Here is a 56,527-nt window from a genome sequence, read left to right on the forward strand (position 1 = left end):
GCGCCGCCGGATTGGCCGGGGCACTTCCTGCGGATCGACGCCTGGTTGGAGGAAATGGCTGGTTCAGGCCGATAAATGGGCCTTTATCAGGAGCTTCGCCTTCCTTCCCTGCCGTCGGAGGAAGCCCGACCGTAATTTGCTGAGGTCGCCCGTTCGTTCCAGTAAATCGCGCGTTTGCGCGAGTTTGCGCATGACCTGCTCGCAATCGGAAACGCGGCCGGTTTCCGGCGACCAATATAGCGGGTAGCGGATCAGGGTTCCGGCGACGATCTGGTCGAGGGAAAGGACGCGCCGCCGCCGCGCGAGCGCCGCCGTCCGTTCGGCCCGGTCCTCTGTCAGCCCCCAGCCCACATAGAAGGGCTGGCCATAGGTCACCACCCGTTTCCCGCGTAACAATGCGTCGAATCCGGCGAGCGACGTCATGCAATGCAGCTCGTCGCACGCCTCTATGCAGCTGATGACGGAGAGATCGGTTTCGATATGGTCCGCCCATTGCCGCGCGTCGGCCAAGGTCATTCGGCCGTTGCGATTGCCCGACATCACGTCCGGGTGCGGCTTGTAGATAATGTAGGCGTCGGGATCGCCTTCACGCGCGGCCCGGAGCAATCCATGGTTGGTCCGCACGTCCGAGCACCCGAACCGTATCGAGGCGTCGTCTTCCACCTGGCCTGTCACCAGCACTACCTTGCGCCCCTGCGTGGCCCAATCCGGTTGCTGCCTCGGTTCCAGATTATATTTGGTCAGTCCGTGCTCGACGATGAACGCGCGGACCGCCCTTGCGCGCTCCAGTTCCTCCTCCGAAAAGTCCGCGGTCGCGAGGATGGTTTCCAGATCGGACGGCTGGCGCGGGTCGAAATAGATGCCGGTGCGGTCCAGCACCAGCGACAGGGGCGGGATGAGGTCCGATCCCAATCCTACCGAGCGGAGGAAGCCGTCCTCGATGCGGATGGTCATCGCGCCGCTCGTCCCGGCCAGTTCGGCAACGCCCTCTGGCGGCTCGCAACTCCACCAGCCGATCGCGTCGGCCGGGGTGGGGGCGAGGCGCCGCGCCGCCTTCGCATGTGGCACGAAGATCAACTCGTCGGCCTGAGAGCGCAGGATCGGCGCCAGATTATATTGCTTCCACCGTCGGAAGCCGACGCAGATCAGCCGCCGTGGGCGAGGGGCGGTCATGCCGCCGGGTCGAAGGCGGGGCCGTCGATGCGCAGCCGGTGCAGCGCCAGCAACTGCGCCATCAGCGCCTCGGCCTTGTCGAGCGGCCAGGCATTGGGCCCGTCGGACAGCGCCTTGTCGGGATCGGGGTGGGTTTCCATGAACACGCCCGACACCCCCGCCGCGACCGCCGCGCGCGCGAGCAGCGGCACATGCCGCCGCTCACCGCCGGAGCGGTCGCCAAGGCCGCCGGGCAATTGCACCGAATGGGTCGCGTCGAACACCACGGGCCGTCCGGTTTCCGCCATGATCGCAAGGCCGCGCATGTCGACGACCAGATTATTATAGCCGAAGCTGGTGCCGCGCTCGCAAACCGTCACGCAATCGGCCGACAGCCCCGCGCGCTCCGCCGCCGCCGCCGCCTTGGCGACGACCTGCCGCATGTCGGCGGGGGCCATGAACTGCGCCTTCTTGATGTTGACGGGCTTGCCGCTCGCCGCCGCCGCCTCGATCAGGTCGGTCTGCCGCGCGAGGAAGGCCGGGGTCTGGAGCATGTCCACCACATCGGCCGCCGCGCGCGCCTGTTCGGGGCTGTGGATGTCGGTCAGCACCGGCAGGCCGGTTTCCGCGCGCACCTTCTCCAATATGCGCAGCCCTTCGTCCAGGCCGGGGCCGCGAAAGGAGGCGCCGGAGCTGCGGTTCGCCTTGTCGAAGCTGCTCTTGTAGAGCAGCAGCACGCCCAGCCGCTCGGCGATGCCGCGCAGCGTCTCCGCCGTCGACAGGGCGAGCGCCTCCGATTCGATCGCGCACGGCCCCGAAATGAAGAAAAGCTGTTCGTCAGGCCCGATTTTTCGCCCCGCCAGATGCATGTTCGTTCCTCTTATGGGATGGACCGCGCCTTGAGGATCGCTTCGATCGGGGCCGTGTCGGTAGGGTTGTTGAGCTCGATCACGTCCCATTCCGGCGGATCGGCGGCGAGGACATGGACCGGGATGCGCTTGACGAGGAAGCGCAGCTGCTCCAGCCCCTCGATCCGCTCCAGATCCGTTTCCGGCGCGGCGAGATAGGCGGCCAGCGCTTCGCGGCGATAGGCGTAGAGGCCCAGATGCAGCAGCACCGGGGGATCGCTCTCCAACTCGCTGCCCGGAGGGATATGAGGCAGCACGCGCTTGGAGAAATAGAGCGCATTGCCCCGCGCGTCGAGCACCACGGTGGTGCCGCCGACCCGCCCCTCGGCCTGATCGGCGATCAGGTGCCGGTAGGCGCTGGGCGAGCAGCGGACGGCGACGGTCGCGACCCGGCAATCGGGGTTGGCCTGCATGTGCGCGATCAGGCGCTCGACCAGATCGGGGGGCGTCAGCAGCCCGTCGCCCTGAAAATTGACGATGATGTCGGTTTCCGGCGGCAACGCGGGCAGGGCGGCCGCGATCCTTTCCGTGCCGTTGCGGCAGGAGGCGGGCGTCATGACGACGCCGCCGCCGAAGCCCCGCACGGCCTGCGCGATGCGATCGTCGTCCGTGGCGACATGGATGCTCGTCGCGCCGCGCACGCGCGACGCGCCTTCATGGCTGCGCCGGATCAGCGGCTTGGCGATGCCGGTGGCGCCGACGAGCGGGGCCAGCGGCTTTCCGGGGAAACGGCTGGACTGGTAACGCGCGGGAATGACGATGGCGGCGGTCATGCGACACCGGCGCGCAACAGGTCGTGGATGTGCAATATGCCCACCGGGCATCCGGCGATATCCACGACCGGCAGCGCGGAAATCTTCCGCTGGTTCATCAGGGCGAGCGCCTTCACGGCGAGCAGGTCGGGCTGGATGACGGTCGGCCCGGTGGTTGCAACCTGCCCGGCGGTGCGCTCCATCAGGCTCGTCATGTTGCGCCGCAGGTCGCCGTCGGTGATGACGCCGGTGAGGCGGCCGTTGCCGTCGACCACGATCGCGATGCCGAAGCCCTTGGAGGACATGGTGAGCAGCACCTCGCTCATCGGCGTTTCCGGGCGGACGAGAGGCAGTTCGTTGCGCCGGTGCATCAGCTCATCGACGCGGGCCATCTGCGCGCCCAATTGGCCGCCGGGGTGGAAATCCCTGAAATCCTCCGGCGCGAAGCCGCGCGCCTCCATCAGCGCGATGGCCAGCGCGTCGCCCAGCGCGATCATCATCGTGGTGGAGGTGGTCGGCGCCATGCCGTTGGGGCAGGCTTCCGGTATGGCGGGCAGCGCCAGCCGGTAGTCGGCGCTGCGCATGATCGTGCTGTGCGGGCGGCTCGATATCGCGATCAGCGGGATCGAAAAGCGCCGCGTATAGGCGAGGATATCCCTTAACTCCGCCGTCTCGCCGGAATTGGAGAGGAGGAGGCACACATCGTCCGGGGTGATCGTGCCCATGTCGCCATGGCTCGCCTCGGCCGCGTGCACGAAATGGGACGGCGTGCCCGTGGAGGCGAGCGTCGCCGATATCTTCCGCCCGATATGGCCGGACTTGCCGATGCCTGAAACGATGACGCGCCCTCTGGCCGTCAGGATGGTTTCCACCGCATATTCGAGGTCGGGGGGAATGTGCCGGGTCAGGATATCGAGCGCCTGGGCCTCGGCAAGCAGTACCTGTCGCGCGGAGGCCATTGCGGAGGCTTCGGGTCTTGGTGCCGCTTTCGTCATTTTTTCGGGGTCTAAGGGATATGGCGTGCCTGTTCAAGAGGCCGCGTTCACCGCTTTCCCCGCAGCCGCGAAAAGAGCGGCACGATGAGCGCGATGGCGCCGCCGATGACCAGGCCCGCAACGGCGGAAAGGGCCGCGCTGGCGAGCCAGCCGAACAGCCCGGCGCTGGCGGCGGAAACCGCATGGGCGGCCGCCTCGATCTGGTGCCCCGGAAAGGGCACGCCCAGCGTTTCGAGGCCGTGCACGATGATGCCGCCGCCCACCCACAGCATCGCCACCGTGCCGATGACGGTCAGCGCCGCCAATATCTTCGGCATCGCATGGACGAGCAGCTTGCCCAGCGGCCGCACGGCGGGGCTGCCTTCCTCGTAGAGGTGGAGGCCGATATCGTCCATCTTCACGATCAGCGCGACGACGCCATAGACGCCTGCGGTGATCAGCAGGCTCACCGCCACGAGGATGACGGCCTGCTCCCACAGCGGCGTCGCCGCCACGGTCGCCAGCGCGATCGCCATGATCTCCGCCGACAGGATGAGGTCGGTCCGCACCGCGCCCGAAATGGTCGCCTGCTCGATATGGGCCGGGTCGGCAGGGGCGGGTGCGGCCTCCGCCTCGCCATGGCCATCACCGTGGGGCAGCCATTTGCCCAATATCTTTTCCGCGCCCTCAAAGCAGAGATAGGCCCCGCCCAGCATCAGCAGCGGCGTCAGCGCCCAGGGCGCGAAGGCGCTCAGCAGCAGCGCGGCGGGCAGCAGGAAGATCAGCTTGTTGCGGACGGACCCCAGCGCGATCCGCCCGATGATCGGCAGTTCCCGCTCCGGTTTCAGGCCGGTCACATAGCGCGGGGTGACGGCCGCGTCGTCGATCACCACGCCCGCCGCCTTGGCGCTGGCCTTGGCCGCGGCGGCGCTCACATCGTCGATGGAGGCGGCGGCGAGTTTTGCCAGCGCGGCGATATCGTCGAGCAGGGCAAGCAGGCCAACGGACATGGAGGGAACGCCTTTCGCAATTGCAACAGGGGCAGACTTGGCGGACGAAACCGGCGCCGTCAACCAATCCCATGGGGAAGGGCCGATCCCATGGAAAGGAAGGCGACGCCGGGCCTTCCGCGCGCCTTCGCCATCGGCTAGGCTTGATGAAAGCAAAAGGGCCTGCTCGATGTTTCGTTCCCTGTTACCTCTTTCCCTTGCCGGAGTATTGTTGATGACCACCGCCGCCGCGGCCAAGGATAGCCCTTCGTCCCCAGCGGAATCCGCGCCGCGGAAGCTGACGCTCGAACGCATCTATGCCAGCCCCGACCTTTCGGGGGTGCAGCCCCGCGCGCTCAGGATCTCGCCCGACGGCAAGCTGGTCACGCTGCTGCGCAACCGGGCGAAGGACAGGGACCGGTTCGACCTCTGGGCGATCGACACGGCCAGCGGCAAGGAATGGATGCTGGTCGATTCGCTGAAGCTGGGCAGCGGGGCGGAGCTTTCCGAGGCGGAGAAGATGCAGCGGGAACGCGCCCGCATCGGCGGCACGCGCGGCATCGTCGCCTATGACTGGGCGGCGGACGGGCGGCATATCCTCGTGCCGATCGACGGCGACCTCTATCTGGCCGATGTCGCGGGCAAGGCGACGCGCCTTACCGCCACGCCGGAGACGGAGCTGAACCCCGCCGTCAGCCCGCGCGGCGGCTATGCCTCGTTCGTGCGCGGGGGCAACCTCTTCGTCACCGATCTGGCGAACCGCGCCGAGCGGCAGCTGACCGAGGGCGCCGGCGACACGATCAGCTGGGGCGTCGCGGAATTCGTCGCGCAGGAGGAGATGGACCGGACCGCCGGCTACTGGTGGTCGCCCGACGATCGGCTGATCGCGGTGGAGCGGGTCGACGAGAGCGGCGTCGGCATCGTCAACCGCGCGGCGATCGGCGCGGAGGGGACGAAAATCTATCCGCAGCGCTACCCGGCGGCGGGCACGCCCAATGCGGCGGTGGAACTCTATATCCTCGATCCCGCCGGCAAGGCGCGGGTGAAGGTCGATCTGGGCGGCAACCCGGATATCTATCTCGCCCGCGTCAACTGGTCGCAGGACGGCAAGACGCTTTATGTGCAGCGCCAGAGCCGCGACCAGAAGCGGCTCGACCTGCTGGCGGTGGATCCGGCGACCGGCGCGTCGAAGGTGATCCTGACCGAAACGGCAAAGACCTGGATCAACCTCAGCAACGCCTTCCGCGCGCTCAATGACGGCAGCTTCCTCTGGTGGTCGGAACGGAGCGGCCATGGGCATCTCTACCGGGTGAAGGGCGGCAAGTGGACGCCGCTGACCCAGGGCGAGTGGGAGGTGAAGGACGTGATCGGCGTCGACGAGAAGCGCGGCACCGTCACCTTCACCGGCAATCGCGAAACGCCGCTGGAGCAGCATCTCTACAGCGCGCCCCTGGCGGGCGGGGGAGAGGTGCGGCTGCTCAGCGAGAAGGGCTGGTGGAATGCGGGGGTGATGGACGGGGCGGGCAGCCGCATCATCATCTCCCGCTCCAGCAGCGATCAGCCGGTGCAGATCTATCTCGCCGACCGGGACGGCAAGCGGCTGCGCTGGCTTTCCGAGAACCGGGTCGAGGGCGACCATCCCTATGCGCCCTACAGGGCTGCGCATGCGGTGACGCGGTTCGGCACCATCACGGCCGATGACGGCACGACGCTCTACACCAAGATGCTGACGCCGCCGCTGGAGCCGGGCAGGCGCTATCCGGTGTTCATGATCCATTATGGCGGCCCCGGCGGCGGGCGGCAGGTGACGAACCAATGGACAGGGCCGTTGCAGCATTATCTGGTGCAGCAGGGCTGGATCGTGTTCGCGGTCGATAACCGTGGCACGCCCGATCGCGGCAAGGCATTCGAGGATCCCATCCATCACGCGATGGGCACGGTCGAGGTGGCGGACCAGCTGGCGGGCGTCGAATGGCTGAAGCGTCAGCCCTTCGTCGATCCGAAACGGATCGCGACCTATGGCTGGTCCTATGGCGGCTATATGACGCTCAAGCTGCTGGAAAAGGCGCCGGGCGTGTTCGCGGCCGGGATTGCGGGCGCTCCGGTGACGAAATGGGAACTGTACGACACCCATTATACCGAGCGCTATCTGGGCGACCCGAAGGCGAAGAACAGCGCCTATCCCGCCGCCAATGCGCTGGCCGAGGCGAAGACCATCGCCGATCCGCTGCTCCTCATCCACGGCATGGCCGACGACAATGTGGTGCTGGAGCATTCCACCGCGTTCATGAGCGCGATGCAGGGCCTCGGCAAGCCGTTCGACCTGATGCTCTATCCGGGGCAGACGCACCGCTTCGCGGGCGAGGGGCCGAATGTCCACAGCTGGCGGATGATCGAGCAGTTCCTTGCCCGCACCGGCATCGCGCCGGAAGCCGACAAGGGCGAGTGAAACGCGCCGAAAGGCGGGATCGGGCGGTATGGGTCAATATTGCTGACCTATACTGTCCGACAGGGTGCGATTCCGCTTTCAGTTTGCCCGCTTTTGCGGTATCGGCGCCCTCGCTACTCATAGCCAGACCATGATGGAGTTTTGAATTGGGCTATCGCGTCGTCGTCGTCGGTGCCACCGGTAATGTGGGCCGTGAAATGCTGAACATCCTTGCCGAGCGGGAATTCCCCGCCGATGAGATCGCGGCCGTCGCTTCGCCGCGCTCGACCGGCATGGAAATCGAATATGGCGAGACGGGCAAGAAACTCAAAGTCAAAAACATCGAGCATTTCGACTTTGCGGGCTGGGATATTGCGCTGTTCGCGGCCGGTTCCGGCCCGACCAGGGAATATGCGCCCAAGGCGGCCGCCGCTGGCTGCGTCGTCATCGACAACAGCTCGCTGTTCCGCATGGATCCGGACGTGCCGCTGATCGTGCCCGAAGTGAACCCGGACGCGATCGACGATTACAAGAAGAAGAACATCATCGCCAATCCCAATTGCTCGACCGCGCAGATGGTCGTCGCGCTCAAGCCCCTGCACGACGCGGCGAAGATCAAGCGTGTCGTCGTCTCGACCTATCAGTCGGTGTCGGGCGCGGGCAAGGCGGGCATGGACGAGCTGTTCGAACAGTCGCGCAACATCTTCGTCGGCGATCCGGCCGAGCCGAAGAAGTTCACCAAGCAGATCGCGTTCAACGTGATCCCGCACATCGACGTCTTCCTGGACGATGGCTACACCAAGGAAGAATGGAAGATGGTGGTCGAGACCAAGAAGATCCTCGACCCGGCGATCAAGCTGACCGCGACCTGCGTGCGCGTGCCGGTGTTCGTCGGCCATTCGGAAGCGCTCAACATCGAGTTCGAGAATGAAATCTCGGCCAAGCAGGCGCAGGATATCCTGCGCGAGGCGCCGGGCGTGATGCTCGTCGACAAGCGCGAGGACGGCGGCTACGTCACGCCGGTCGAATGCGTGGGCGACAGCGCGACCTATATCAGCCGCGTGCGCGAGGATGCGACGGTGGACAACGGCCTCGTCCTCTGGTGCGTCAGCGACAATCTGCGGAAGGGCGCGGCGCTCAACGCGGTGCAGATCGCGGAGCTGCTGGGGCGCCGTCACCTGAAGAAGGGCTGACCGGCGCGTCATGGGCGCGGGCGGGGACCGGCGGCATCTGCCGCTCGCCCAGCGCGCGATGATCGTCATTGTGCTGATCGCGGTGGGGTTGGCCAATATCGGCCAGCCCTATCCGCATCTGGCGCCGCTCCAGCATGTTCCGACGCTGGCGATCCTGTTCGCCGCGCCCTGGGCGATCAGGCGCTGGCGGCTTTCGACGGCGAGCGTCGTTTCCATCGGCCTGTTCCTGCTCGCCCATACGCTGGGCGGCCGCTATATCTATTCCTATGTCCCCTATGATCATTGGTCGCGGGCGTTGGCGGGGCAGGGGCTGTCCGACCGTTTCGGCTGGACCCGCAACCAGTATGACCGGCTGGTGCATTTCCTCTTCGGCCTGCTCTGGACCTTGCCGGTGCGGCAGGCGCTGATGCGGCGGCACGGGCTGACGCCGGGGCTGGGCTTGTGGGCGGGTTTCGCCTTCGTCGGCTCGGTCAGCGCCTTTTACGAGATTTTCGAATGGCTGCTCACCCTCGTCGCGGCGGGCGATACGGCCGACTATTATAACGGCCAGCAAGGCGATATGTGGGACGCGCAGAAGGACATGGCGCTCGCGCAGGGCGGCAGCTTCGTCGCTATCCTCTGGGCATGGTGGCGGCGGATCTGATAGAGCGATTTCGAAGCAGGTGGAAACAGCTGCTGACTCGGAAATCGCGGAAAACAAGGATTATCCAGCCTCGGCCCGGTTCAGATTGAACCGGGCCGAGGCTGGAGGGCCGGTCGGCCTTGCCCGGACGGGCGATGAAACGAGGATGATATGACGGACGTTCGCACCTACACCCTTCCCGGCTTCGACGGCGCGGCGCTGGCCGTGCATGAGGTGGGGGACGAGGGTGGGCGGCCCTTCTTCCTGATGCACGGCCTGTTTTCGAGCGCGCAGGTCAACTGGATCAAATATGGCCATGCCACGACGCTGGCGCAGGGCGGCTATCGCGTCATCATGCCCGACTTCCGCGCCCATGGTCTGTCGGCGGCACCGCATGACCCGGCCGCCTACCCGGATTTCGTGCTGGTGAGGGATATGCTCGCGCTGATCGACCGGCTGGGGCTGGAGGATTTCGACCTCGGCGGCTTCTCGCTCGGCGCGCGCACCACGGCGGGGCTGCTGATCGAGGGCGTGCGCCCGCGCAAGGCGGTGCTGGCGGGCATGGGGCTGGCCGGCCTCGACCGCTGGTCCGGCCGCAGCCGCTTCTACCTCGACGCCATCGCGATGCGCGGGACGGTGACGCGCGACGACCCGCATTTCATGGCGGTGATGTTCATGAAGACGATGAAGGTCGATCCGGTCGCGGCCAAGCTGCTGCTGGAATCGAGCGCGGATCTGGACGTGGATGCGCTGCTGCGGCTCGACCTGCCGGTCGGCGTGGTCTGCGGCGATGAGGATCAGGACAACGGCTCGGCCGTCGAACTGACCGAAGCCCTTGCCAATGCGCGCTATTACGAGGTGCCCGGCACGCATATGAGCTGCATCGCCAGGCCGGAACTGGGGCAGGCGGTGCGGGATTTTCTGGACGCGTGAATTTCCCGGAAGATTGACCTTTCGGGCCCTGCGGGTGCAGATTGCGGGCCTTGTCGGGTACGAAAGGGTTATCATGAAACATCTCTGCTCGCGGGCCGCGCTGGCGGTTGCGCTCGTTTCGCTATCGGCGCCGTCTCTTGCGCGGGACACCGCCCCTGCCGCTCCCACCGCCCCCACCGCTGCGCAGGCCGAGGCCTTTTTGAAGGAGGCCGAGGACACGCTGACCAGGGAGGCGCTCGACGCCAGCCGTATCGCCTGGGTCAACGCCACCTACATCACCGAGGATACGGACGCGCTCGCGGCGGCCAGCGGCGCGCGCACGACCGAACTGGGCGTGCGCTATGCGCTGGAGGCGGCGCGATATGCGCAGGCGCCCGGCCTTTCGGCGGAAACCCGGCGAAAGCTCGACATGCTGCGCGCCGGGCTGACGCTGGCCGCGCCCACCACGCCGGGCAGCGCCGCGGAGCTGAGCACCATCTCGACCGATCTCCAGTCCCGCTATGGCAAGGGCAAGGGCACGCTGCGCGGCCAGCCGATCAACGGCTCCGACATCGAGGAGGCGATGGGGACGGAGCGCGACCCGGCTCTCCTGCAGGAGATGTGGACGAGCTGGAACGACAATGTCGGCGCGCCGATGCGGCAGGATTATGCGCGCATGGTCGACATCGCCAATCAGGGCGCGCGGGAACTGGGCTTTGCCGATACCGGCGCGATGTGGCGATCCAAATATGACATGTCCGCCGACGAGTTCGCGACGATGATGGACCGCCTGTGGGGCGAGGTGAAGCCGCTCTACGACGCGCTGCATTGCTATGCGCGGGGCAAGCTCAGCGAAAAATATGGCGAGGCGGTGCAGCCCGCCAAGGGGCCGATCCGCGCCGACCTGCTCGGCAATATGTGGGCGCAGAGCTGGGGCAATATCTACGATATCGTCGCGCCGCAGGGGGCGGGCGATCTCGGCTACGACATTGGCGACCAGCTGAAGGCGCGGGGCGATGATCCCGTGAAGATGGTGAAGATCGGCGAGGGCTTCTACAGCTCGCTGGGCCTCAAGCCGCTGCCGCAGACCTTCTGGGACCGCTCGCAGATCGTCAAGCCGCGCGACCGCGAGGTGGTGTGCCATGCCTCGGCCTGGGATATCGATGCGAAGGACGATATCCGCATCAAGATGTGCACCAAGGTGAACAGCGAGGATTTCGTCACCATCCACCACGAACTGGGGCATAATTATTACCAGCGCGCCTATCAGGGGCAGAGCTATCTGCACCGCGACGGCGCCAATGACGGCTTCCACGAGGCGATCGGCGATTTCGTCGCGCTGTCGATCACGCCCGACTATCTGGTGAAGATCGGCCTGCTGGGCGCGGACAAGGTGCCGCCCGCCGACAAGGATATCGGCCTGCTGCTGCGGCAGGCGATGGACAAGGTGGCGTTCCTGCCCTTCGGCCTGCTGGTCGACAAATGGCGCTGGGGCGTGTTCGACGGCTCCATCGCGCCGACCGGCTATCAGAAGGCGTGGGACGATCTGCGCCTGCGCTATCAGGGCATCGTGCCGCCGGTCGCGCGGGACGAGAGCCGCTTCGACGCGGGCGGCAAATATCATATCCCCGGCAACACGCCCTATGCGCGCTATTTCCTGGCGCATCTGCTGCAATTCCAGTTCTATGAGGCCGCGTGCAAGGATGTGGGCTGGAAGGGGCCGCTGCACCGCTGCTCCTTCTATGGCTCGCCCAAGGTCGGCGCGAAGCTGAACGCGATGCTGGAAATGGGCGCGTCCCGCCCGTGGCAGGAGGCGCTGCAGCAGTTCACCGGATCGCGCGAGATCAGCGGGAAATCGATCAACCGCTATTTCGCGCCGCTCAAGACATGGCTGGACGGGCAGAACAAGGGGAAGATGTGCGGGTGGTGATCGAGAAGGCTGCTATTCCGCCCAGCCGCGCCTGCGAAGCAGGATTTTCTGCGCTTCGGTGCTCACGAACCTGAAGTTCGCTGCGCTCCGATGCTCGAAAATCGCACCTCTCGGCTCCATCTGGATGGAATATCGATCCTTCTCGAAGCTCATCCCTGAGAGATATAAAAAGCCGGAGGGCGCGGGGCTCTCCGGCTTGTTCGTATTGGCGGGGAATCCCGTCAGATCTGGCCCAGCATATGCTCCGCGCTCGACAGCTTGAAATCGCCGGGGGCCTCGACGTTCAGTTCCTCGATCACGCCGTCCTTCACCAGCATGGAGAAGCGCTGGCCGCGCGTGCCCATGCCGAATTTGCTGCCGTCCATTTCGAGGCCCAGCGCCTTCACGAAATCGCCATTGCCGTCGGCCAGCATCGCGACCTTGCCGTCGGCCCCGGCGGATTTGCCCCAGGCGCCCATGACGAAGGCGTCGTTGACGGCGGTGCAGGCGATGGCGTCCACGCCCTTGGCCTTCAGTGCGTCGGCCTTTTCGACATAGCCGGGCAGGTGCTTGGCCGAGCAGGTCGGGGTGAAGGCGCCCGGCACCGAGAACAGCGCCACGGTGCGGCCGGCGAAAAATTCGTTGCTGTTGACCGGCTCCGGGCCGTTTTCGCCCATTGTGACGAAAGTGGTTTCGGGCAGCTTGTCGCCCTTGGCTATGGTCATGACTAATCTCCTCAGCTTGTATCCGATGGGCCTTTCAAGTGGAGCATGGGGCGGACAAGTCAAGGGGCGATGCGTCGAAAGCGAAGGCGTTTCCGGGTCCATCGATGGCGAAAGCGGTTGCCCGCGGGCATGCCGGGGGCTTAGAATGCGGGCATGGAGCAGGACCGCACCGATGCGAATGGCAGCCCCCGTTTCTATGCGGGGCGCATGCTGCTGGCGATGCCCGGCATGGAGGACTCGAATTTCGACCATGCCGCGATCGCGATGTGCGTGCATGACGAGCAGGGCGCGCTCGGCCTCGATATCGCGCGGCAGGTGGAGGGCATTTCGCTCGCCGACCTGATGCGCGGCCTCGGCATAGAGGCGGAAGGGCTGGACGAGGTGCCGGTGATGTATGGCGGCCCGGTCGATCCGCAGCGCGGTTTCGTGCTGCACAGCACCGACTGGGGCGGGCAGGATTCGGTGGCGGTGGCGGAGGACTGGGCGCTGTCCGGCTCGCTCGACGTGCTGAAGGCGATTGCCGAAGGGCGGGGGCCGCGCCGCTATATCGTCGCGCTGGGCTATTCCGGCTGGGGCGCGGGCCAGCTCGAATATGAGATGACCCGCCATGGCTGGTTCCTCGGCGCGGCCATTCCCGCCGTGCTGGACACGGTGGAGCCGGAGCGGCGCTGGAGCCATTGCTTCGCCGCCTGCGGCATCGACAGCCGCTTGCTGGCGGGCAAGGCGGGGCTCGCCTGAACGCGGCGGGCGGAGGGCTTTGCGCGGCCGGGTGGGCCTTCCACTTAAAGGAAGCTTTATATTGCCTTGCCAGGCAGCGCGCCGATTGCTAAGCGGCAGGCAATCGCCGCGCTGCCCTGCGTGCAGACGGTACGACGCCAGCAGTTATGGGAGAAACCTCCGTGGCCACCGCCGCTCTCGAAAAAGATTATGTCATCGCCGACATCGCCCTTGCGGATTTCGGCCGCGCCGAAATCAGGATCGCCGAAACCGAAATGCCCGGCCTCATGGCCCTGCGCGAGGAATATGGCGCGTCGCAGCCGCTGAAGGGCGCGCGCATCACCGGCTCGCTGCACATGACGATCCAGACCGCGGTGCTCATCGAAACGCTGACGGCGCTGGGCGCGGACGTGCGCTGGGCGACGTGCAACATCTTCTCGACTCAGGATCATGCCGCCGCCGCTATCGCCGCCGCCGGCATCCCGGTGTTCGCGGTGAAGGGCGAGAGCCTCGCCGATTATTGGGATTATGTCGGCCGCATCTTCGACTGGGGCGATGACCAGACCGCCAACATGATCCTCGACGACGGCGGCGACGCCACCATGTTCGCGCTCTGGGGCGCGCGCATCGAGGCGGGCGAGGAACTGCCCGAACCCGGCAATGCCGAGGAAGTCGAGTTCCAGCGCGCGCTGAAAGCCTTCGTCAAGGCGCGTCCGGGCTATCTCACCAAATCGGTGCAGAACATCAAGGGCGTGTCGGAAGAGACGACCACCGGCGTCCACCGCCTCTATCACATCGCCAAGGACGGCAAGCTGCCCTTCCCGGCGATCAACGTGAACGACAGCGTCACCAAGTCGAAGTTCGACAATCTCTACGGCTGCAAGGAATCGCTGGTCGACGCGATCCGCCGCGCCACCGACGTGATGCTGGCGGGCAAGGTCGCCTGCGTCGCAGGCTTCGGCGATGTCGGCAAGGGCTCGGCTGCCTCGCTGCGCCAGGGCGGCGCGCGCGTGATGGTGACCGAGATCGACCCCATTTGCGCGCTTCAGGCGGCGATGGAAGGCTATGAAGTCGTCACCATGGAAGAGGCCGTGCAGCGCTGCGACATCTTCGTCACCGCGACCGGCAATGAGGATGTGATCACCGCCGATCATATGAAGGCGATGAAGCCGATGTCGATCGTCTGCAATATCGGCCATTTCGACAGCGAGATCCAGATTTCCGGCCTCTCCAACTATAAGTGGACGGAGGTGAAGCCGGGCACCGACCTCGTCGAATTCCCCGACGGCAAGCAGATCATCATCCTCGCCAAGGGCCGCCTCGTGAACCTGGGCTGCGCCACCGGCCACCCAAGCTTCGTCATGTCGTCCAGCTTCACCAACCAGACGCTGGCGCAGATCGAGCTGTTCACCAAGGCCGACCAGTACAAGAACGACGTCTATGTGCTGCCCAAGCATCTCGATGAGAAGGTTGCCGCGCTGCACCTCGAAAAGCTGGGCGTGAAGCTGACCAGGCTGTCGAAGAAGCAGGCCGATTATATCGGCGTGCCGGTCGAGGGCCCGTTCAAGGCGGATCATTACCGCTATTGATCCCTCGCCATCGCGGGACCTGAAAAAAAGGGGGCGGGCTTCGGGTCCGCCCCTTTTTGCTTTCTGTTCGAAGCAGATGCTTTGCCTGCCCGGCTATTTGGGGTAGTCGCTGGAGCATGAGGACGGAACAGCGGCGCGGGCAGATGACGGGCGGGCAGGCGGGAGCCGGGCGGGCAGGGACCCGATGATACAGGTTTCGGTAATGGTCATGGTCATCGCGGGCGCGATCCTCGCCTGCTGGCTGGGCGCCGGCATCTGGGCGCTCGCCACCGGCCTCAAGCTGCGCCGGCAAAGCCTGTTCCAGCGAGAGCAGGCCGACCGGCTGGCCGGGCTGCTGCAATCGGCCCCGGCCATTCCCATGCTGATCCGCGCCGACGGGCATATCGAGGCGCCGGGAAGGCTCGCCAACTGGCTGGGGCTGGACAAGGTGCCCGGCTTCGTGTCCGAACTGACCGGCGAAGGCGGCGGCCTGCCCGAAGCCGACCGGGATGCGCTGGCCGAGGATATCGTGGCGGCCCAGCGCGGCGGCAAGGGCTTCGCCCGCGCGGTGAGCGCGCAGGGGTCGAGCCGCACGCTGCTGATCCGCGGCGCGCCCGCCGGACCCGATCTCGCCAATATGGGCGGCGTGATCCTCTGGGTGTTCGACGCGACCGAGAGCCAGCAGCGGATCGCCGAGCTGGAAAGCGAAGGCCGCCTGCTGCGCGACGCGCTGGAGGCGCTGTCGGGCCTGATCGAGGCCGCCCCGCTGCCGATGTGGTATCGCGACCGCGACCTGCGCCTCTCGCTGGTCAACAGCGCCTATGTGCAGGCGGTGGAGGCCGAAAGCGCCGCGCAGGTCATCGAGCAGGGGATAGAGCTGTTCGAGGCGATCGACGGCCAGCCGCCGCGCCATGCCGCCCGCTTCACGCTGGATCGCGGCGAGATCATGATCCGCATCGTGCCCGCGACCCTGCATGGCGAGCGGCGGATGATGCGGATGGTCGAGGTGCCGATCGGCGGCCACGGCATAGCGGGCTATGCGATCGACCGGCAGGATTTCGAGAGCGCGCGGGCCGAGCAGGCACGGCTGGTGGCGACGCAGCGCGACATGCTGGACAAGCTGTCGGCGGCGGTCGCGCAATTCGGGCCGGACCGTTCGCTCAGCTTCTGGAACCAGGCGTTCATCAGCCTGTTCGCGTTGCAGCCCGAACATCTGATGGATCACCCGGAGTTCGAGCGCGTGCTCGACCGCATGCGCGAGGGCGGGCGCATTCCGGAGCATCGCGACTTCCCGGCATGGCGCAGCGAGCGGCGCGGCTGGTTCATCGCGACCGAGCCGAAGGAGGAGAACTGGCTGCTGGCGGACGGCACCCATCTGCGCGTATTCGCCCAGCCGATGCCCGATGGCGGCCTGCTGCTGATCTTCGAGGACAGGACCGAGCAGATCCAGCTGTCGAGCGCGCGCGACACGCTGTTGCGCGTGCGCACGGCGACGTTCGACAGCCTGTTCGAGGGCATCGGCGTGTTCGCGGCGGACGGCAAGCTGCATCTGTGGAACCAGCGCTTCCGCACGATCTGGAACGTGGACGAGGCGGTGCTGGCCGCCCATCCGCGCATCGACGATTTCATGAACAGCATGGCCGATCGCCTCGCGCGGCCGCCGCAGGCCGGGCTGGTGCGCGAACTGATGCGGTCCTGCACCGTGGACCGCAAGCAGCGCAACGGCCGGGTGGTGTTCGCCGACGGGCGGACCTTCGATTTCGCGGCGATCCCGCTGCCCGACGGCAATGCGCTGTTCACCATGCTCGACGTCACCGACAGCCGCCGCATCGAGGAGGTGCTGCGCGAGCAGAACGAGGCGCTGGCCGAGGCGGACAAGGTCAAGACCGCCTTCCTCACCAATATGAGCTACGACCTGCGCACGCCGCTCACTTCCATCGGCGGCTTTGCCGAGATGCTGAAGGCCGGTTATGCGGGCGAACTGCCCTCGACCGCGCAGGACTATGTGAGCGCGATCCTCGATTCCGCCACCCGCCTGTCGGGGATGATCGATACGGTGCTGGAAGCGACGCAGGGCGAGGCCGGCACGCTGCCGCTGGAGCGCGCGCCGGTCGATCTGGCCGAGATGGTGCATGCGTGCCGCGACCGCTGGCGCGAGGCGGTGGAGGAAAAGCAGATCGAGCTGGTGGTCGACGTCAAGCCTTCGACCGGCCGGGTGATGGGTGACGCCAAGCGCCTGTCGAAGGCGCTCGACCGGCTGGTCGACAATGCGATCCGCGCGGTGCCGGAGGGCGGGCGCATCCTGCTGCACGGCGACGGGCAGGTGAAGAGCGCGCGGCTGATCGTTTCCGACAATGGGCCGGGCATGGATGCAAGGACGCAGGCAAGGGCCTTCACGCCGTTCAGCACCAACGGCCATGGCGCGCGCGGCGCCTCGCTGGGGCTGGGCCTGCCCCTCGCCCGGCAGCTGGTGGAGGCGCATGGCGGCAAGCTCACCCTGGTGTCCGAACCGGGTGAGGGGACGATGCTGACGATGGAATTGCCGCGCGGCGATCTGCCTCGCATGCCCCTTTCCGGCACTGTGCGGGGCGCGGGGCAATGACCGGGGAAACGGCGCTTGCCGCATGCAGCGAGGCGGAGATGATGGCGATCGGCGCGGCGCTGGCGCGGGCGCTGCGGCCGGGCGACGTGATCGCGCTGCGGGGCAGCCTCGGCACCGGCAAGACCACGCTGACGCGCGGGCTGTTGCGCGAACTGGGGCTGGAGGGCGAGGCGCCCAGCCCCAGCTTCGCCATCGTGCAGGGCTATGAGGTGCCGGAGGTGCGCCTGCCGCTCGCCCATGTCGACCTCTACCGGCTGGAGGATGAGGCCGATCTGGAGGAACTGGGCCTCGACGACTATCTCACCGACGGCGCGCTGGTGGTGGAATGGCCAGAGCGCATGGGCAGGCGGCTCTGGCCCCATGCGCTTTTGCTCTCGATCGAGGCGGAGGAGGGCGCGCAGGGGACACGCCGCTTGACAGCGGCGGTGCCTCCGGCATGGAAGGACAGATGGCCATTTCGATGATTCCACCCGCCGCCAGCCGCCCGTTCCTGCACTCCCTCGGCTGGGGGAATGCCGATATCCTGCCGCTGGCGGGCGATGCGTCCTTCCGCCGCTATTTCCGCGTCGTCGACGGCGCGCGCCGGGCGGTGCTGATGGATGCGCCCCCGCCGCATGAGGACCCGCGCCCGTTCCTCGGCGTGGCGGAGCATCTCAGCGCGCAGGGCTTCGCCGCGCCCGCCATCTACGGCGCCGATCTGGAGCAGGGCCTCGTGCTGCTGGAGGATTTCGGCGACGCGCGGGTGCGCGACCATCTGGACGAGCATCCGGCCGATGAGGAGGCGATCTACGCCCGCGCGGTGCGCCTGCTGGCCGACCTTCACCGCGCGGCCCCGGTGGACGCGCCGCCCTATGACCGCGAGGTCTATCAGCGCGAGGCGGGGCTGCTGACCGAATGGTATTGCCCCGCCGCCGGGCTGGACGTGGACGCCGCGGGCTATGCCGCCGCGTGGGACGGGGTGCTGCCGCTGGTCGAGCGGGACGATGCGCCGAAGGTCACGGTGCTGCGCGACTATCATGCCGAGAACATCATGCTGATCGACGGGCGGCCGCAATCGCATGACCTCGGCCTGCTCGATTTTCAGGACGCGCTGGTCGGCCATCCGGCCTATGATCTGGTGTCGTTGCTTCAGGATGCGCGGCGCGATGTGGCGCCGGACCTCGAACGGCGCATGCTGGCGCTGTACAAGGAGGCCGCGCAGCCCGGCGCGGGCTTCGACGCCGCCTATGCGGTGCTCGGCGCGCAGCGCAACGCGAAGATCATCGGCATCTTCACGCGCCTCTGCAAGCGGGACGGGAAGTCGCGCTATCTTTCCTATCTGCCGCGCATGTGGGGGCTGCTGGAACGCGACCTCGCCCATCCCGCGCTCGCGCCCGTCGCCCGCTGGTTCGACGCCAATATTCCGCCCGCCATCCGCGCCCGCCCGCTGGAGGGGCAGGAGGCCGCATGAGCATCAGGGTCACGACCGCGATGCTGATGGCGGCCGGGTTGGGCAAGCGCATGCGCCCGCTCACCGCCACCCGCCCCAAGCCGCTGGTGCGCGTCGCGGGCAAGGCGCTGATGGATCATGCGCTCGACCGGCTGGAAACGGGCGGGATCGAGCGCACGGTCGTCAACGTCCATTATCTCGCCGACACGGTCGTCGCCCATGTGAAGGCGCGCCGGTCGCCGATGGAGATCCTGATTTCCGACGAGCGCGCCAGGCTGCTGGAGACCGGCGGCGGGTTGATGAAGGCCGCGCCGCTGCTGGGCGACGCGCCCTTTCTCTGCGCGAACAGCGACAATCTCTGGGTCGACGGGCCGCAGGAAAGCATCTCCATGCTTTCCGAGCTGTGGGACGATGCGCGGATGGACGCGCTGCTGCTGCTGGTTCCCCATGCGCGGGCGACCTGCCATAGCGGCCCCGGCGATTTCCACATGGACGGCGCCGGGCGACTGGCCCGCCGCAGGCCCAGCCATGTCGCGCCTTTCGTGTTCACCGGCGTGCAGATCCTGTCGCCGCGCCTGCTGTGCGACCCGCCGGGCGATGTCTTTTCGACCAACATATTGTGGAACCGGGCGATGGAGCGGGGCCGCCTGTTCGGCGCCTCGCATGAAGGGCTGTGGTTCGATGTCGGCACGCCTGCCGCGATTCCCGTGGTCGAAGCCGCGATGAGCCATGGCTGAAGAAGGCCGCTCGCCCGCCGTCTACACCATCCCCGCCCACCGGGCCTTTTCCGACGCGCTGGCCAAGGGCGTGATCGCCCGCCACGGCAAGGATGTGCTGGCGCTGGCGCGCGGCATCATCCTGCTGCCCAATAATCGCGCGGTGCGGGCGGTGCGCGACAGCTTCGTGCGCCATTGCGACGGCGGGCTGCTGATGCCGCGCCTCGTGCCGATCGGTGACGAGGAACTGGGCGAGCGGCTCGGCAATGCGCTCGATCCGCTGGGCGAGGGGCTGGACGTGCCGCCCGCCATACCGGCGATGGAGCGGCAGATGATCCTCGCGCGCCTCGTGCAGCAGGTGCGGGCAGAGCATCGCCAGCCGGTAGACGCGGGCGAGGCGATGCGGCTGGGGCAGGCGCTGGGGCAGAGCATCGACCAGTTGCATATCGAGCAGGTCGATCCGCGCGCGCTGCGAGGGCTTTCCGTGGGGGAGGAACTGTCCGGCCACTGGCGCGCCTCGCTGCGCCTGCTGTCGATCCTGCTCGACCGCTGGCCGGAGGAACTGGCGCGGCTCGGCATGATCGACCTGGCCGACCGGCGCAACCGGCTGCTCGACCATGTGGCGCGGCGGTGGCGGGAGGCGCCGCCCGCCGGTTTCGTGATCGTGGCGGGCATTTCCACCACCGCGCCCGCCATCTGCCATGTGCTGCGCACCGTCGCCCGCATGCCTCAGGGACAGGTCGTGCTGGCCGAGCTGGACATGGACATGAGCGCGGAGGAATGGGACGCGATCGGCCCCTTTGATGCCGATCCCGCCACCGGTCACCGCCCGCGCGCGCAGGAAAGCCATCCGCAATATGTGTTGAAGCGCATGCTCGACCGCATCGGCGTCGCCCGCGACGAGGTGGCGTTGTGGCGCTGGGGCGGCGGGCATGATGCGCGGGCGGTGCGGGCGCGCAACATCTCCAACGCGATGCTGGTCCCGGCCCATACCGCCAAATGGCGGATGCTCAAGGCCGCCGAGCGTACCCTGAACGGCGTGCGGACGATGGAGCTGGCGACCCCGGCGCTGGAGGCGCAGGCGATCGCGCTGCTGCTGCGGCAGGCGGTCGAGACGCCGGAGCGCACTGCCGCGCTGGTGACGCCCGACCGCGCGCTGGCGACCCGCGTGGCGGCGCATCTGAAGCGCTGGAATATCGAGGCGGACGACAGCGCCGGGCAGCCGCTCGCGCTGACGCCGCCGGGCACGCTGCTGCTGGCGCTGGCGCGGGTGGCGGCGGAGCGGTTCGCGCCGGTCGCGCTGCTCGACCTGCTCAAGCATCCGCTGGTGCGCAAGGGCGAGGAACGGCTGGGCTGGCTGGACGAGGTGCGCGGGCTAGACCTGCTGCTGCGCGGTCCCCGCCCGGCGCCGGGGCTGGCGGGCCTTGACGCGCGGCTCGCCCCGCGCCCGGAGGACGAGGGCGACCGGCAGGCGAAGCTGCGCGCGTCGGTCGCGCGCTGGTGGGCGGGGCAAAGGGCGCTGTTCGCGCCGCTCGATGCGCTGGCGGAGGAAAGCCGCGACCTGCCCCATATGCTCGGCCTGTTGCGCGAGGCGGCGAGCGTGTTGAGCGGAGATCAGGTCTGGGCGGGGCATCAGGGACGGGCGCTGTCCGAAATGGTCGCGGAGATGGAGCGTGCCGCGCCCTCCGGCCCGCAATCGGTCGAGGCCGCCGCGCTGCCCGACCTGCTGCGGCGCCTGCTGGAAACGCAGGCGGTGCGCCCGCCGCAGGGCGGCCATCCGCGCATCGCCATATACGGCCTGCTGGAAGCGCGGCTGCAACAGGCGGACCTGATGATCCTCGCGGGCCTCAACGAGGGGACATGGCCGGGTCTGCCCGCGCCCGACCCGTGGCTCGCGCCGCGCATCCGGCAGGAACTGGGCTTGCCGGGGCTGGAACAGCGGATCGGCCTTTCCGCCCATGATTTTGCCAGTGCGCTGGGCGCGCCGGAGGTGGTCATCTCCCGATCTCGCCGCAGCGGCAACGCGCCCGCCATCGCGTCCCGCTTCTGGCTGAGGTTGCAGGCGATGGCGGGCGAGCATCTCGACCGGGTGGAGGATATCGGCGACTGGGCCGAGCGGATGGACCGGCCCGCGCGCCATCTGCCCGCGCCCTGTCCGCGCCCTTGCCCGCCGCTCGACCTGCGGCCCACGCGCGTCGCGGTGACGCAGGTGGATCGGCTGGCGGCGGACCCCTATGCCTTTTACGCGGGCAAGATATTGGGCCTTTCCCCGCTGGAGCGGATCGACGCCGACCCCGGCGCGGCATGGCGCGGCACCTATGTGCACCGGATGCTCGAACTCTGGTTCCGCGAGGATAAATGCGCGCCGGGGCGGCTGGAGGAGCGGACGCGCGGGCTGTTCCGGGGCGGCGAATCCCATCCGATATTGCGCGCGCTCTGGCTGCCGCGCCTGCTGGAATCGGCGCGCTGGATCGACGCGCAGGTGACGCAGGACGCGGCGGAGGGGCGCGAGATGAAGCTGGTGGAGAGCCGGGGCGAGATCAGCCTGGGCGGCGTCACGCTTTACGGCACCGCCGACCGCCTCGACCGGCTGGCGGATGGGTCGATCGCCATCGTCGATTACAAGACCGGCAAGCCGCCGAGCGCGCGGCAGGTGAAGGAAGGCTTCGCACTGCAACTCGGCCTGCTCGGCGTGATCGCGGAACAGGGCGGGTTCGACGGGTTGGGCGGCCCGGCCACGCCAGCCGCCTTCGAATATTGGTCCGCCGCCAAGGGCAAGGACGGCGCCTTCGGCTATCGCGTCAGTCCGGTGAAACCGGGCGGCGACAAGAACCGGGTCGCGACCGAGGACATGACGCGCCATGCCGCCTCGCATTTCCTGACCGACGCCGGCAAATGGCTGACCGGGACCGAGCCGTTCGTCGCGCAGCTCAACCCCGAACTGCCGAGCTACGGCGATTACGACCAACTGATGCGGCTGGAGGAATGGTATGGCCGTGGCAATCCGGTCGGGGCAGTGACGGAGGGCGCCGATGGTTAAGGCTGCAAGCCCGCTGCTGCGCCTGCGCGGCGCGCAGGCGGAGGCGTCCTCTCCGCAGGCGCATGTCTGGCTGTCCGCCTCGGCGGGGACCGGCAAGACCCATGTGCTGACCGCGCGCGTGTTCCGCCTGCTGCTGGGCGGGGTGCCGCCGGAAAATATCCTCTGCCTTACCTTCACCAAGGCGGGCGCGTCGGAAATGGCCGAGCGCGTGCACAGCCGCCTCGCCGCCTGGGTGCAGATGGACGACGCCGCGCTGGCGCAGGACCTGCTGGCGCTGGGCGAGGATCTCGGCCCCGCCGGGCGCGAGGATGCGAGGCGGCTCTTCGCGCGCGTGCTGGAGGCGACCGGCGGCGGCCTGCGCATCCAGACCATCCACAGCTTCTGCCAGCAGCTTCTCTCCGCCTTCCCGCTGGAGGCGGGGCTGGTGCCCGGATTCCGGGCGATGGAGGAGCGGGAACAGGCCGACCTTGCGCGCGAAAGCCTTGAGGACCTCGTCGTGCGTGCCGAGGAGACGGGCGACGCCGCGCTGCTCGACGCGCTGCATGCGCTGGCGCTTCGGCTGGGGGAGAAGGAGGCGCAGGCCTATCTCTTCCGTTGCGCGCAGGCCCATGACGCGCTCGCCGGGCTGGATGGCGACATTCGCGGCTGGCTGTTCGGCCTGCTGGAGTTGCCGGCGGGCGATATCGAGGCGGAGCTGGCCGCGCGCTGCTGTGACGAGGCGTTCGACATGGCGGCGCTGCGCCGGATCGCGCGCGCCAATGCGGAGTGGAACACCAAGACCGGCCTCGACATGGCGGACAGGATTGCCGCATGGGAGGGCGCGTCCCCGGCGGTGCGGGCGCAGATGCTGGACGACCTCGCCTCCTGCTTCCTCACCGGCAAGGGCGAGCCGCGCAAGGTGACGGCGGGGCAGGCCAAGGCCGACCCGGATTATGAAGGGCTGGCCGTCCGCCTCGCCGAATGCATCGGGGAAATCCGGGCGCTGCGCCTGCGCGCCGCCTATGCCGATCTGGTGGCGAAGGGGCTGCATGCCGGACGCGCCTATGCGGCGGCCTATGAGGCAGCGAAGCGGCGCATCGGCGCGGTCGATTATGACGACCTGATCGCCCATTCCGCCGCGCTGCTCGTCCGCCCCGGCATCGCCGACTGGATACGCTACAAGCTCGATCAGCGCATCGACCATATTTTGGTGGACGAGGCGCAGGACACCAATGGCCGCCAATGGGCGATCATCGGCGCGCTGGTGGAGGAGTTCTTCTCCGGCGAGGGCGCGCGGTCGGGCAAGCTGCGCACGCTCTTCACCGTGGGCGATTTCAAGCAGGCGATCTTCGGCTTTCAGGGCACCTCGCCCAAGGCGTTCGCGCAGGCGCGCGATTATTTCCGTGACCTGGCCCGCGCGGTGGCGCATCGTTTCCACGACCTGTCGCTGGATGAGAGCTTCCGGTCCACGCCGCCGATCCTGGAGGTGGTGGACGCGACCGTGGCGGCGCTGGGGGTGGAGCAACTGGGCCTGCCTTCGCAGACGGTGTTCCACCGCGCCGCGCGGCAGCGGCCCGGCGAGGTGGCGCTGTGGAAGCCGGTCAGCGCGGTGAAGGCCGGGGATGAGGAATCGTTGGCGGATGCGCCGGAGCCGGAAGGGGAGGAGGATTGGTTCGCCGATCATGATCGCCTGCTGGCCGAGCGGATCGCCGGGCAGATCAAGGCGATGATAGCCGATGGCATGATGCTGGAGGCGAAGGGACGGCCGATCCGGCCCGGCGACGTGATGATCCTCGTGCGCAAGCGCGGCGACCTCGCCCGGCTGATCGTCGCGCGGCTTTATGAGGCGGGCGTGCCGGTGGCCGGTGTCGACCGGCTGCGGCTTCAGGCGCCGCTCGGCGTGCAGGACCTGATGGCCGCGCTGCGCTTCGCCGCCCAGCCGGAGGACGACCTGACCCTCGCCTGCCTGCTGGTTTCGCCGCTGATCGGCTGGACGCAGGAGGAATTGCTGGCCCGCTCCGTGCCCCGGAAGGACGGGCTGTGGCGGCATTTGCGGGCGAGCGCGGCGACGCCGCCCGAAACGCTCGCCGCGCTGCACGACATATTGGCGCGGGCGGACTTCATCACCCCCTATCGGATGCTGGAGCATATCCTGTCCGGCCCGTTGCGGGGGCGGTACAAGCTGCTGGAACGGCTCGGCATCGCGGCGGCGGACAGCATGGACGAACTGCTCAACGCCGCGCTTTCCTACGAACAGCGCGAGCAGCCTTCGTTGCAGGGCTTCATCGACTGGTTCGACCGGGAGGAAGGCGACATCAAGCGCGAGGATGACGGCAGCGCGGATGCCGTGCGCCTGCTCACCGTGCATGGCGCCAAGGGCTTGCAGGCGCCGGTGGTGATCCTCGCCGACGCCTGCGCCGACCCGGAGCGGCCGGGCGCGCGCGGCATATTGGAGGTGCCGCTGCCCGACGACCGCAAGCTGCCGCTGGTCCCGCCGCGCAAGGCGGAGCGCTGGGGGCTGATCGATGCGGCGGCGGTCGCGCAGGACGGGCTGGAGCGGCAGGAGCATTGGCGCCTGCTCTACGTCGCGATGACGCGGGCGGAGGAGAAGCTGTTCGTCACCGGCGCGCTGGGTCCAAGGGCGCGGGGTGTCGTGCCGGAGGAAAGCTGGTTCGCCGCGATCGAGCGGGCGATGACCGGGCTGGGCGCGCAATGGACCGCCGACGATCGCTGGGCGGGCGCGCTGGGCTGGCAGGGCGCGGTCCGCCATCCGCCCGAGCCTGAGCAAGCCGCGACAAGGGCGGAAAAGGGCGAGGGGAAGCCTTTCGCAGACTGGATCGCCCGGCCCGCGCCGGACGAAGCCCGGCCGCCCCGCCCGCTCGCGCCGACCGCGCCGGTGGAAGACGACCTCGCCTATCCGCCGCCGTCCCCGGCGATGCGCGCGGCGGCGCAGCGGGGCCGCATGCTCCACAGCCTGTTCGAGCGCCTGCCCGATGTCGAGCCGGACAAGCGCCGCGCCGCCGCCGATCGCTGGCTGCTGAAGCAGGGTGGCATGGCGGAAGGGGCCGCGCGGCGGGAGATGATCGATCATGTGCTGGCGATCATCGAGGACCCCGCGCATGCGGACCTGTTCGGCGCGGCGGCGCTGGCCGAGGCCCCGATCACGGCGGTGGTGGGCGAGGATGTGGTGACCGGCGTGATCGACCGGCTGGTGATCGGCGACGAGGCCATCCGTCTGGTCGATTTCAAGACCGGCCAGCGCATCCCCGCCGCGGCATCGGAGGTTCCGGTGCCCCATCTGCGCCAGATGGCGGCCTATGTCGCGGCGCTGGAGGTGATCTTTCCGGGTCGACGGGTGGAAGCCTGCCTGCTCTATACCGCCGGGCCTGCGTTGTGGACGCTGCCCGAAACGTTGCTCGCGCCGCACAAGCCGGGCTTTGCGGGGCGATATTAATGCTTGTGCCGCAGGGTTGTTGAGCCGCCCGGCCAGCCATCCTACATAGCGGACCTATCGGAAGGAGATTCTCAAATGGCGACCATAGCTATCAGTGACGCAAGTTTCGACAGCGACGTGATCGGTTCGGACGTTCCGGTCCTCGTCGATTTCTGGGCGGAATGGTGCGGCCCCTGCAAGATGATCGGTCCCGCCCTCGAAGAGATTTCGGAGGAGCTGGATGGCAAGGTCGTCATCGCCAAGCACAATATCGACGACAATCCGGAAATGCCGGGGAAGCTGGGCGTGCGCGGCATCCCGACGATGATCCTGTTCAAGAACGGCGAGGCCATCGCCACCAAGGTCGGCGCCGCGCCCAAGAGCCAGTTGAAGGCTTGGCTGGAAGGCCAGCTCTAGGCTGTAGGTGCGGCTGGTAAAGGGCGGTCCCGTGCGGGCCGCCTTTTTTTGTTGGGTAACAGCCGCGTAGCGCAACACCCGTTTGCCCTGAGCTTGTCAAAGCCTTCCCGAGCGCCTGCCCTGGCAGGCAGTCGAAGGGGGGTGTCCTTCCTTCTTGCCAAAGAAAGACAAGGCTTCGACAGGCTCAGCCCGAACGAGGGTGGGGGACGCTTCCTGCCCACCCAATTCTCACCCGAACAATATCTCCGCCGCCTTGTCCCACATTGCCGGGCTGGCCGCCGCGATCATGCCGGTTTCCGCCGTGCCCACGCGATAGGGCGATCCGTCATAGCGCGCGACGCACCCGCCCGCCTCGCTGAGCAGCAGCGCGCCCGCCGCATGGTCCCAGGGCAGGGTGCGGTGGAACAGCGCGAAGTCGTTCACGCCCAGCGCGATGCGGGGATATTGCTCGGCGGCGCAACGGGGGATGTCGACCATCCGCAGCCGCCCTTCCGCCCGGCGGGTCAGCGTTTCCCGCTCCTCCCCCGGCAGGAACAGCGTGGATATGCCCGCGATCGGCAGCGCCTCTCCGCTTTCCCGCGCATGGAGCGGCTCGCCGTTGAGGGTCGCGCCCCGGTTCCGGGCGGCATGGCACAGGCGCCGCGCCAACGGGTCGTATATCCACCCGGCCACTATCTCGCCGCCGTCCACCAGCGCGATCATCACGCCGAAGGGCGGGCGCCCGGCCGCGAAATTGCCGGTGCCGTCGATCGGATCGACAATCCAGCACAGTCCTTCGCCCACCGTGTCCAGCAGCGCGGGGGTGGCGGCGCAGGCTTCCTCGCCGACGATGCGCGCTTCGGGCAGGATCGTTGCCAGCCCTTCGGCCAGTGCCAGCTCGCTTTCCTTGTCGGCGATGGTGACGAGATCGTCTTTCGCTTTTTCTTCAATCTCTTCCGAGGAAAGATTGCGATAGCGTGGCAGGATGATGGTGGCTGCGACCGATCGCATCAGGTCGGCCACCGATGCGGTGAGGGAGGGGGAAATATCGCTCATACCGCCCGCGATAGCGCCATGGCGAGGGCGATGGCTATCAAAATCGCGCCGCTGCCCCGCGCGATCCACAGCTCCGCCCGCGCGGAAAGGGCGAGGCGGCCGACCCGCCACGCCATCAGCCCGTACAGCCAGAGCGCCAGCACCTCCAGCGAGACGCCGATGATCGCCAGCGTCACCAGCTGCGGCGCGACGGGGTGGTGGATGTCGATGAAGGGCGGCAGGAAAACGGTGAAGAAAACCAATGCCTTGGGGTTCGATGCTTGCACCGCGACCGCGCCGGAAAAGCCGCGCCGGAAGCCGATGCGTCGCCGCTCGCGCCCCACGGCGAGATGGGCGGGGTGCCGCCATGTCTGGATGCCGAGCCAGAGCAGATAGCCGGTCCCGATCCAGCGCAGCGCCACGAACAGGAAGGGAAAGCTATGAACGATCGCCACCAGCCCCGCGCCGACCAAGGCATACCAGAGCAGATTGGTGGCGTTGATCCCGGCGATTGCGCCTGCCACGCCGCGCAGCGAGCCGGTCAGCGCGATGCTGGCGACCGAAAGCACGGCGGGGCCGGGCATGAAGCTGGCGACCAGTTCGGTCGCGGCGAAGGCGAGGAGAAGATCGCTCCCCTGCATAAACGGCCTTAGCTGCGATAGTCGGCGTTGATCGAGATATAGCCATGGGTGAGGTCGCAGGTCCACACCGTCGCCTGTCCGTCGCCCAGCCCCAGATCGACGCCGATGCGGATATCCCGACCCTTCAGATGCTCCGCGACCGGCGCCTCGTCATAGCTGTCGACGGCAAGGCCGCTCTGCGCGACCCATTTGTCGGCGAAGCGGATGGCGAGCCTGTCGCGGTCGGCCGGTTCGCCCGCCTTGCCCACCGCCATGACAACGCGGCCCCAATTGGCGTCCTCGCCCGCGATCGCGGTCTTCACCAGCGGCGAATTGGCGATGGAAAGGCCGATCCGGCGCGCGCTCTCATCCGACACCGCGCCGGTCACCTCGATCTCGATGAATTTCTGCGCGCCCTCGCCGTCGCGCACGACGAGATGGGCAAGCTGCGTGCACACATCGTCGAGTGCGGCCTGAAAGGCGTCCGCGCCTGCATCGTCCATGCGGACAAGCGGCGCATTGCCTGCCTTGCCGGTCGCGAACAGCAGCACCGTGTCGCTGGTCGAGGTGTCGCCGTCCACGGTGATGCAGCTGAAGCTGCGCCGGTTCGCCGCGCCCAGCATCTGCTGGAGCAGCGCGGGCTCGATCGCCGCGTCGGTGAAGATATAGCCGAGCATCGTCGCCATGTCGGGCGCGATCATGCCCGACCCCTTGATGATGCCTGACAGCGTGACCTTGCGCCCGCCGACCATCGCCGTGGCGCTGGCCCCCTTGGCGAAGGTGTCGGTGGTGCCGATCGTCTGCGCGGCGGCTTCCCAACCGCAGGGCTGCGCGGTCAGCGCCGCCTCTATCCCCGCGCGCGCCTTGTCGAGCGGCAGGGGCACGCCGATGACGCCGGTGGAGCTGACGAATATCTCATCGGCCGCGCACCCCAGATGGGCGCTGACCTGCGCGCGGATCTGCTCCACCGCTTCGCGACCGCGATAGCCGGTGAAGGCATTGCTGTTCCCGGCATTGACCACCAGCGCGCGGGCCTTGCCGCCTGCCGCGCTTTCCCGCCCCATCTCCACCTCGGTCGAGCAGCAGACATTGCGCGTGAACACGCCCGCGACGGCGGTGCCCTCGGCCAGCTCGGCATAGGTGAGGTCGCAGCGGTCCCATTCCTTGTATCGTGCGCGGGCGACACGCAGCGTCACGCCCTCGACGGGCGGCAGGTCGGGAAAGGCGGCGGGGGCGAGGGGTGAGCGTTCCATAATGATTGTGCGCTTACTCTTTTTGGCGCGGGCGTCAATTCACTGTTGGCGGTGACGGCTTTCCCCTTGCCATTTCGGAAAGAGCCGTCCTATTGCTGGCACCCTTATGGGGGTTAGCCATTTCCTGCGATGGATAGACGCGGTCGCCGCCGGCGTGCTGATGCTGGCGATGACGGCGCTCGCGCAGGCGTCCGTTCCCCGGCCGGGGCAGGACGAGGCCGTTCCGCTTCCCTCGGCGGGAGATGTCCCCGGCATGCCGGGGAAGGCCGCGCCGCCGCTGCCGCCCCGGCCCAGGGTGCGCGCCGTTCCGGCGGAATCGCCGGGGAACTGGATGCAGCCGGAGGATTACCCCGCCGCGATCCTCGCCCTGCGGGGCGAGGGGACCTCCGCCTTCCGCCTCTATGTCGATGAAAAGGGCGCGGTGCAGCAATGCTGGATCACCGCGGGAAGCGGGATCGAGATGCTGGACCGGGCGACCTGCGCGCTGATGAAGGAGCGGGCGAGGTTCCGCCCGGCCCGCAACGCGCGGGGGCAGGCGGTACGCGACGTCTACCAGAACCGGGTCGTCTGGCGCCTGCCGCCGATCGATGCCGAGCCTTTCGCGGAAGGCGGCATGCATCTCGTGATGGCGGTCGACCGGGTCGGGGCCTCGACCTCCTGTTTCCTCACCGGGCGATGGACCGGCGCCGCCACCGGGGAGGAAGAGGACCAGCAGGCCGAGGAGGAAGGCGGCTGCCCCGCCGATCTGGCGGACATTCCCGCCCGCATGGCGCTCGCCGCGCGCGGCTATGGGCCCGAAGATCTGCGTCAGGTGAATCTCGACCTCTTCACGATGATCGACAGGATCCGCGCCGACGAGGTCTATCGCGGCAGCCCCGGCGCCATGACGACCGGCGCGTCGGTATGGCGGTTCGGCGTCGATGCGGGCGGAACGGTGCGGGAATGCGCGCTGGAGCGGCAGCGGGGCAGCGAGCTGCTGCTGCCCGATCTCTGCGTGCCGCTTCTCCAGCGCCGGTTCGAGCCCGCGCCGGAAACGGCGGGCGCGCCTGCGGCCCGCAACGGCTGGATCGTCCTGCTCTTTTCCTACAAGACCGGGCCGTAGGCGCGGCGTGATGCCGGTGCCGGTTCAATTGACTTCACGGCACCTCAACCTTACATCGCGGCGTGTGTGATGAGAGGACGTTCCGGCGGGCCTCTCTACAGTAAAAAGTCAGGAAATTTGCATGTTCGGCGCTCTTGCCAAATCCCTTTTCGGCTCTTCCAATGATCGTTACGTCAAATCCGTCCGGAAGATCGTCGAGCAGATCAACGGTTTCGAACCGCAGATTTCGGGGCTTTCCGACGAGGATCTGATCGACCAGACCCGCAAGTTCCGGGAACGGCTGGCCGCCGGGGAAACGCTGGACGACCTGCTGCCCGAAGCCTTCGCCACCGTGCGCGAGGCGGGCAGGCGCGTGCTGGGCATGCGCCATTTCGACGTGCAGATGATCGGCGGCATCGTCCTTCATCGCGGCGAAATCGCCGAAATGCGCACGGGCGAGGGCAAGACGCTGGTGGCGACCCTCGCCACCTATCTGAACGCTCTGCCCGGCAAGGGCGTGCATGTCGTCACGGTGAACGATTATCTCGCCAAGCGCGACTGCGAATGGATGGGGCAGATCTATCGCTTCCTCGGCCTCACCACCGGCGTGATCGTGCCCGGCCTCAACGAGATGGAGCGGCGCGAGGCCTATGAGGCCGACATCACCTATGCGACGAACAACGAGTTGGGCTTCGATTATCTGCGCGACAATATGAAATATGACCGCGCGATGATGGTGCAGCGGCCGTTCAACTATGCGATTGTCGACGAGGTCGATTCGATCCTGATCGACGAGGCGCGCACCCCGCTCATCATCTCCGGTCCGACCGACGACAAGTCGGAGCTGTACATCGCCGTCGACGCGCTGGTGAAGCAGCTGGGCGAGGGGGATTATGAGAAGGACGAGAAGCAGCGCAACATCACGCTGACCGAGGACGGCACCGAGAAGGTCGAGCGGCTGCTGGAAAATGCGGGGCTGCTGGTCGGCTCCAACCTCTATGATTTCGAGAATACGCAGGTTGTCCACCATGTGAACCAGGCGCTGCGCGCGAACAAGATGTTCCGCCGCGACATCGACTATATCGTCAAGGACGGCAAGGTCGTCATCATCGACGAATTCACCGGCCGCATGATGGACGGGCGCCGCTGGTCCGACGGGCTGCATCAGGCGGTCGAGGCGAAGGAAGGCGTCAATATCGAGCCGGAGAACCAGACGCTGGCCTCCATCACCTTCCAGAATTATTTCCGCATGTATCCGAAGCTGTCGGGCATGACCGGCACGGCCGCGACCGAGGCGACGGAATTCTTCGAAATCTACAAGATGAACGTCGTCACCATCCCGACCAACCTGCCGGTGCAGCGCGTCGATGAGGAGGACGAGTTCTACAAGAACACCACCGACAAGTTCCGCGCGATCGCCAGGGCGATTAAGGAGAAGTCGGAAACCGGCCAGCCGGTGCTGGTGGGCACGGTCAGCATCGAGAAATCGGAAATGCTGTCGGAATTCCTGAAGGAGGAAGGTGTCAGGCATGCCGTGCTCAACGCCCGCTTCCACGAGCAGGAAGCGCACATCGTCGCGCAGGCGGGCCGCATGGGCGCGGTCACCATCGCGACCAACATGGCCGGGCGCGGCACCGACATCCAGTTGGGCGGCAATCTCGAATTCCGCATCGAGGACGAGCTGCGCGACGTGCCGGAAGGGCCGGCGCGCGAGGCGGCGATCGAGCGGATCAAGGCCGAGATCGCCGAGGAAAAGGAAAAGGTGAAGGCAGTCGGCGGCCTGTTCGTGCTCGGTACCGAGCGGCATGAGAGCCGCCGCATCGACAACCAGCTGCGCGGCCGCTCCGGCCGTCAGGGCGACCCCGGCCTGTCGCGCTTCTACCTCTGCCTGGAGGACGACCTGCTGCGCATCTTCGGGCCGGACACGCTGTTCGCCCGGATGATGAACGCCAATATGGCCGATGGCGAGGCGATCGGCTCCAAATGGCTCAGCAAGGCGATCGAGACCGCGCAGAAGAAGGTCGAGGCGCGCAATTACGACATTCGCAAGCAGGTCGTCGAATATGACGACGTGATGAACGACCAGCGCAAGGTGATCTACGAGCAGCGCGCCGACATCATGGACGCCGCCACGGTGGACGATGTGGTGGTCGACATGCGGCACGAGACGGTGAACGATATCGTCGGCGCCTGCTGTCCGGTCGGCACCTATCCGGAGCAGTGGAATGTGGCGGCGTTGAAGGAGCGGGTGAGCGACGTCCTGAGCCTGGAGCCGGATATCGACAGCTGGCTGCATGAGGATGCGGTTGATCCCGAAATCATCGAGGAGCGCCTGTCCGCGCTGGCCGACGCCGCCGTCGCGGAGAAGGTCGCGGTGCTGAGCGAGCAGGACTGGCATGCGATCGAAAAGAGCATCCTGTTGCAGAATCTCGACCATCACTGGAAGGAGCATCTGGCGACGCTCGACGCGCTGCGTCAGGTCGTGCACCTGCGCGCCTATGCGCAAAAGACGCCGATCAACGAATATAAGGCGGAGGCCTTCGCGCTGTTCGAGCGCATGCTCGGCAATATCCGCGAGGATGTGACGCGCACCATCGCGCGCGTGCAGTTCCAGATGCAGGAGGATCCGCAGCTGCCGGAACTGCCGACGCTGCCCGATTTCATCACCAACCTGACCGATGAGGAAGTGGCGGGCGGCGCGCTGAACGCCGACGGCTTCGTCACCACGCGCCTGCCGCCCATTCCCGGCGTTGGCGCCACGGATCAGGCAGGCGGCGATCCCTATGCGGGAACGGGCGTCAGCCGCAACGCGCCGTGCCCCTGCGGATCGGGCAAGCGCTACAAGCATTGCCATGGGGCGCTGTCCTGAGGGAGGACGGGGCGGGCGGCGGCTTTGCCCCCTCGATCCTGCCGTCCCCCGGCGCAGGCCGGGATCGTGGGCAATGGCGTGCGCCATCTCCTGTGATGCCAGCTTGCGCTGGCATGACGGAATAATTGTTTACTTTTAGGTGGTTAGTAGATATTTCTTGTCATGCTGAACTTGGTTAGCTGCGCTGGCCTTCGGCTCAGCATCCATCGAGTTTCACGGACCGTTGGTTAATCCGGCGAAATGGACCCTGGCCGAAGGTCGGCGCGGCTAACCAAGTTCAGGATGACGATAAAGGCAAAGGCCCACTTTTTGTCGCAACCCATAGCCGGGCGGGCTCTCAAAGCTTCCCCGCCTTCGCCCGCTCCACCACCGGCGCGAGCACACGCGGGCCGAGCATGCCGCTCAGATCCTCCGGCAGCGGCGAGGCATTAGGCACTTCGCGCAACAGCAGGCGGCGCGGCTCGAAGGGGCCGGGCGCGCGCCAGCCGCTGGTGGCGTCGGCGGAAAAGCCCCAGAAGCGGCCATAATATTCGGGATCGCCGATCATCATCAGATGGGCGCCCGCGCGGGCATCGGCGTCATGGATCAGGCGGTCCATCAGCAGGCGGCCGCATCCCTCGCCCTGCGATTGCGGCGACACCGCCACCGGTCCGACCATGATGAGCGGGATTTCCGCGCCGCCCGCATCGTCCGTCAGCGCGACCGGCCAGCTCTGCAACAGGCCGACCAGCGCGCCATCCTCCCCCAGCGCCGCATAGCTGTATTCCGCCAGCCATCGCATGCCGCGCCGGATCGCATAGGCGGTGCGGCCGTGGCGATCCGTTCCGAAGGCGGCGTCGAGCAGCGCCTCGATCGCGGAATCGGGCTGGGAGGAGAGGGGAAAGAGCTTCGGCACGCTTGCGGTTCTGTCCTTTACCGGGCATGAGCGCCCGACGGATTTAGGGTGACGGGGGCGGCGTTTAGCGCTTCGGCCCCAAATGAAAAGGAAAATCGACATGGGCGTGTCGACAGGCGGGATTTGAAGCAGATGGTGACGGCGGAACAGGAAGATTTCCTCGTGCTGGAGGTCGACGACCTTCATGTCGACGTGCTGACCGGCATCTATTCCGAAGAAACGCATCTGCCGCAGCCGCTGCGCATCTCGGTGCGCGCGCTGCTCGACGTGGCCGACCATTACCAGCCGGACACGCCGCTTTCCCGTTCCAAAAACTATATGGACCTCAAGCACGCGGCGACCGACGCGCTGCCCAGGGATTGTCATTTCACGCTGATCGAGGCGGTGGCCGACCATATCATCGACACCATTTTCCTTCAGGACAGCTCGGTGCGCCATGTGCGCGTGAAGATCGTGAAGCTTGCCTTGTCCGAGCGCGGCGAGTCGATCGGGATTACGCTGGGGCGCTGGAGGCGCTAGGATCGCGCTTCATTCCCGCTCATGCGCGCCTGAGAACCGTGTTATTCTGCGCTTCGGTGCTCACCTTAAGCCCGCAGCACTTCGATGCTCGAATTAGCACGTCTCTCGGCTCCAAATGAAGCGAGATCCTTATAACGGCCTCACCCGGCTTCGTCCGCGCGCAGATGGCGCAATTTGGGGGCGACGGAAAGGCCCGCGCTGTCCTTGATCGATTGCCGCAGGTCCTCGCGCTTCTGGTGGACCGACGCGATCACCGGGCCCATGGCGACGCCCAGCTCCACCAGCGCCGTCTCGGCCAGCTGCAGCGAGCTTTCCAGCGTTTCCGGCACCGCCGCCGTCGCGCCCGCGCGGTACAGCTCCGCCGCATGATCGGCATCGCGGGCGCGCACGATGATCGGCAGGCCGGTGATCCAGCTGCGCACCCGCTTGGTGATCTTGATGGACAGCACCGGGTCGTCCATCGTCAGGATGAGCGCGCTCGCGCCGCCCAGCTTCAGCCGGTCCAGCATTTCCGGCCGGGTCACGTCCCCGAAGATCAGCGGATAGCCCTCCCGCCGGTTTTCGGCGACCACATCCGGGTTGGATTCCACCGCGATATAGGATTGGTTGTGGCTCGCGAGCAGATCGCAGACCATGCGCCCGACCCGGCCGAAGCCGATCACGATGGTGCGGTTGCCTTCCTCCGCCGCGCCGCCGAGCAGTTCCTCTTCCTGCTGGCCGCTTGCCAGTTCGATGCGGCGGGCGATATTGTGCCCGACCCGCGCCAGCAGCGGCGTGAGCGTCAGGCCGATGGCGGTGACGATCTGCCAGAAGGCGGCGGTCTGGATGCTGATGATCTGCGCGGCCGATGCTGCCGTCAGCACGATGAGGGTGGTTTCCGACGGGCTGGACATCAGCACGCCGACCTCGGCCGCCACGCCCCGGCGCGCGCCGTAGAAGCGCAGCAGCAGCGCGGTCACCAGCGTCTTGGCGACCACCACGCCCAGCACCGCCGCCAGCAGCGAGGGCCAGGCCTTGACGATGACGTCGATGTCGAGGCTCATCCCCACGGTCAGCAGGAACACGCCGAGCGCGAGGCCCTTGAACGGCTCGGTCATCACCTCGACCTCGCCATGATAATCGGTTTCCGCGATCAGCAGGCCCGCGAGCAGCGCGCCGACGATCGGCGAAAGGCCCGCCAGCGCCGTCATCATGCTGGAGACGATCACCACCAGCAGGCTGGCGGCGAGGAACACATCCGGGCTCTTGGTGCGGGCGGCCTGCGCGAAGATGTGGGGCAGCACGAAGCGCCCCGCCACCAGCATGGTGACGACGGTGATGCCACCGAAGAGCAGCGTCTCGACCAGCCTTTCTATGCCGTCGCCGCTGGCATTGGGGGCGATGGCGCCGAGCAGAAAGATGATCGGCACCAGCGCCAGATCCTCGAACAGCAGCATCGAGAAGGCGGCGCGCCCGACCGGCGACTGGGTGCCGACCATCGGCAGCACGAGCGCGGTGGAGGAGAGGGCGAGCGCCAGCCCCAGCCCGATCGCGGCGGCGGGCGCGGTGCCGAGGAAGCTCATCGCCAGCGCGATGAGGAGGGCCGAGCCGATGAGTTCCATCGCACCGACGCCGAACACCAGCTTGCGCATCGACCACAGGCGCTTGAAGCTGAGTTCGAGGCCGATGGAAAAGAGCAGCAGGACGATGCCCAGCTCCGCGAAGGGGGCGATCGATCCGGGGTCGGAGATGGTGAAATGATAGAGCCACGGATAGCGCTCCACCATCGCGCCGAGGCCGGAGGGGCCGACGGCGAGGCCAACGAGGATGAAGCCGATGACCGGGCTGATCCGGAAGCGCGCGAAGGTCGGGATGACCAGCCCCGCCGCGCCCAGAATAACCAGGGCATCGCTCAGCCCGGCATGATCCACATCCATCGCCATATCCGCTCTTTTAAGCAGGCGGAACGGGCGCTGTCATCGGGGAAATGGCGGCGAGGATGGCTTGCACGCCAAAAATTGAACGAGGCTGGTCGAGCAGGGAATGTTCACGCAGAGACGCGGAGGCGCGGAGACATTGTCGCGAAGCATTTCTTGCCATCGCGCCGGTTGGAACCGAGGCGGCACGGATACAGGAGCCTGCGGCTCGTTCCCTCCGCGTCTCCGCGCCTTCGCGTGGACTCATTTTGCTTCAGCACCGGACGCCCGCCCAAAAGGAAACGCCCGCGCGCTGGGCACGGGCGTTCCGGAAAAACGGGAGCGGGAAGGCTTACTTCCAGTTGCCCATTTCGGTTTCGAGATTGGCGCGGATCGCCTCGAAGAACTGCTCGGTGGTCATCCATGCCTGATCCGGGCCGATCAGCAGCGCCAGATCCTTGGTCATCTGGCCGTCCTCGACGGTCTTGACGCAGACCTTTTCCAGCGTTTCGGCGAAGCGCACCACGTCCGGGGTGTCGTCGAACTTGCCGCGATATTTGAGGCCGCCGGTCCAGGCGAAGATCGACGCGATCGGGTTGGTCGAGGTCGCCTTGCCCTGCTGGTGCTGGCGATAGTGGCGGGTGACGGTGCCGTGCGCGGCCTCGGCCTCGACGGTCTTGCCGTCCGGGGTCATCAGCACCGAGGTCATGAGGCCGAGCGAGCCGAAGCCCTGCGCGACCTGATCCGACTGCACGTCGCCGTCATAATTCTTGCACGCCCAGACGAACTTGCCGCTCCACTTCAGCGCGGAAGCGACCATGTCGTCGATCAGGCGGTGCTCGTAGGTGATGCCGGCATTCTTGAACAGATCGGCGAACTCGGCCTCGTACACCTCGGCGAACAGATCCTTGAAGCGGCCGTCATAGGCCTTGAGGATGGTGTTCTTGGTCGAAAGATAGACCGGCCAGCCGCGGGCGAGGCCGTAGTTCATCGACGCGCGGGCGAAATCCCTGATCGATTCGTCCAGATTGTACATGCCCATGGCGACGCCGGAGCCGGGGAACTGGAACACTTCCTCGTCGATCACCGTGCCGTCCTCGCCTTCGAACACCAGGCGCAGCTTGCCGGGGCCGGGGACGCGGAAGTCGGTCGCCTTGTACTGGTCGCCGAAGGCGTGGCGGCCGACGACGATCGGGTCGGTCCAGCCCGGAATCAGCCGGGGCACGTTGCGGATCACGATCGGTTCGCGGAAAACGACGCCGCCCAGGATGTTGCGGATGGTGCCGTTGGGCGACTTCCACATCTTCTTGAGGTTGAATTCCTCGACGCGGGCTTCGTCCGGCGTGATGGTGGCGCACTTCACGCCGACGCCGTACTTGGCGATGGCGTTGGCCGAATCGACGGTGATCTGGTCGTTGGTGCGATCGCGCTCTTCGACGCTCAGGTCGTAATAATGCAGGTCGATGTCGAGATAGGGCTTGATGAGACGCTCGCGGATCCATTCCCAGATGATCCGGGTCATCTCGTCGCCGTCGATCTCCACCACCGGGTTCTTGACTTTGATTTTCGTCATGAGCTGCGTTTCGCTTTCCTGTCTGGGGATAGTTGGGATGCGCTCTAGGGAAAGCGCGCGCAATGTTCAACCGGGGGACGTATTTTTCGTGAGAGGCAAAAGCATAGCCCCGTTCGGTTCTTTTTGCCGGTTTGCCCTTTTTGCCGGTTAACATTGTCATCTTCCTCGTCTCTCCCTAAACACGCTCCATATGGAACCGGAACCTCATGTCTCCACCGGGGAGGGCGGCGCGGCTGCGTCCCAGTCCCCGACCCCCAATCCGCCCGCGCAGCAGGGCGTCAAATGGCGCTTCCCCGCCGTTCATCCCGAAGGGCGCAAGTTCGGCGCGATCGCGATCGCGATCACGCTGCTGTTCTTCATCCTGGGCTGGGAGATCGCCGGCTGGGTGATGGTGGGCATCAGCATCTGGGTGTTCGCCTTCTTCCGCGACCCCGTACGCGTCACGCCGGTCGATCCCGACCTGCTGATCGCGCCCGCCGACGGGCTCGTCACGCTGATCCAGCAGGTGCCGCCGCCGCGCGAGATCGCCGGGCCGGACGGGCTGGGCGGCGAGCCGATGTGGCGCGTGTCGATCTTCATGAGCGTGTTCGACGTCCACATCAACCGCACGCCGATCGGCGGGACAATCCGGCAGGTGGTCTATATTTCGGGCAAGTTCATCAATGCCGATCTCGACAAGGCGAGCGAGGACAATGAGCGACAGCATATCGTCGTCGAGCGCGGCGACGGGCTGCGCATCGGCTTCACCCAGATCGCGGGGCTGGTCGCGCGGCGGATCGTGCCGTTCGTCAAGCCGGGCGACGTGGTGGCGGCGGGCCAGCGCATCGGCCTCATCCGCTTCGGCAGCAGGGTCGACGTCTATCTGCCCGCCGGCACGCTGCCGCGCGTGGCGCTGGGCCAGCGGACCATCGCGGGGGAGACGGTGATCGCGAAGCTGGGCGAAACGCAGGCCGCCAGCGGGATATTCCAGTGAGAAGGCGGCCGTTCATTCCCACGGACGGGCGGCGCGGAATATCCCTGCGCCAGGTCGCGCCCAACGCCGTCACGGCGATGGCGCTGTGCTTCGGCCTTACCGGCGTGCGCTATGCGATGGCGGGGGCGTGGGAAATGGCGGTCGTTCTCGTCATCGTCGCGGGCGTGCTTGACGGGCTGGATGGCCGCATCGCGCGCCTGTTGCGCGGGGAGAGCCGTTTCGGCGCGGAGCTGGATTCGCTGTCCGACTCCATTGCCTTCGGCGTGACGCCCGCGCTCATCATGTATCTCTGGTCGCTGCAATATCTCCCCAGATTCGGCTGGGTGATCGCGCTGGCCCATGCGCTGACGTGCGCGCTGCGCCTCGCCCGGTTCAATGCGCGGATCGATGTCGACGACCAGCCGCACAAGCTTGCGGGCTATCTTACCGGCGTTCCCGCCCCGGCAGGCGCGGGGCTCGTCTTCGTGCCGCTTTACGCCTGGTTCGTGACCGGCGAGCAGATTTTCCGCGAATGGTATGTGGTCGCCCCGTGGACGGCCTTCATCGCTTTCCTGATGATCTCCAACATCGCCACCTTCAGCTGGAAGGCGTTGCGCCTGCGCCGCCGGATAAGGCTGGAGGCCATCGCCGTGGCGGGCCTGCTGGCCGCAGCCATGGTCACGGCCCTGTGGCAGACGCTGCTCTTCATCAGCCTGCTCTATCTGGCGATGGTCCCGTTCGGCGTCGCCAGCTATCGCAAGGCGCGACGGGCCGATCCCGCCGCTGCCTGAGCCGCCGTTGCTGCCATCCCGTTCAGGCGGCCCTGACGGTGGTGAGCGGCGTTGCGGTGCCCGAAACGTGGCGAGGGACAAAGCGCGGACGGCGCGCCGGACTGTAGCGGATATGGACCGTATCGGCGCGGGCGGGGCGATGCTCCATCCGCAACGCGGCCATCGCCTTGCCGCGATAGGCAAGGCTCATGCCGATGATCGTCCCTGTCGCCATCATCAGGCCGAAAGAAAAGAGGAGGCCGGCCAGTATCGTAACCATCGTCATCATCCTTCCCACAATCTGTCGCGCAGAATTGCGAAAGCTGTAGAGCGCCCGCCGCCTGCCGAAATATACCGTTGAAGCCCCTTTCAGGTTCCTTGTTCACGTTATGTTCCCAATTCTCCCGCTTGTCAACAGGCGGATAAAGCTTGCCATGCGGGCGTCGGATCGCTAAGCGCTGCGCCCATTCCACATGGGATTCGCACATACCGGTGCCGGGATCGTTCCCGGTCACGGAATCCCAGAGGGTTAACCGGAAGGAGAAAAACCATGGCGGCACCTGTCGTCACCATTCAGCAACTCATCGAGGCCGGCGCGCATTTCGGCCACCAGACCCACCGCTGGAACCCCCGCATGAAGCCGTACATCTTCGGCGAGCGGAACGGCGTCCACATTCTCGACCTCAGCCAGACCGTGCCGCTGTTCGCGCGCGCGCTCGACTTCGTGTCGGCGACCGTCGCCGCCGGTGGCAAGGTCCTGTTCGTCGGCACCAAGCGCCAGGCGCAGGAAGCGATCGCGGAAGGTGCGCGCAAGTCCGGCCAGCATTTCGTCAACCACCGCTGGCTGGGCGGCATGCTCACCAACTGGAAGACGATCTCGCAGTCGATCAAGCGCCTCAAGACGCTGGAAGAGCGCCTGTCGGGCGACACGCACGGCCTCACCAAGAAGGAAGTGCTCCAGATGACGCGCGAGCGCGACAAGCTGGAGCTGTCGCTGGGCGGCATCCGCGACATGGGCGGCATTCCGGACGTGATGTTCGTGATCGACGCCAACAAGGAAGAACTGGCGATCAAGGAAGCCAACACGCTGGGCATTCCGGTCGTGGCGATCCTCGATTCGAACGTCGATCCGTCGGGCATCGCCTTCCCGGTCCCGGCCAATGACGACGCCAGCCGCGCGATCCGCCTCTATTGCGAAGCCGTCGCCACCGCCGCGACCAAGGGCAGCCGTGGCGCGCAGGAAGCCGCCGGCTTCGATATCGGCGCGCTGGATGTGCCGCCGGCCGAGGAAAGCGTGGTCGCCGAAGCGTAAGGTTTCGCACCGTCGTAATATTTTCGGGGGATGGGCGCATTGCGGGAAACCGGAATAGCGCCCGTCCGCTTTATAGAAACCGTTGGATTGAAGGAAAACGTGATGGCCCAGATTACCGCCGCCGTTGTGAAGGAACTGCGTGAGCGTTCCGGCGCAGGCATGATGGATTGCAAGAAGGCGCTGGCCGAAACCAATGGCGATCTGGACGCCGCCGTCGACTGGCTGCGCGCCAAGGGCCTGGCCGCCGCGCAGAAGAAGTCGAGCCGCACCGCGGCCGAAGGCCTGGTCGGCGTCGCCGTCGAGGGCAATCGCGGCGTCGCCGTCGAGGTGAACAGCGAAACCGACTTCGTCGCCAAGAACGACCAGTTCCAGGATTTCGTCCGCAACGTTTCCGCCGTCGCCCTGTCGACCGGGGCGAAGGACGTCGAGGCGCTGGCCGCGGCCGCCTATCCGGACGGCGGCACCGTCAACGACAAGCTGGTCTCCAACATCGCGACGATCGGCGAGAACCAGACGCTGCGCCGCATCGGCGCGGTTTCGGTCGATAAGGGCGTGGTCGTCGATTATGTCCATAACGCGACCGGTCCCGGCCTCGGCAAGATCGGCGTGCTGGTCGCGCTGGAAGGCGATGCGCCCGCCGACGTGATGGCGCCGCTCGGAAAGCAGCTGGCGATGCACATCGCGGCCGCTTTCCCCCTCGCGCTGTCGGCCGACCAGATCGACCCGGCGCTGATCGAGCGCGAGCGCGCGATCGCCGCCGAGAAGGCCGCCGAAAGCGGCAAGCCCGCCGAGATCGTCGCCAAGATGGTCGACGGCGCGGCGGCGAAGTTCGCCAAGGAAAACGCGCTGCTCTCGCAGTTGTTCGTGATCGACAACAAGACCCCGATCGCCGACGTCGTCGCCAAGGCGGCGAAGGATGCGGGCGCGTCGATCGCGTTGAAGGACTATGTCCGCTTCCAGCTCGGCGAGGGCATCGAGAAGGAAGAAACCGACTTCGCGGCGGAAGTCGCGGCCGCCGCGGGCGTCTGACGTCTTCGGAAACAGTTGCGCCGGGCGCCTGTCGGTGTCCGGTGCATCGGGAAATATTTCTAGCGAGCGTCTGTCGGCGCTTGGCATGGGGGCGCGCGCTGATTAAGATGCGCGCCATTTCCATGATATAATCGGATATAGTTTTTGCATGTCACGTCCTGCCGCCAAGCGCATCCTTCTCAAATTGTCCGGTGAAGTGCTGATGGGGGAAGGGGCGTTCGGCATAGACCCCGCGACGGTGGACCGCATCGCCGGGGAGGTCGCCTCGGCCAAGGAGGCGGGCTTCGAGATCTGCATGGTCGTGGGCGGCGGCAACATCTTTCGCGGGCTGGCCGCCGCGGCCAAGGGGTTCGACCGCACCAGCGCCGATTATATGGGCATGCTGGCGACGGTGATGAACGCGCTCGCCGTCCAGAACGCGCTGGAGCGCATGGGGCACCCGACCCGCGTGCAGTCCGCCATCCCGATGGACACGGTGTGCGAGCCCTATATCCGCCGCCGCGCGGTGCGCCATATGGAGAAAGGCCGCATCGTCATCTTCGCGGCCGGAACGGGCAATCCCTTCTTCACCACCGATACGGCCGCCGCGCTGCGCGCCGCCGAGATGGGCTGCGGCGCGCTCTACAAGGGCACCAGCGTCGATGGCGTCTATGATGCCGACCCCAAGAAGGTCGAGACGGCCACCCGCTACGAGACGGTTTCGTTCGACCGCGTCCTCAACGACAATCTGAAGGTGATGGACGCCAGCGCCGTCGCGCTGTGCCGGGAAAACAACATCCCGATCGTCGTCTTCAACATCCGGGAAACCGGCAATCTTACGCGGGTGCTGAGCGGGCAGGGCGTCGCCACCACGGTGGGCGGCCCCGACCGGCAGGCCGCCTGACATTCTGGCATAAGGAGAAAGACATGGCCCAGTTCGACAAGGCAGATCTGGAACGTCGCATGAAGGGCGCGGTGGAATCGCTGAAGGGCGATCTTTCCGGCCTGCGCACCGGGCGCGCGAACACCGCGCTGCTCGATCCGGTGACGGTCGAGGTCTATGGCGCGAACATGCCGCTCAACCAGGTGGCGACCGTCTCCGCGCCGGAACCGCGCCTGCTTTCGGTGCAGGTGTGGGACAAGAGCAACCTGACGCCGGTGGAAAAGGCGATCCGTTCGGCGGGTCTGGGGCTCAACCCGATTGCCGACGGGCAGACGCTGCGCCTGCCGATCCCCGACCTGACGGAGGAGCGTCGCAAGGAACTGGCCAAGCTCGCCGGGCAATATGCGGAAAAGGCGCGCGTCGCCGTGCGCAACGTGCGCCGCGACGGCATGGACAGCCTGAAGACCGACGAGAAGAAGGGCGAGATCAGCGAGGACGAGCGCAAGCGCTCCGAAACCGAGGTGCAGAAGCTGACCGACAGCACCATCGCCGATATCGACGCGGCGCTGGCGCATAAGGAGAAAGAGATCCTTGGGCAGTAACCGCCTGTTTTCCGGCAGGGCAGGAGACTGATCCATGGCCAGCAAAGCAACCTCGCCGCGTTTCGGATCGGACAGGGGCAGCCCCGGTCCGCGCCATGTCGCCATCATCATGGACGGCAATGGCCGCTGGGCCAAGAAGCGCATGCTGCCGCGCGTCGCCGGGCACAAGGCGGGGGTGGAGGCGGTGCGCCGCACCGTCCGATCGGCGCGGGAGCTGGGCATCGAATGCCTGACGCTCTACGCCTTCTCCTCGGAAAACTGGAAGCGGCCGGAGCAGGAGATCGTCGACCTCACCGGCCTGCTCAAGCATTTCATCCGCGCCGACCTCGACGAATTCCACGAGAACGGCGTGCGTCTGCGGGTGATCGGCGATTATCGTGCGTTCGAGCCGGGCGCGGTGGCGCTGATCGACGAGGCGCTGGCGCGGACCCGCGACAACAAGGGCAGCACGCTGGTCATCGCGCTCAACTATGGCGCGCAGGACGAGCTGGCGCGCGCGGCGCGGACGCTGGCGCAGCAGGCGGTGCGGGGCGAGATCGACCCCAACATCATCGCGCCGGGGCATATCTCCGCCCTGCTCGACACGGTGGACCTGCCGCCGCTCGACCTGCTGATTCGCACATCGGGGGAGCAGCGCCTGTCCAATTTCCTGCTGTGGCAATGCGCCTATGCGGAGCTGTATTTCACCGACAGGCTGTGGCCCGATTTCGATCATGACGCGCTGGTCGAGGCGATCGGGAATTTCCGGTCGCGCGAACGCCGCTTCGGCGGTCTGTGATGACCGGCCGGCCGGAAATGCCCGGCGGCACGCCGCGCCCGGCAGGCGGGGACCTGCGCATCCGCGTCCTTTCGGCGGCGGTGATGCTGCTGGTCGCGGGGACGGCGCTCGGCATCGGCGGCTTGCCGCTGCGCCTTTTCATCGTCGCGGTGGGCATCGGCCTTCTCTATGAGTTCGCCGGGCTGGTGCGCGGCTTCGCCACATCGGTCGGGCAGGTCTTTTTCTGGATGCTGGGCGGGGTCGCCTATATCGGCCTTGCCTGCTTCACCCTGCTTTCCATGCCCGCGCTGATGCGCTGGACCCTGATCGCGGCGGTGATCGCCGTCGATACCGGCGCCTATTTCGCCGGGCGGCGCTTCGGCGGGCCGAAGATCGCCCCGGCGATCAGCCCGTCCAAGACCTGGGCGGGGCTGTTCGGCGGCATGGCGGGCGCTTCGCTGGTGCTGCTGGCCGTCTGGTTCCTGGTGACGCTGCGGATCGTCGATGCCTATCATATGGGCTATTCGCCGGTCGGCATCGTCGAGCGCTATCCGCTGGCGACGGCGGGCATGGTCGTGGCCGGGTGCGTGCTGGCGGTGGTGGCGCAGGCCGGGGATTTCTTCGAAAGCTGGATGAAGCGCCGCGCGGGCGTGAAGGACAGCGGGGCCCTCATTCCCGGTCATGGCGGCCTGTTCGACCGGGTGGACGGGCTGCTGGCCGTCTCCGCCGTCACCGGCGTGCTGATGGGGCCCGGGCTGATATGACGCAGCCCCGCAGCATCACGATATTCGGCGCGACCGGATCGGTCGGCGCGTCCACGCTCGACCTGATCGGGCGGGAGCCGCATCTGTACGAGATCGCCGCGCTGACCGCCAACAGCGATCCGCTCAAGCTCGCGGAACTGGCGGTGCGGCACCGGGCGCGCCTCGCGGTGATCGCCGACGAAAGCCGCTATGCCGAGCTGCGCGACGCGCTGGCTGGCAGCGGCGTGGAGGCCGCCGCCGGTCCCGCCGCGCTGGTGGATGCGGCGCGAATGGGCGCGGACTGGACGATGGCCGCGATCGTCGGCTGCGCCGGGCTGGAGCCGACGCTGGCCGCGCTGGAAGGCGGGCGCACGGTGGCGCTGGCCAACAAGGAATCGCTGGTGTCGGCGGGCGAGCTGATGATGCAGGCGGCACGGGCCTCGGGCGCGACGCTGCTGCCGGTCGACAGCGAGCATAATGCGATCTTCCAGTGCCTTGCCGGCGGGCGGATGGAGGAGGTGCGCCGCATCGTCCTCACCGCGAGCGGCGGGCCGTTCCGCACGATGAGCCGCGCGGAAATGGCGCAGGTCACGCCGGAACAGGCGGTCCGCCATCCCAACTGGTCGATGGGCGCGAAGATCAGCATCGACAGCGCGACGATGATGAACAAGGGGCTGGAACTGATCGAGGCCGGGCACCTCTTTCCCATCGGCCTCGACCGCATCGGGATATTGGTGCACCCGCAATCGGTCATCCATTCGATGGTCGAATATCGCGATCATTCGACGCTGGCGCAGCTCGGCTCGCCGGACATGCGCATTCCCATCGCCCATGCGCTGGCGTGGCCGCGCCGCATGCACAGCCCCGCGACCCCGCTCGACCTCGCCCGCATCGGCAGGCTGGATTTCGAAAGCCCGGACGAGGATCGCTTCCCCGCGCTGCGCCTCGCGCGGCAGGCGGGAGAGGCGGGGGGAGCCTGTCCCGCGGTGCTCAACGCCGCCAACGAAGTGGCCGTCGCCGCATTTCTGGAGCGGCGGATCGGGTTTCTGGACATCAGCGCCATTGTTGAGCGCGTGCTGTCAGGCTATAGCGGCAAAAAACCGGCAATGATCGCCGATGTGCTGGAAGCCGACCGTCAGGCACGGGAGGCCGCCCGGCAGCTGACGGAAAGTGTAAAGGCCTGATGAGTTCGACCGCCCTGCTGGTGCAGCCATGTTGATGACGATACTGGCCTTCGTGGCGGTGCTCGGCCCGCTCGTGTTCATTCATGAAATGGGCCATTATCTGGTCGGGCGCTGGTGCGGCGTGAAGGCGGAGGCCTTCTCCATCGGCTTCGGTCCGGAGCTGGCCGGCTGGGTCGACAAGCGCGGCACCCGCTGGCGCATCGCCGCCTTGCCGCTGGGCGGCTATGTGCGCTTCAAGGGCGACATGAACGCGGCCAGCCAGACCGACCCCGCCTGGCTGCAATTGCCGCCGCATGAGCGGGAAGGGGCGTTTCCCTCGAAACCGCTGTGGCAGCGCGCGGCGATCGTCGCCGCCGGGCCGGTCGTCAACCTGATCTTCGCGGTGCTGCTGCTCGGCGGACTCGCGATGGTGCGGGGCGAGGCGATCAGCGAACCGGTGGTCGGCCATGTCGCGGCCGGCAGCGCTGCGGAGGCCGCCGGGCTGAAGCCGGGCGACCGCATCCTCAGCATCATGGGCCGCCCGATCGACGGCTTTCAGGACATAGCGGCGATCGTCAGCCTGCGCCCCGGCGAGCCGCTCGCCTACGAGATAGAGCGCGGCGGCGAGCGGATCGAAAAGGACATCGCGGCCGGCACGCGGATCGAAAAGGACCGGTTCGGCAACATCTATCGCATCGGCCAGCTCGGCGTCGCTTCCGGCGACATCGTCCGCCGCGACGTGGGCCTGCTGCGCGCGCCGGTCGTCGGTTTCCGTCAGGCGGTGCAGATCACCCGCACGGCGGTGGACGGGCTGGGCCAGATCATCACCGGCCGCCGCTCGGTCAGCGAACTGGGCGGGCCGCTCAAGATCGCCGACGTGTCGGGGCAGGCGGCGTCGATGGGGCTGGAAAGCTTCCTGTTTTTCATGGCGCTGATCTCGATTAACTTGGGGTTCATCAACCTCTTGCCAATCCCGATGCTGGATGGAGGTCATTTGCTCTTTTATGCGATCGAGGCGGTCCAGCGGCGCCCCGTCAGCCCGGCGGTGCAGGAATGGGCGTACAAGTCCGGTCTGGCGCTGCTGCTGACGATCATGGTGCTGGTGACGTTCAACGATCTGGGGTCCTTTGGCCTGTGGCGCAGTCTCTCCGGCTTGATCGGTTGAGCTGTCTGAGGCAGGAGAGCTTTCGCTTTTTCGCGGGAAACGGTAGCAGGATCGGCGCTTCGATGAAGAATCGGCCGGCTTCGGTCAGAATACAGGGGTGAGTGTGACGAAAAGGACTGATATGGCCCGGACAAATGCGGCCCGGACAAATCCGATGTTGCCCATGGCGACCGCCCTGCTGGCCGGCACGATCATCGGCGGCATGGCCCTGCCTGCCTCCGCGCTCGCGCAGGCGAGGCCCGCCACGCCGCCGGCCCCTGCGCCCGCCGCCGGCGCCCCGGCGGTCAGCCCGACCGCGCAGACGGTCAAGGCGATCTCCGTTCAGGGCCAGCAGCGGCTGGAGCCGGAGACGATCCTTTCCTACACGAAGCTGCGGATCGGCACGGCCTATACCCGCGAGAGCCTCGATAACGCGCTGCGCGACCTCTACGACACCGAATTGTTCGCGGACGTCCAGATCCGCGACGATCAGGGCGTGCTGACCATCACGGTCAAGGAAAACCCGGTCATCAACCGGATCGTGCTGGAAGGCAACAAGCGCCTGAAAGAGGACAAGATCCGGCCGGAGATCCACATGGCCCCGCGCCAGATCTACACCCGGTCCAAGGTCCGTGCCGATGTCGCCCGCATCATCGAACTGTACCGTCGTCAGGGCCGCTTCGCCGCGACGGTGGAGCCCAAGCTGGTCCAGCTCGACCAGAACCGCGTCGACATCATCTTCGAGATCACCGAGGGGCCGAAATCCAAGGTCCGCCAGATCAACATCATCGGCAACGACAAATTCTCCGACGGCGAGCTGCGCGGCCAGATGGCGACCAAGCAGTCGCGCTGGTTCCGCCTCTTCTCGTCGGGCACCAGCTACGACCCGGATCGTCTGGCCTATGACCAGCAGAAGCTGCGGCAATTCTACCTGACCAACGGTTATGCGGATTTCCGCGTCATTTCCGCCGTGGCGGAGCTGACGCCGGACAAGCAGGATTTCATCATCACCTATGTGGTGGAGGAAGGCGACCGCTATAAATTCGGCGACGTGAAGGTGCAGAGCGACATTCGCGACCTGTCGGGCGACCGGCTGACCGCGATGCTGCCGATGAAGAAGGGCGACTGGTACAACGCCAAGCAGGTCGAGGACACCGTCGACCAGCTGAGCGAGACCGCAGGCCTGTTCGGCTACGCCTTCGCCAATGTCGAGCCGGACTTCCAGCGCAACAAGGATACCCTGACCATGGGTATCAATTTCCAGATCGCCAACGCGCCGCGCGTCTATGTCGAGCGGATCGACGTCAACGGCAACACGCTGACGCAGGACAAGGTCGTGCGCCGCGAATTCCGCCTGGCCGAGGGCGACGCGTTCAACAGCTTCCAGGTGCGCCGCTCGAAGGACCGCATCAACTCGCTGGGCTTCTTCCAGGAGAAGCTGGACATCCAGCAGAAGCCCGGCTCCGCGCCCGACCGCATCGTGCTGGAAACCAATGTGGAGGAAAAATCCACCGGCGAGCTGTCGCTCTCGGCCGGCTTCTCCAGCCTCGAGAAGTTCATCTTCTCCGCCTCGGTCACGCAGCGCAACTTCCGCGGCAAGGGGCAGGAGCTGAGCCTTTCGGGCAGCTATTCCAACTATTCCAAGTCGATAGACCTCGGCTTTACCGAACCCTATCTGTTCGATAAGAACATCGCGCTGGGCGGCAACATCTATCGCCGCGATCTCAACGCGTTCAACTATCTGTCGAACGGCGACCGCAACACCACCTATGAGCAGACCACGACTGGCTTCCAGATCAGGACCGGCGTGCCGATGACCGAATATATGTCGGCCTCGCTGCGCTACACGCTCAACTATGACGATGTGTCGCTGTCGAGCGATTATTACACCGCCGGCCAGTGCGACCCGATCCTCGCCGGGCGCTATCTGTGCGAGGCGATCGGCAAGCGGACGACCTCCTCGCTCGGCTACTCGCTGATCTACGACACGCGCGACAACCGCATCCGCCCGACGCGCGGCTTCAACGTCACGCTGAGCCAGGATTTCGCCGGGCTGGGCGGCAGCGTCAAATATGCGAAGACGCGCGCCAATGCGGGCAAGTGGTTCAACATCGGCGGCGGCTTCATCTTCAGCCTTACCGGCGAGGGCGGCTATATCTTCAGCCTGGAAAAGCAGCGCTACGGCGTGGATACCGATGGCAGCACCTATGCGCTGGAGAAGATCCGCCTGACCGACCGCTTCTTCCTGGGCGAGCCCTATATGCGCGGCTTCGCCATTCGCGGCGTCGGCCCGCGCGTGATCCGCAGCTACGGCACCTATGAAACCGACGGCAGCTTCACCGCGACGGACAGCTCTTCCGACGACGCGCTGGGCGGCAAGCTCTATTATCTCGGCCATGCGGAGCTGGAAATTCCGCTGGGCGCGGGCGCGCGCGAAATGGGCCTGCGTCCCTCGCTCTTCGTCGATGTCGGCGCGGTCGGCGGAATCAAGCGGCCGAAGCTCAACAATTTCCTCGGCTATTGCTATGTTTCTACGGTGGTGACGAACCCCGCCGGGGAAACGACCTCCAGCACCACCACGTCCGAGCGGGCATTGGCCAATGCCGCCTGCCAGACCACGGGCGGCACCACCACCGATCCCACTTCGGGCGATGTGACCACGGTGACGCCGACCTATCAGGCCGGAACCGCCTTTGTGGAGCAATATTTCGGTGACACGCTGAAGCCGCGCGTTTCGGTCGGCTTCGGCGTCAACTGGAACTCGCCGTTCGGCCCCTTCCGCATCGATATCGCCAAGGCTCTGGTGAAGGCCAAGGGCGACGACACCAAACTCATCACCTTCAACATAGGGACTCAATTCTGATGAAGACTTTCCTGAAAGCCGTCGCGCTGGCGACCGTTTCCGTCGCGGGCATGGCCGCCGTCTCCGTCCCCGCCGTCGCCCAGTCGAAGCTGGGCGTCGCGGTCGTCGACATGGACGAGGCCGTGAACAAAAGCGTCGCCGCCACCAACGCCCGCACCCAGATGCAGACCACCTACAAGGCGAACATCGACAATTTCAACAGCCGCAAGACCGCGCTCGACGCCGACCTGAAGCAGAAGGCCGAGGCGTTTCAGGCGGCGGTGAAGGCGGCGGGCGGCAAGTCTACCCCGGCGCTCCAGACCCAGTATGAGCAGCTCCAGCAGAGCCAGCAGGCCGCGCAGGCCGAATTGCAGCGGATCGGCCAGCCGATCGCGCTCGCCAACGCCTATATCGAGGAGCAGATCGGCGCGAAGATCGGCGACGCGCTGAAGGCCGCGATGACCAAGAGCAAGGTCGATCTGGTGCTGCAGCCGGGCGCGACCGTTTCCTACCAGCCCAGCGTCGACATCACCGCCGCGGTGACGACCGAGCTCAACACGCTGGTGCCCAGCGTCAACATCGTTCCCCCGGCGGGCTGGCAGCCCGGCGGCCAGCAGCAACAGCAGCCCGCCAGCGGCGCGGGGCGCTAAGGGCGGCTGATGAGCGAAACGGATAGCAAGGAAGAGGCGGCAGGGGGTCCGATGGACATTCGCGCCGTCATGGCCGCGCTGCCGCATCGGTTCCCGATGCTGCTGATCGACCGCGTCGTGTCTATGGTGCCCGGCAAGTCCATCCATGCGGTCAAGGCGGTGTCGGTGAACGAGCCCTTTTTCCAGGGCCATTTCCCGACGCGCCCGATCATGCCCGGCGTGCTGATCGTCGAGGCGATCGCGCAGGCGGCGGGCGTGCTGGCGGTGGAATCGCTGGGGCTGGCCGGATCGGGCAAGCTCGTCTATTTCATGGGGATAGAGGGCGCGAAGTTCCGCAATCCGGTGGAGCCGGGCTGCCTGGTCGATTTCCATGTCGAATTCACCCAGGTTCGCGGCGCCATCTGCAAATTCACCGGCAAGGCCTATGTCGAGGGCAAGCTGGCGGCGGAGGCGCAATGCACGGCGATGATCTCCGACCCGCCCAGGGATTGATCTGCGGCCGCAAGCCGCCGTTTCTCGCTCAAATTCCTTGCCTTTGGCGGGGAAAAGGGCTAACGGCGGCGCTTCGCGATTTCGCTTAAGACTGAGGCCGGTCGGAACCGGCCATTACAGGAGCATCACATGAAGCAGGACACCCACCCCGACTATCATTTCATCACCGTCCAGATGACCGACGGCACCACGTTCCAGACCCGTTCGACCTGGGGCAAGGAAGGCGACACGCTCGCCCTCGACATCGATCCCAAGTCGCACCCGGCATGGGTCGGTGGCCAGCGCAACGTCGACCAGGGCGGTCAGGTGGCCCGCTTCAACAAGCGCTTCGGCGGCCTTACGCTCAAGAAATAAGCGAGCGGCCAGCTTCGAAATATGGGAAGGGCGTCCGATCGGGCGCCCTTTTTCTGTGGGGTGTGGCGATTTACGGCCAGCGACAGGCATAAGAAATCCGTTCGGACTGAGCTTGTCGAAGCCCTGTCCTTCTTCCCCAAGAGAAAAGCGGCCGCCCGCTCTACGGGTCGACAAGCTCAGCTCGAACGGAAGTGGGGACCGCTCTCAACCTTCTCCGTCATGCCAGCGAAGGCTGGCATCTCCGGAGACGGTGCCTCATGACCTGCGGCCCCAGCCTGCGCTGGGGCGATGGTGGGGGGAGAGGGCCCGCCAAGGCCGCCCCGAACCTATAACCGCGGCAGCGTCACGCCGCGCTGACCCATATATTTGCCCGCGCGGTCGGCATAGCTGACTTCGCACGGTTCATTGCCTTGCAGGAACAGGAACTGGCACGCCCCCTCATTGGCGTAGATTTTCGCGGGCAGGGGGGTGGTATTGGAAAATTCCAGCGTCACATGCCCCTCCCAGCCCGGCTCCAGCGGGGTCACGTTCACGATGATGCCGCAGCGCGCATAGGTCGATTTGCCGAGGCAGATCACCAGCACGTCGCGGGGCACGCGGAAATATTCCACCGTGCGGGCTAGCGCGAAGCTGTTGGGCGGGATGATGCACACGTCCGTCTTGCGGTCGACGAAGCTGTTCGACGCGAAATCCTTCGGATCCACCAGCGCATTGTCGACATTGGTGAAGATCTTGAACTCGTCGGCGACGCGCGCGTCATAGCCGTAGGAGGAGAGGCCGTAGCTGATGCAGCCTTCCCGCTTCTGCGTTTCGACGAAAGGCTCGATCATGCCGTTTTCCAGCGCCTGTTCGCGTATCCAGCGATCGGAAAGGATCGACATCTCTTTGGTCCTCTATCGTTGGGAACCGGCCGGAAAATCCGCGCCGGAAAAGGCATGAGGCAGAAGCTCGGCCACGCTATAGGCGGCCCCGCCCTCGCCTGACAAGGGGGCGCAGTAGACGCGGATGTCGTGCCCGGCAAGGGACACCGCCTCGGCCAACACCTGCCGGCAGCGGCCGCAGGGAGTGATGGGCACCCCGCTTCCGGTCCCAGTGCCAGCCACGCCCATCGGCCCGCCGACCACGGCAAGCGCGACGATCTGCGTCAGCCGCCCCGCCGCATTGGCCGAGGCGATGGCGACCGTCTCCGCGCACAGCGACAGGCCGAGGCTGACATTCTCGAAATTGGCGCCGGTGACGATCCCGCCGTCGCCCAGGCGCAGCGCCGCGCCCACGGCAAAGCGGCTATAGGGCGCATGGGCATGCGCCATGGCGGCGCGGGCGGCCTCCACCAGCGGCGCGTCCCAATCGTCGCCGGTTGCGGCCGCCTCGCTCATGGCGCGACGACATCCCATTCCACCGGGCCGTCGATCCCGTCCACCCGCCGCCGGTCGTTCGCCGTCCACATCACCCATGCATGGGACGCATAGTCCGGGGGAAAGAAATTCCCCTCCAGCCAGAGCGTGCGGTTGATGCCGCTGCTGATGTCATATTGCTTCTCTACCGCCTTCGAAATGCGGATGAGCGCGGGCTTTCCTCCATGCATTTCAATGACATTGAGCAGGGTGTTGAGTTCCGACAATATGGTGTCGCGGCCCGGCGACCCGGCGCAATGCTCGCCGGGCGCCACCCGGACGACCGGGGGCAGCGCCGCATTGTCGCGCGGCACGGTGGTGATGAAGAGCGTCGCCTGATCGCTCGCCCGCTTGCACGGATCGAACACCAGTTCCGCGCCATAGCGCAGCCCGGCCTCGCGCGCCTGCGCCCAGTTGGTTGCGAACAGCGGATCGCGCAGGTCGGTGCCGCTGGTGGCGCGGATATAGGCGAAATCGACGTTCCGCGTCCGCACCGTGCGCCAGTCGATCTCGCCCAGCTCGCCGGAAACGGAGATGCCCTGCATCGGATAGTCCTCCGCCGAGGGCGCCCATTGGGCGGCGAAGCGCCACAGCAGCATTGCGCCGAAAAGGAGCAGCGCCAGCAGCGCGCCGAGCCAGCGCAGCCGGATCTTCCACGGCACCGAAGCGGTTCTGGGGCCGACGCTCATTGCTTGATGTGCAGCACGCAGATCAGCGTGAAGAGCCGCCGGGCGGTGTCGAAATCCACCTTTATCTTGCCTTCCAGCCGTTCCATCAGCGTTTCGGCGGCATGGTTGTGGATGCCGCGGCGGGCCATGTCGATGGTTTCGATCTGCTGGGGCGAGGCATTGCGGATGGCCTGAAAATAGCTGTCGCAGATCGCGAAATATTCGCGAATCGGGCGGCGGAAGCGGGCGAGGCCGAGGATGATCGCCTCCAGCGGTGTGCCGTCCTGCCGCTGGATCGCGATGACCAGCCGCCCTTCCTGCGTGCTCAGGTGCACGCGATAGGGGCCCTTGTAGTCATCCGCATGCGGACGGAGCGGCTCGAAATAATTTTCCTCCAGCAGGTCGAATATCGCGATCCGCCGTTCCTGCTCGACATCGGCATTGCGCCAGATGATGCTCTGCTGGTCGAGAGAAATGTCTATGATGCGGGGATCGGCCATCGTCCCCATGCACTGAGGCCAGCGGTCGGAAAGATCAAGGGGGATATTGCGCCGCCGGGGCTTGCGCCGGCCGGCGGTTGGCGCGAAAAGGGCGCCATGGCGGAAGCATTGAAACTGGTCGGCGAAGCCGAAGGCGCGGCGCGCGAACTCCCCCGGAATATCGAGGCGGAAGCCGCCTTGCTGGGCGCGCTCCTCATCGACAATCGAGTCGCCGAGGACGTGCAGATGAAGCTCAAGCCGGAGCATTTCTTCGAGTCCGTCCATGGCCGCATCTACGAGGCGATCCTGAAGCTGCTCGACCGCAACATGGTCGCCAGCCCGGTGACGCTGAAACCGATGCTGGATCAGGACCCGGCGCTGAAGGAACTGGGCGGGTCGGCCTATCTGGTGGAATTGACGGCCAGCGGCGCCTCGCTGATCGGCGCGCGGGATTTCGCGCAGCAGATCTACGACCTCGCGCTTTTGAGGCAACTCGTCAGCGTCGGTCGGGAACTGGTTGAAAATGCTCTGGATACCAGCGAGGATGTCGACCCGCGCGGCCAGATAGAGGCGGCCGAGGTCGCGCTCTACAAGGTGTCGGAGGGCGAAGGCGAGGTCGGCTCGGTCAAGAACTTCCTGCAAGCCTCCACCGTCGCGGTGCAGGTGGCGGAGCGCGCGCTCAACAGCGGGGGTCATCTTTCCGGCATCACCACCGGCATCACCGCGCTCAACGAGAAGATCGGCGGCCTGCACAACAGCGATCTCATGATCCTCGCCGGGCGTCCGGGCATGGGCAAGACGTCGCTCGCCACCAACATCGCCTATAATGCGGCCGCGCGCTGGCTGCGCGACGATGCGGACGGCATCGCGCCGGAAAAGAATATGGGCGCCAAGACGGCGTTCTTCAGCCTCGAAATGTCGGCCGACCAGCTCGCGACCCGTATCCTTGCCGAGCAATCGGGCATTTCCGGCGAATCCCTGCGCATGGGCAAGATCAGCCGCAGCGAGTTCCAGAACCTGTCCCGCGCGGCGCGGGAGTTGCAGGAGCTGCCGCTGTTCATCGACGACACGCCGGGCCTCACCATCGCCGCGCTGCGCACGCGGGCGCGGCGGCTGAAGCGGCGGCACGATATCGGCTTCATCGTCATCGACTATCTCCAGCTGTTGCAGGGCTCCGGGCGCGGCAATGATAATCGCGTCAACGAAATTTCGGAAATTTCCCGTGGTTTGAAGACCTTGGCGAAGGAACTCAACGTTCCCGTGCTGGCCCTGTCGCAGCTCAGCCGCGCGGTCGAGCAGCGCGAGGACAAGCGGCCGCAGCTGTCGGACCTGCGCGAATCCGGCTCGATCGAGCAGGACGCCGACATGGTGTGGTTCGTGTTCCGCGAGGATTATTACGTCGCCTCGCGCGAACCCAAGCGCCCGACCGAAGGAGACGATGCGAAGATCCACGAGGATCACGCCAAATGGGCGATGGAGATGGAGCGTGTATTCGGTCTCGCCGAACTGATCGTCGCCAAGCAGCGTCACGGCGCGACCGGCAAGGTCCGCCTGAAATTCGACGCCAAGATCACGCGGTTCAGCGATCTGGCCGAGGGCGATTATCCGGGGCCGGTGGATGATTATGACGATTGAGGAAGGGAGATGGGAGCGGGATTCCCACCTCCGTTCGCCCTGAGCTTGTCGACCCGTAGGGCGGGCGAAGCCCAACGGCTGCTTTTCTTTTCTGTGTTGGAGAAAGAAGAAGGACAGGGCTTCGACAAGCTCAGCCCGAACGGGGTTAGGTTGCTGCGTTTGCTCCTAACAGACAAGGAAAAAGGCCCGGCATGATGACCGGGCCTTTTCCTTGTCCGTAAGCTCCGCCGTTCAGAAGGCGGGCTGGTTGGCCGGGTCGTCCGGGTCGGCGAGCGGCGTGGAGATGGTGTGGATGCCGCATTCCACCTTGTCCCAGCCGCGCCAGCGCCCGGCGCGCGGGTCTTCACCCGGCAGCACCTTGGACGTGCACGGCTCGCAGCCGATGGAGAGATAGCCCTGCTCCTCCAGCGGGTGGCGGGGCAGGTCGTGCTCGCTGAAATAGGCTTCCAGATCGGTCTTGGTCCAGTCGCCGAGCGGGTTGATCTTCAGCCGCCC

Annotated in this window: 51 protein-coding genes (2 of these 51 running past the window's edge); 33 read left to right on the forward strand and 18 right to left on the reverse strand. The window is 66.6% G+C overall.

Features of this window, described 5'->3' with window-relative positions:
- Positions 1 to 75 carry the end of a glycosyltransferase family 4 protein gene (locus GGR43_RS09800; RefSeq protein WP_246343499.1) on the forward strand. Its footprint begins 1,047 nt before the window's first position, so 75 of the gene's 1,122 nt are visible here — the last part of the coding sequence; its start codon lies off the left edge, out of view; its stop codon occupies positions 73 to 75.
- Here GGR43_RS09800 and GGR43_RS09805 read toward each other — a convergent pair.
- From GGR43_RS09805 to GGR43_RS09825, 5 genes are all read right to left on the reverse strand, one after another.
- Complete coding sequence (locus tag GGR43_RS09805; RefSeq protein ID WP_188071807.1) at positions 64 to 1,173, reverse strand: capsular polysaccharide export protein, LipB/KpsS family; 1,110 nt, start codon at positions 1,171 to 1,173, stop codon at positions 64 to 66. The two genes, GGR43_RS09800 and GGR43_RS09805, sit on opposite strands and share 12 nt — an antisense overlap.
- A complete protein-coding gene (gene kdsA / locus GGR43_RS09810; RefSeq protein WP_188071808.1) occupies positions 1,170 to 2,021 on the reverse strand; it encodes a 3-deoxy-8-phosphooctulonate synthase in 852 nt (283 codons plus the stop codon). Before kdsA ends, GGR43_RS09805 begins: the two co-directional genes overlap by 4 nt.
- Before the next feature lie 11 nt (positions 2,022 to 2,032).
- A complete protein-coding gene (locus tag GGR43_RS09815; RefSeq protein ID WP_188071809.1) occupies positions 2,033 to 2,833 on the reverse strand; it encodes a 3-deoxy-manno-octulosonate cytidylyltransferase in 801 nt (266 codons plus the stop codon).
- Entirely contained in the window at positions 2,830 to 3,771 is a 942-nt protein-coding gene (locus GGR43_RS09820; RefSeq protein WP_223177385.1) for a KpsF/GutQ family sugar-phosphate isomerase, read from the reverse strand. The genes GGR43_RS09815 and GGR43_RS09820 overlap by 4 nt, the downstream gene beginning before the upstream one ends.
- A gap of 83 nt (positions 3,772 to 3,854) precedes the next feature.
- Positions 3,855 to 4,796, reverse strand: coding sequence for a DUF808 domain-containing protein (locus GGR43_RS09825; protein WP_188071811.1), 942 nt, complete (start codon positions 4,794 to 4,796; stop codon positions 3,855 to 3,857).
- Between the two features lie 214 nt (positions 4,797 to 5,010).
- Between GGR43_RS09825 and GGR43_RS09830 the strand changes: the two genes are divergently transcribed.
- The 5 genes from GGR43_RS09830 to GGR43_RS09850 all read left to right on the forward strand — a co-directional run bounded on the left by GGR43_RS09830 (position 5,011) and on the right by GGR43_RS09850 (position 11,860).
- The gene (locus tag GGR43_RS09830; protein WP_246343501.1) at positions 5,011 to 7,224 is read left to right on the forward strand and encodes a S9 family peptidase; all 2,214 of its coding nucleotides are present in this window, start codon (positions 5,011 to 5,013) and stop codon (positions 7,222 to 7,224) included.
- 146 nt (positions 7,225 to 7,370) lie between these two features.
- Complete coding sequence (locus GGR43_RS09835) at positions 7,371 to 8,396, forward strand: aspartate-semialdehyde dehydrogenase (RefSeq protein WP_188071813.1); 1,026 nt, start codon at positions 7,371 to 7,373, stop codon at positions 8,394 to 8,396.
- Between the two features lie 10 nt (positions 8,397 to 8,406).
- Positions 8,407 to 9,039, forward strand: a complete 633-nt coding sequence (locus tag GGR43_RS09840) for a DUF2238 domain-containing protein (protein ID WP_246343502.1) — start codon at positions 8,407 to 8,409, stop codon at positions 9,037 to 9,039.
- Between the two features lie 150 nt (positions 9,040 to 9,189).
- A complete protein-coding gene (locus GGR43_RS09845) occupies positions 9,190 to 9,951 on the forward strand; it encodes an alpha/beta fold hydrolase (RefSeq protein WP_188071814.1) in 762 nt (253 codons plus the stop codon).
- A 73-nt stretch (positions 9,952 to 10,024) separates the two neighbouring features.
- Positions 10,025 to 11,860: a M2 family metallopeptidase gene (locus GGR43_RS09850; RefSeq protein ID WP_188071815.1), complete on the forward strand. Its 1,836-nt coding sequence runs from the start codon at positions 10,025 to 10,027 to the stop codon at positions 11,858 to 11,860.
- Between the two features lie 221 nt (positions 11,861 to 12,081).
- On the opposite strand, the gene GGR43_RS09855 is transcribed toward GGR43_RS09850, so the two are convergent.
- A complete protein-coding gene (locus GGR43_RS09855; RefSeq protein WP_188071816.1) occupies positions 12,082 to 12,564 on the reverse strand; it encodes a peroxiredoxin in 483 nt (160 codons plus the stop codon).
- A 153-nt stretch (positions 12,565 to 12,717) separates the two neighbouring features.
- Here GGR43_RS09855 and GGR43_RS09860 point away from each other — a divergent pair, with 153 nt between their 5' ends.
- The 9 genes from GGR43_RS09860 to trxA all read left to right on the forward strand — a co-directional run bounded on the left by GGR43_RS09860 (position 12,718) and on the right by trxA (position 26,465).
- Positions 12,718 to 13,302 (forward strand): YqgE/AlgH family protein, encoded by a 585-nt coding sequence (locus GGR43_RS09860; protein WP_188071817.1) that lies wholly within the window; start codon positions 12,718 to 12,720, stop codon positions 13,300 to 13,302.
- Positions 13,303 to 13,448: 146 nt separating this feature from the next.
- Entirely contained in the window at positions 13,449 to 14,870 is a 1,422-nt protein-coding gene (ahcY, locus tag GGR43_RS09865; RefSeq protein ID WP_188071818.1) for an adenosylhomocysteinase, read from the forward strand.
- A 184-nt stretch (positions 14,871 to 15,054) separates the two neighbouring features.
- Positions 15,055 to 17,451: a PAS domain-containing sensor histidine kinase gene (locus tag GGR43_RS09870; protein ID WP_188071819.1), complete on the forward strand. Its 2,397-nt coding sequence runs from the start codon at positions 15,055 to 15,057 to the stop codon at positions 17,449 to 17,451.
- Positions 17,448 to 17,915: a tRNA (adenosine(37)-N6)-threonylcarbamoyltransferase complex ATPase subunit type 1 TsaE gene (tsaE, locus tag GGR43_RS09875; RefSeq protein WP_188071820.1), complete on the forward strand. Its 468-nt coding sequence runs from the start codon at positions 17,448 to 17,450 to the stop codon at positions 17,913 to 17,915. Before GGR43_RS09870 ends, tsaE begins: the two co-directional genes overlap by 4 nt.
- Complete coding sequence (locus GGR43_RS09880; RefSeq protein WP_188071956.1) at positions 17,912 to 18,901, forward strand: aminoglycoside phosphotransferase family protein; 990 nt, start codon at positions 17,912 to 17,914, stop codon at positions 18,899 to 18,901. Before tsaE ends, GGR43_RS09880 begins: the two co-directional genes overlap by 4 nt.
- A complete protein-coding gene (locus tag GGR43_RS09885; RefSeq protein ID WP_246343504.1) occupies positions 18,898 to 19,617 on the forward strand; it encodes a nucleotidyltransferase family protein in 720 nt (239 codons plus the stop codon). The genes GGR43_RS09880 and GGR43_RS09885 overlap by 4 nt, the downstream gene beginning before the upstream one ends.
- A complete protein-coding gene (gene addB, locus GGR43_RS09890) occupies positions 19,610 to 22,636 on the forward strand; it encodes a double-strand break repair protein AddB (RefSeq protein ID WP_188071821.1) in 3,027 nt (1,008 codons plus the stop codon). The genes GGR43_RS09885 and addB overlap by 8 nt, the downstream gene beginning before the upstream one ends.
- Positions 22,629 to 26,069, forward strand: coding sequence for a double-strand break repair helicase AddA (gene addA, locus GGR43_RS09895; protein ID WP_188071822.1), 3,441 nt, complete (start codon positions 22,629 to 22,631; stop codon positions 26,067 to 26,069). Before addB ends, addA begins: the two co-directional genes overlap by 8 nt.
- A 75-nt stretch (positions 26,070 to 26,144) precedes the next feature.
- A complete protein-coding gene (trxA, locus tag GGR43_RS09900) occupies positions 26,145 to 26,465 on the forward strand; it encodes a thioredoxin TrxA (protein WP_188071823.1) in 321 nt (106 codons plus the stop codon).
- 228 nt (positions 26,466 to 26,693) lie between these two features.
- Here trxA and GGR43_RS09905 read toward each other — a convergent pair whose 3' ends face one another.
- From GGR43_RS09905 to argJ, 3 genes are read right to left on the reverse strand one after another with little or no spacing between them, the layout of a single operon-like run.
- Positions 26,694 to 27,491 (reverse strand): inositol monophosphatase family protein, encoded by a 798-nt coding sequence (locus GGR43_RS09905; RefSeq protein WP_425502188.1) that lies wholly within the window; start codon positions 27,489 to 27,491, stop codon positions 26,694 to 26,696.
- Between the two features lie 5 nt (positions 27,492 to 27,496).
- Entirely contained in the window at positions 27,497 to 28,120 is a 624-nt protein-coding gene (locus GGR43_RS09910) for a LysE family translocator (protein ID WP_188071825.1), read from the reverse strand.
- A gap of 8 nt (positions 28,121 to 28,128) precedes the next feature.
- Entirely contained in the window at positions 28,129 to 29,352 is a 1,224-nt protein-coding gene (gene argJ / locus GGR43_RS09915; protein WP_188071826.1) for a bifunctional glutamate N-acetyltransferase/amino-acid acetyltransferase ArgJ, read from the reverse strand.
- 106 nt (positions 29,353 to 29,458) lie between these two features.
- Between argJ and GGR43_RS09920 the strand changes: the two genes are divergently transcribed.
- Positions 29,459 to 30,454, forward strand: coding sequence for an energy transducer TonB (locus GGR43_RS09920; protein WP_188071827.1), 996 nt, complete (start codon positions 29,459 to 29,461; stop codon positions 30,452 to 30,454).
- 121 nt (positions 30,455 to 30,575) lie between these two features.
- The gene (gene secA / locus GGR43_RS09925) at positions 30,576 to 33,302 is read left to right on the forward strand and encodes a preprotein translocase subunit SecA (RefSeq protein WP_188071828.1); all 2,727 of its coding nucleotides are present in this window, start codon (positions 30,576 to 30,578) and stop codon (positions 33,300 to 33,302) included.
- 337 nt (positions 33,303 to 33,639) lie between these two features.
- On the opposite strand, the gene GGR43_RS09930 is transcribed toward secA, so the two are convergent.
- Positions 33,640 to 34,197, reverse strand: coding sequence for a GNAT family N-acetyltransferase (locus tag GGR43_RS09930; protein WP_284278165.1), 558 nt, complete (start codon positions 34,195 to 34,197; stop codon positions 33,640 to 33,642).
- A 132-nt stretch (positions 34,198 to 34,329) separates the two neighbouring features.
- Here GGR43_RS09930 and GGR43_RS09935 point away from each other — a divergent pair, with 132 nt between their 5' ends.
- Positions 34,330 to 34,716 carry a dihydroneopterin aldolase gene (locus tag GGR43_RS09935; RefSeq protein ID WP_223177386.1) on the forward strand — a complete coding sequence of 129 codons (387 nt, stop codon included), beginning with the start codon at positions 34,330 to 34,332 and terminating at the stop codon, positions 34,714 to 34,716.
- A 140-nt stretch (positions 34,717 to 34,856) separates the two neighbouring features.
- On the opposite strand, the gene GGR43_RS09940 is transcribed toward GGR43_RS09935, so the two are convergent.
- Complete coding sequence (locus GGR43_RS09940) at positions 34,857 to 36,638, reverse strand: cation:proton antiporter domain-containing protein (RefSeq protein ID WP_188071830.1); 1,782 nt, start codon at positions 36,636 to 36,638, stop codon at positions 34,857 to 34,859.
- A gap of 325 nt (positions 36,639 to 36,963) precedes the next feature.
- Positions 36,964 to 38,184 (reverse strand): NADP-dependent isocitrate dehydrogenase, encoded by a 1,221-nt coding sequence (locus GGR43_RS09945; RefSeq protein ID WP_188071831.1) that lies wholly within the window; start codon positions 38,182 to 38,184, stop codon positions 36,964 to 36,966.
- 190 nt (positions 38,185 to 38,374) lie between these two features.
- Between GGR43_RS09945 and GGR43_RS09950 the strand changes: the two genes are divergently transcribed.
- Together GGR43_RS09950 and GGR43_RS09955 are read left to right on the forward strand one after the other, a co-directional pair.
- On the forward strand, positions 38,375 to 39,157 hold the full coding sequence (locus tag GGR43_RS09950; RefSeq protein WP_188071832.1) for a phosphatidylserine decarboxylase: 783 nt from the start codon (positions 38,375 to 38,377) through the stop codon (positions 39,155 to 39,157).
- On the forward strand, positions 39,154 to 39,927 hold the full coding sequence (locus GGR43_RS09955) for a CDP-alcohol phosphatidyltransferase family protein (RefSeq protein WP_188071833.1): 774 nt from the start codon (positions 39,154 to 39,156) through the stop codon (positions 39,925 to 39,927). The genes GGR43_RS09950 and GGR43_RS09955 overlap by 4 nt, the downstream gene beginning before the upstream one ends.
- A gap of 22 nt (positions 39,928 to 39,949) precedes the next feature.
- Here the strand turns inward: GGR43_RS09955 and GGR43_RS09960 are convergent, their stop codons facing one another.
- Entirely contained in the window at positions 39,950 to 40,186 is a 237-nt protein-coding gene (locus GGR43_RS09960) for a hypothetical protein (RefSeq protein WP_188071834.1), read from the reverse strand.
- Positions 40,187 to 40,456: 270 nt separating this feature from the next.
- Between GGR43_RS09960 and rpsB the strand changes: the two genes are divergently transcribed.
- From rpsB to rpmE, 12 genes are all read left to right on the forward strand, one after another.
- Entirely contained in the window at positions 40,457 to 41,218 is a 762-nt protein-coding gene (gene rpsB, locus GGR43_RS09965) for a 30S ribosomal protein S2 (protein WP_188071835.1), read from the forward strand.
- Between the two features lie 102 nt (positions 41,219 to 41,320).
- Positions 41,321 to 42,247, forward strand: coding sequence for a translation elongation factor Ts (tsf, locus tag GGR43_RS09970; RefSeq protein ID WP_188071836.1), 927 nt, complete (start codon positions 41,321 to 41,323; stop codon positions 42,245 to 42,247).
- Between the two features lie 148 nt (positions 42,248 to 42,395).
- Positions 42,396 to 43,130, forward strand: coding sequence for a UMP kinase (gene pyrH / locus GGR43_RS09975; RefSeq protein ID WP_188071837.1), 735 nt, complete (start codon positions 42,396 to 42,398; stop codon positions 43,128 to 43,130).
- Positions 43,131 to 43,153: 23 nt separating this feature from the next.
- Complete coding sequence (frr, locus tag GGR43_RS09980; RefSeq protein ID WP_188071838.1) at positions 43,154 to 43,711, forward strand: ribosome recycling factor; 558 nt, start codon at positions 43,154 to 43,156, stop codon at positions 43,709 to 43,711.
- A gap of 34 nt (positions 43,712 to 43,745) precedes the next feature.
- A complete protein-coding gene (locus tag GGR43_RS09985; protein WP_188071839.1) occupies positions 43,746 to 44,489 on the forward strand; it encodes an isoprenyl transferase in 744 nt (247 codons plus the stop codon).
- A complete protein-coding gene (locus tag GGR43_RS09990; RefSeq protein WP_246343506.1) occupies positions 44,489 to 45,232 on the forward strand; it encodes a phosphatidate cytidylyltransferase in 744 nt (247 codons plus the stop codon). Before GGR43_RS09985 ends, GGR43_RS09990 begins: the two co-directional genes overlap by 1 nt.
- Positions 45,229 to 46,395, forward strand: coding sequence for a 1-deoxy-D-xylulose-5-phosphate reductoisomerase (locus GGR43_RS09995; RefSeq protein WP_188071840.1), 1,167 nt, complete (start codon positions 45,229 to 45,231; stop codon positions 46,393 to 46,395). The genes GGR43_RS09990 and GGR43_RS09995 overlap by 4 nt, the downstream gene beginning before the upstream one ends.
- Before the next feature lie 28 nt (positions 46,396 to 46,423).
- Positions 46,424 to 47,539, forward strand: coding sequence for an RIP metalloprotease RseP (rseP, locus tag GGR43_RS10000; protein WP_188071841.1), 1,116 nt, complete (start codon positions 46,424 to 46,426; stop codon positions 47,537 to 47,539).
- A gap of 154 nt (positions 47,540 to 47,693) precedes the next feature.
- Positions 47,694 to 50,381 (forward strand): outer membrane protein assembly factor BamA, encoded by a 2,688-nt coding sequence (gene bamA, locus GGR43_RS10005; protein WP_188071842.1) that lies wholly within the window; start codon positions 47,694 to 47,696, stop codon positions 50,379 to 50,381.
- On the forward strand, positions 50,381 to 51,010 hold the full coding sequence (locus GGR43_RS10010) for an OmpH/Skp family outer membrane protein (protein WP_188071843.1): 630 nt from the start codon (positions 50,381 to 50,383) through the stop codon (positions 51,008 to 51,010). Before bamA ends, GGR43_RS10010 begins: the two co-directional genes overlap by 1 nt.
- Before the next feature lie 51 nt (positions 51,011 to 51,061).
- Positions 51,062 to 51,502, forward strand: a complete 441-nt coding sequence (gene fabZ / locus GGR43_RS10015; protein WP_188071960.1) for a 3-hydroxyacyl-ACP dehydratase FabZ — start codon at positions 51,062 to 51,064, stop codon at positions 51,500 to 51,502.
- Positions 51,503 to 51,631: 129 nt separating this feature from the next.
- Complete coding sequence (gene rpmE / locus GGR43_RS10020; RefSeq protein WP_188071844.1) at positions 51,632 to 51,856, forward strand: 50S ribosomal protein L31; 225 nt, start codon at positions 51,632 to 51,634, stop codon at positions 51,854 to 51,856.
- A 326-nt stretch (positions 51,857 to 52,182) separates the two neighbouring features.
- On the opposite strand, the gene dcd is transcribed toward rpmE, so the two are convergent.
- The 4 genes from dcd to GGR43_RS10040 all read right to left on the reverse strand — a co-directional run bounded on the left by dcd (position 52,183) and on the right by GGR43_RS10040 (position 54,418).
- Complete coding sequence (gene dcd / locus GGR43_RS10025) at positions 52,183 to 52,737, reverse strand: dCTP deaminase (protein WP_188071845.1); 555 nt, start codon at positions 52,735 to 52,737, stop codon at positions 52,183 to 52,185.
- Positions 52,738 to 52,749: 12 nt separating this feature from the next.
- Complete coding sequence (locus GGR43_RS10030; RefSeq protein ID WP_188071846.1) at positions 52,750 to 53,232, reverse strand: cytidine deaminase; 483 nt, start codon at positions 53,230 to 53,232, stop codon at positions 52,750 to 52,752.
- Positions 53,229 to 53,849 (reverse strand): glycoside hydrolase family 25 protein, encoded by a 621-nt coding sequence (locus GGR43_RS10035; RefSeq protein ID WP_246343570.1) that lies wholly within the window; start codon positions 53,847 to 53,849, stop codon positions 53,229 to 53,231. The genes GGR43_RS10030 and GGR43_RS10035 overlap by 4 nt, the downstream gene beginning before the upstream one ends.
- Positions 53,850 to 53,935: 86 nt before the next feature.
- Positions 53,936 to 54,418 carry a UPF0262 family protein gene (locus GGR43_RS10040; RefSeq protein ID WP_188071848.1) on the reverse strand — a complete coding sequence of 161 codons (483 nt, stop codon included), beginning with the start codon at positions 54,416 to 54,418 and terminating at the stop codon, positions 53,936 to 53,938.
- Positions 54,419 to 54,514: 96 nt separating this feature from the next.
- Here GGR43_RS10040 and GGR43_RS10045 point away from each other — a divergent pair, with 96 nt between their 5' ends.
- A complete protein-coding gene (locus tag GGR43_RS10045) occupies positions 54,515 to 56,032 on the forward strand; it encodes a replicative DNA helicase (RefSeq protein ID WP_188071849.1) in 1,518 nt (505 codons plus the stop codon).
- Between the two features lie 231 nt (positions 56,033 to 56,263).
- Here GGR43_RS10045 and GGR43_RS10050 read toward each other — a convergent pair whose 3' ends face one another.
- A protein-coding gene (locus GGR43_RS10050; RefSeq protein WP_188071850.1) for a phosphoadenylyl-sulfate reductase crosses the window boundary here: on the reverse strand, positions 56,264 to 56,527 show its end. The gene runs 516 nt beyond the window's last position; the window shows 264 of its 780 coding nt (coding positions 517-780); its start codon lies beyond the right edge, outside the window; its stop codon occupies positions 56,264 to 56,266.

The organism is Sphingobium jiangsuense (assembly GCF_014196495.1).
In the GTDB taxonomy this organism is placed as follows: domain Bacteria; phylum Pseudomonadota; class Alphaproteobacteria; order Sphingomonadales; family Sphingomonadaceae; genus Sphingobium; species Sphingobium jiangsuense.

Bases quoted from the DNA above. Each gene is read 5' to 3' on its own strand.
- GGR43_RS09805 (WP_188071807.1), bottom strand. From the start codon at position 1,173: ATGACCGCCCCTCGCCCACGGCGGCTGATCTGCGTCGGCTTCCGACGG.
- kdsA (WP_188071808.1), bottom strand. From the start codon at position 2,021: ATGCATCTGGCGGGGCGAAAAATCGGGCCTGACGAACAGCTTTTCTTC.
- GGR43_RS09815 (WP_188071809.1), bottom strand. From the start codon at position 2,833: ATGACCGCCGCCATCGTCATTCCCGCGCGTTACCAGTCCAGCCGTTTC.
- GGR43_RS09820 (WP_223177385.1), bottom strand. From the start codon at position 3,771: ATGGCCTCCGCGCGACAGGTACTGCTTGCCGAGGCCCAGGCGCTCGAT.
- GGR43_RS09825 (WP_188071811.1), bottom strand. From the start codon at position 4,796: ATGTCCGTTGGCCTGCTTGCCCTGCTCGACGATATCGCCGCGCTGGCA.
- GGR43_RS09830 (WP_246343501.1), top strand. From the start codon at position 5,011: ATGACCACCGCCGCCGCGGCCAAGGATAGCCCTTCGTCCCCAGCGGAA.
- GGR43_RS09840 (WP_246343502.1), top strand. From the start codon at position 8,407: ATGGGCGCGGGCGGGGACCGGCGGCATCTGCCGCTCGCCCAGCGCGCG.
- GGR43_RS09845 (WP_188071814.1), top strand. From the start codon at position 9,190: ATGACGGACGTTCGCACCTACACCCTTCCCGGCTTCGACGGCGCGGCG.
- GGR43_RS09850 (WP_188071815.1), top strand. From the start codon at position 10,025: ATGAAACATCTCTGCTCGCGGGCCGCGCTGGCGGTTGCGCTCGTTTCG.
- GGR43_RS09855 (WP_188071816.1), bottom strand. From the start codon at position 12,564: ATGACCATAGCCAAGGGCGACAAGCTGCCCGAAACCACTTTCGTCACA.
- GGR43_RS09860 (WP_188071817.1), top strand. From the start codon at position 12,718: ATGGAGCAGGACCGCACCGATGCGAATGGCAGCCCCCGTTTCTATGCG.
- ahcY (WP_188071818.1), top strand. From the start codon at position 13,449: ATGGGAGAAACCTCCGTGGCCACCGCCGCTCTCGAAAAAGATTATGTC.
- GGR43_RS09870 (WP_188071819.1), top strand. From the start codon at position 15,055: ATGATACAGGTTTCGGTAATGGTCATGGTCATCGCGGGCGCGATCCTC.
- tsaE (WP_188071820.1), top strand. From the start codon at position 17,448: ATGACCGGGGAAACGGCGCTTGCCGCATGCAGCGAGGCGGAGATGATG.
- GGR43_RS09880 (WP_188071956.1), top strand. From the start codon at position 17,912: ATGATTCCACCCGCCGCCAGCCGCCCGTTCCTGCACTCCCTCGGCTGG.
- GGR43_RS09885 (WP_246343504.1), top strand. From the start codon at position 18,898: ATGAGCATCAGGGTCACGACCGCGATGCTGATGGCGGCCGGGTTGGGC.
- addB (WP_188071821.1), top strand. From the start codon at position 19,610: ATGGCTGAAGAAGGCCGCTCGCCCGCCGTCTACACCATCCCCGCCCAC.
- addA (WP_188071822.1), top strand. From the start codon at position 22,629: ATGGTTAAGGCTGCAAGCCCGCTGCTGCGCCTGCGCGGCGCGCAGGCG.
- trxA (WP_188071823.1), top strand. From the start codon at position 26,145: ATGGCGACCATAGCTATCAGTGACGCAAGTTTCGACAGCGACGTGATC.
- GGR43_RS09910 (WP_188071825.1), bottom strand. From the start codon at position 28,120: ATGCAGGGGAGCGATCTTCTCCTCGCCTTCGCCGCGACCGAACTGGTC.
- argJ (WP_188071826.1), bottom strand. From the start codon at position 29,352: ATGGAACGCTCACCCCTCGCCCCCGCCGCCTTTCCCGACCTGCCGCCC.
- GGR43_RS09920 (WP_188071827.1), top strand. From the start codon at position 29,459: ATGGGGGTTAGCCATTTCCTGCGATGGATAGACGCGGTCGCCGCCGGC.
- secA (WP_188071828.1), top strand. From the start codon at position 30,576: ATGTTCGGCGCTCTTGCCAAATCCCTTTTCGGCTCTTCCAATGATCGT.
- GGR43_RS09935 (WP_223177386.1), top strand. From the start codon at position 34,330: ATGGTGACGGCGGAACAGGAAGATTTCCTCGTGCTGGAGGTCGACGAC.
- GGR43_RS09940 (WP_188071830.1), bottom strand. From the start codon at position 36,638: ATGGCGATGGATGTGGATCATGCCGGGCTGAGCGATGCCCTGGTTATT.
- GGR43_RS09945 (WP_188071831.1), bottom strand. From the start codon at position 38,184: ATGACGAAAATCAAAGTCAAGAACCCGGTGGTGGAGATCGACGGCGAC.
- GGR43_RS09950 (WP_188071832.1), top strand. From the start codon at position 38,375: ATGGAACCGGAACCTCATGTCTCCACCGGGGAGGGCGGCGCGGCTGCG.
- GGR43_RS09960 (WP_188071834.1), bottom strand. From the start codon at position 40,186: ATGGTTACGATACTGGCCGGCCTCCTCTTTTCTTTCGGCCTGATGATG.
- rpsB (WP_188071835.1), top strand. From the start codon at position 40,457: ATGGCGGCACCTGTCGTCACCATTCAGCAACTCATCGAGGCCGGCGCG.
- tsf (WP_188071836.1), top strand. From the start codon at position 41,321: ATGGCCCAGATTACCGCCGCCGTTGTGAAGGAACTGCGTGAGCGTTCC.
- pyrH (WP_188071837.1), top strand. From the start codon at position 42,396: ATGTCACGTCCTGCCGCCAAGCGCATCCTTCTCAAATTGTCCGGTGAA.
- frr (WP_188071838.1), top strand. From the start codon at position 43,154: ATGGCCCAGTTCGACAAGGCAGATCTGGAACGTCGCATGAAGGGCGCG.
- GGR43_RS09985 (WP_188071839.1), top strand. From the start codon at position 43,746: ATGGCCAGCAAAGCAACCTCGCCGCGTTTCGGATCGGACAGGGGCAGC.
- GGR43_RS09990 (WP_246343506.1), top strand. From the start codon at position 44,489: ATGACCGGCCGGCCGGAAATGCCCGGCGGCACGCCGCGCCCGGCAGGC.
- GGR43_RS09995 (WP_188071840.1), top strand. From the start codon at position 45,229: ATGACGCAGCCCCGCAGCATCACGATATTCGGCGCGACCGGATCGGTC.
- rseP (WP_188071841.1), top strand. From the start codon at position 46,424: ATGTTGATGACGATACTGGCCTTCGTGGCGGTGCTCGGCCCGCTCGTG.
- bamA (WP_188071842.1), top strand. From the start codon at position 47,694: ATGTTGCCCATGGCGACCGCCCTGCTGGCCGGCACGATCATCGGCGGC.
- GGR43_RS10010 (WP_188071843.1), top strand. From the start codon at position 50,381: ATGAAGACTTTCCTGAAAGCCGTCGCGCTGGCGACCGTTTCCGTCGCG.
- fabZ (WP_188071960.1), top strand. From the start codon at position 51,062: ATGGACATTCGCGCCGTCATGGCCGCGCTGCCGCATCGGTTCCCGATG.
- rpmE (WP_188071844.1), top strand. From the start codon at position 51,632: ATGAAGCAGGACACCCACCCCGACTATCATTTCATCACCGTCCAGATG.
- dcd (WP_188071845.1), bottom strand. From the start codon at position 52,737: ATGTCGATCCTTTCCGATCGCTGGATACGCGAACAGGCGCTGGAAAAC.
- GGR43_RS10030 (WP_188071846.1), bottom strand. From the start codon at position 53,232: ATGAGCGAGGCGGCCGCAACCGGCGACGATTGGGACGCGCCGCTGGTG.
- GGR43_RS10035 (WP_246343570.1), bottom strand. From the start codon at position 53,849: ATGCTGCTGTGGCGCTTCGCCGCCCAATGGGCGCCCTCGGCGGAGGAC.
- GGR43_RS10040 (WP_188071848.1), bottom strand. From the start codon at position 54,418: ATGGCCGATCCCCGCATCATAGACATTTCTCTCGACCAGCAGAGCATC.
- GGR43_RS10045 (WP_188071849.1), top strand. From the start codon at position 54,515: ATGGCGGAAGCATTGAAACTGGTCGGCGAAGCCGAAGGCGCGGCGCGC.